The 54,944-nt window shown below is 66.7% G+C and carries 59 protein-coding genes (1 of these 59 running past the window's edge); 16 read left to right on the top strand and 43 right to left on the bottom strand.

Annotation, left to right across the window (positions count from 1 at the left end):
• The 4 genes in view from glgP (VNM24_17485) to VNM24_17470 are tightly spaced (at most 37 nt apart) and all read right to left on the bottom strand, a layout consistent with a single transcriptional unit that may run on beyond the window.
• Positions 1-1,396, bottom strand: partial view of an alpha-glucan family phosphorylase gene (gene glgP / locus VNM24_17485; protein ID HWQ40375.1) — the 5' portion only. Its footprint begins 308 nt before the window's first position; only the first 1,396 of its 1,704 coding nucleotides appear in the window; its start codon is at positions 1,394-1,396; its stop codon lies off the left edge, out of view.
• Complete coding sequence (locus VNM24_17480) at positions 1,386-2,546, bottom strand: metallophosphoesterase (GenBank protein ID HWQ40374.1); 1,161 nt, start codon at positions 2,544-2,546, stop codon at positions 1,386-1,388. Before VNM24_17480 ends, glgP (VNM24_17485) begins: the two co-directional genes overlap by 11 nt.
• Positions 2,543-3,664: a phosphatidylglycerol lysyltransferase domain-containing protein gene (locus VNM24_17475; GenBank protein ID HWQ40373.1), complete on the bottom strand. Its 1,122-nt coding sequence runs from the start codon at positions 3,662-3,664 to the stop codon at positions 2,543-2,545. Before VNM24_17475 ends, VNM24_17480 begins: the two co-directional genes overlap by 4 nt.
• Before the next feature lie 37 nt (positions 3,665-3,701).
• The gene (locus VNM24_17470; GenBank protein HWQ40372.1) at positions 3,702-4,547 is read right to left on the bottom strand and encodes a bifunctional DNA primase/polymerase; all 846 of its coding nucleotides are present in this window, start codon (positions 4,545-4,547) and stop codon (positions 3,702-3,704) included.
• A gap of 182 nt (positions 4,548-4,729) precedes the next feature.
• Between VNM24_17470 and VNM24_17465 the strand changes: the two genes are divergently transcribed.
• Genes VNM24_17465 through VNM24_17455 form a run of 3 tightly spaced genes read left to right on the top strand, consistent with a single transcriptional unit; the run spans position 4,730 to position 5,587 of the window.
• Complete coding sequence (locus VNM24_17465; GenBank protein ID HWQ40371.1) at positions 4,730-5,113, top strand: c-type cytochrome; 384 nt, start codon at positions 4,730-4,732, stop codon at positions 5,111-5,113.
• Between the two features lie 32 nt (positions 5,114-5,145).
• The gene (locus VNM24_17460; GenBank protein ID HWQ40370.1) at positions 5,146-5,382 is read left to right on the top strand and encodes a hypothetical protein; all 237 of its coding nucleotides are present in this window, start codon (positions 5,146-5,148) and stop codon (positions 5,380-5,382) included.
• A 55-nt stretch (positions 5,383-5,437) separates the two neighbouring features.
• Positions 5,438-5,587 carry a hypothetical protein gene (locus VNM24_17455; protein ID HWQ40369.1) on the top strand — a complete coding sequence of 50 codons (150 nt, stop codon included), beginning with the start codon at positions 5,438-5,440 and terminating at the stop codon, positions 5,585-5,587.
• 110 nt (positions 5,588-5,697) lie between these two features.
• On the opposite strand, the gene VNM24_17450 is transcribed toward VNM24_17455, so the two are convergent.
• The 4 genes from VNM24_17450 to VNM24_17435 form a co-directional block, all read right to left on the bottom strand.
• On the bottom strand, positions 5,698-6,237 hold the full coding sequence (locus VNM24_17450; protein HWQ40368.1) for a GNAT family N-acetyltransferase: 540 nt from the start codon (positions 6,235-6,237) through the stop codon (positions 5,698-5,700).
• Between the two features lie 19 nt (positions 6,238-6,256).
• Entirely contained in the window at positions 6,257-6,538 is a 282-nt protein-coding gene (locus VNM24_17445; GenBank protein HWQ40367.1) for a phosphopantetheine-binding protein, read from the bottom strand.
• A 24-nt stretch (positions 6,539-6,562) separates the two neighbouring features.
• Entirely contained in the window at positions 6,563-6,808 is a 246-nt protein-coding gene (locus VNM24_17440; GenBank protein ID HWQ40366.1) for a hypothetical protein, read from the bottom strand.
• 158 nt (positions 6,809-6,966) lie between these two features.
• Positions 6,967-7,725, bottom strand: a complete 759-nt coding sequence (locus VNM24_17435) for a DUF72 domain-containing protein (GenBank protein HWQ40365.1) — start codon at positions 7,723-7,725, stop codon at positions 6,967-6,969.
• A gap of 133 nt (positions 7,726-7,858) precedes the next feature.
• Between VNM24_17435 and VNM24_17430 the strand changes: the two genes are divergently transcribed.
• The 3 genes from VNM24_17430 (at position 7,859) to raiA (ending at position 9,512) form a co-directional block, all read left to right on the top strand.
• On the top strand, positions 7,859-8,371 hold the full coding sequence (locus VNM24_17430; GenBank protein ID HWQ40364.1) for an Hsp20/alpha crystallin family protein: 513 nt from the start codon (positions 7,859-7,861) through the stop codon (positions 8,369-8,371).
• A gap of 66 nt (positions 8,372-8,437) precedes the next feature.
• Positions 8,438-8,938: a hypothetical protein gene (locus VNM24_17425; protein ID HWQ40363.1), complete on the top strand. Its 501-nt coding sequence runs from the start codon at positions 8,438-8,440 to the stop codon at positions 8,936-8,938.
• Between the two features lie 31 nt (positions 8,939-8,969).
• The gene (gene raiA / locus VNM24_17420; GenBank protein ID HWQ40362.1) at positions 8,970-9,512 is read left to right on the top strand and encodes a ribosome-associated translation inhibitor RaiA; all 543 of its coding nucleotides are present in this window, start codon (positions 8,970-8,972) and stop codon (positions 9,510-9,512) included.
• Positions 9,513-9,551: 39 nt separating this feature from the next.
• Here raiA and VNM24_17415 read toward each other — a convergent pair whose 3' ends face one another.
• From VNM24_17415 to VNM24_17395, 5 genes are all read right to left on the bottom strand, one after another.
• Positions 9,552-9,779 carry a hypothetical protein gene (locus VNM24_17415; GenBank protein ID HWQ40361.1) on the bottom strand — a complete coding sequence of 76 codons (228 nt, stop codon included), beginning with the start codon at positions 9,777-9,779 and terminating at the stop codon, positions 9,552-9,554.
• A 52-nt stretch (positions 9,780-9,831) separates the two neighbouring features.
• Positions 9,832-10,515 carry a dienelactone hydrolase family protein gene (locus VNM24_17410; GenBank protein ID HWQ40360.1) on the bottom strand — a complete coding sequence of 228 codons (684 nt, stop codon included), beginning with the start codon at positions 10,513-10,515 and terminating at the stop codon, positions 9,832-9,834.
• A complete protein-coding gene (locus tag VNM24_17405; GenBank protein ID HWQ40359.1) occupies positions 10,512-11,165 on the bottom strand; it encodes a phosphoribosyltransferase family protein in 654 nt (217 codons plus the stop codon). Before VNM24_17405 ends, VNM24_17410 begins: the two co-directional genes overlap by 4 nt.
• Positions 11,166-11,292: 127 nt before the next feature.
• The gene (locus VNM24_17400) at positions 11,293-12,666 is read right to left on the bottom strand and encodes a nicotinate phosphoribosyltransferase (protein ID HWQ40358.1); all 1,374 of its coding nucleotides are present in this window, start codon (positions 12,664-12,666) and stop codon (positions 11,293-11,295) included.
• A gap of 4 nt (positions 12,667-12,670) precedes the next feature.
• Positions 12,671-13,267, bottom strand: a complete 597-nt coding sequence (locus tag VNM24_17395; protein HWQ40357.1) for a nicotinamidase — start codon at positions 13,265-13,267, stop codon at positions 12,671-12,673.
• A 269-nt stretch (positions 13,268-13,536) separates the two neighbouring features.
• Between VNM24_17395 and VNM24_17390 the strand changes: the two genes are divergently transcribed.
• Together VNM24_17390 and mgtA are read left to right on the top strand one after the other, a co-directional pair.
• Entirely contained in the window at positions 13,537-13,992 is a 456-nt protein-coding gene (locus VNM24_17390; GenBank protein ID HWQ40356.1) for a CBS domain-containing protein, read from the top strand.
• On the top strand, positions 13,989-16,577 hold the full coding sequence (mgtA, locus tag VNM24_17385) for a magnesium-translocating P-type ATPase (protein ID HWQ40355.1): 2,589 nt from the start codon (positions 13,989-13,991) through the stop codon (positions 16,575-16,577). The genes VNM24_17390 and mgtA overlap by 4 nt, the downstream gene beginning before the upstream one ends.
• A gap of 12 nt (positions 16,578-16,589) precedes the next feature.
• On the opposite strand, the gene VNM24_17380 is transcribed toward mgtA, so the two are convergent.
• The 5 genes from VNM24_17380 to glgC all read right to left on the bottom strand — a co-directional run bounded on the left by VNM24_17380 (position 16,590) and on the right by glgC (position 22,813).
• Positions 16,590-17,063: a hypothetical protein gene (locus tag VNM24_17380; protein HWQ40354.1), complete on the bottom strand. Its 474-nt coding sequence runs from the start codon at positions 17,061-17,063 to the stop codon at positions 16,590-16,592.
• 141 nt (positions 17,064-17,204) lie between these two features.
• Positions 17,205-17,504 (bottom strand): hypothetical protein, encoded by a 300-nt coding sequence (locus tag VNM24_17375; protein HWQ40353.1) that lies wholly within the window; start codon positions 17,502-17,504, stop codon positions 17,205-17,207.
• 108 nt (positions 17,505-17,612) lie between these two features.
• On the bottom strand, positions 17,613-19,601 hold the full coding sequence (locus tag VNM24_17370) for an alpha-amylase/4-alpha-glucanotransferase domain-containing protein (GenBank protein HWQ40352.1): 1,989 nt from the start codon (positions 19,599-19,601) through the stop codon (positions 17,613-17,615).
• Positions 19,602-19,719: 118 nt separating this feature from the next.
• On the bottom strand, positions 19,720-21,444 hold the full coding sequence (locus tag VNM24_17365) for a glycoside hydrolase family 57 protein (protein HWQ40351.1): 1,725 nt from the start codon (positions 21,442-21,444) through the stop codon (positions 19,720-19,722).
• A gap of 73 nt (positions 21,445-21,517) precedes the next feature.
• A complete protein-coding gene (gene glgC, locus VNM24_17360; GenBank protein ID HWQ40350.1) occupies positions 21,518-22,813 on the bottom strand; it encodes a glucose-1-phosphate adenylyltransferase in 1,296 nt (431 codons plus the stop codon).
• A 166-nt stretch (positions 22,814-22,979) separates the two neighbouring features.
• On the opposite strand from glgC, the gene glgB reads away from it, so the two are divergent.
• The 6 genes from glgB to larB all read left to right on the top strand — a co-directional run bounded on the left by glgB (position 22,980) and on the right by larB (position 30,953).
• Entirely contained in the window at positions 22,980-25,157 is a 2,178-nt protein-coding gene (gene glgB, locus VNM24_17355; GenBank protein ID HWQ40349.1) for a 1,4-alpha-glucan branching protein GlgB, read from the top strand.
• Positions 25,158-25,300: 143 nt separating this feature from the next.
• Complete coding sequence (glgA, locus tag VNM24_17350; GenBank protein ID HWQ40348.1) at positions 25,301-26,767, top strand: glycogen synthase GlgA; 1,467 nt, start codon at positions 25,301-25,303, stop codon at positions 26,765-26,767.
• 139 nt (positions 26,768-26,906) lie between these two features.
• Positions 26,907-28,232: a lactate racemase domain-containing protein gene (locus tag VNM24_17345; GenBank protein ID HWQ40347.1), complete on the top strand. Its 1,326-nt coding sequence runs from the start codon at positions 26,907-26,909 to the stop codon at positions 28,230-28,232.
• Positions 28,233-28,276: 44 nt separating this feature from the next.
• Positions 28,277-29,470, top strand: a complete 1,194-nt coding sequence (locus tag VNM24_17340; protein ID HWQ40346.1) for a LarC family nickel insertion protein — start codon at positions 28,277-28,279, stop codon at positions 29,468-29,470.
• Complete coding sequence (locus VNM24_17335; GenBank protein HWQ40345.1) at positions 29,470-30,282, top strand: hypothetical protein; 813 nt, start codon at positions 29,470-29,472, stop codon at positions 30,280-30,282. The genes VNM24_17340 and VNM24_17335 overlap by 1 nt, the downstream gene beginning before the upstream one ends.
• Positions 30,282-30,953, top strand: a complete 672-nt coding sequence (gene larB, locus VNM24_17330) for a nickel pincer cofactor biosynthesis protein LarB (protein HWQ40344.1) — start codon at positions 30,282-30,284, stop codon at positions 30,951-30,953. Before VNM24_17335 ends, larB begins: the two co-directional genes overlap by 1 nt.
• 37 nt (positions 30,954-30,990) lie before the next feature.
• Here larB and VNM24_17325 read toward each other — a convergent pair whose 3' ends face one another.
• The 4 genes from VNM24_17325 to VNM24_17310 all read right to left on the bottom strand — a co-directional run bounded on the left by VNM24_17325 (position 30,991) and on the right by VNM24_17310 (position 33,452).
• Entirely contained in the window at positions 30,991-31,650 is a 660-nt protein-coding gene (locus VNM24_17325; GenBank protein ID HWQ40343.1) for a DUF1614 domain-containing protein, read from the bottom strand.
• 111 nt (positions 31,651-31,761) lie between these two features.
• Positions 31,762-32,241, bottom strand: coding sequence for a heme-binding protein (locus VNM24_17320; GenBank protein HWQ40342.1), 480 nt, complete (start codon positions 32,239-32,241; stop codon positions 31,762-31,764).
• A 146-nt stretch (positions 32,242-32,387) separates the two neighbouring features.
• Positions 32,388-32,906 (bottom strand): hypothetical protein, encoded by a 519-nt coding sequence (locus VNM24_17315; protein ID HWQ40341.1) that lies wholly within the window; start codon positions 32,904-32,906, stop codon positions 32,388-32,390.
• A 69-nt stretch (positions 32,907-32,975) separates the two neighbouring features.
• Positions 32,976-33,452 (bottom strand): cytochrome P460 family protein, encoded by a 477-nt coding sequence (locus VNM24_17310; GenBank protein ID HWQ40340.1) that lies wholly within the window; start codon positions 33,450-33,452, stop codon positions 32,976-32,978.
• A 103-nt stretch (positions 33,453-33,555) separates the two neighbouring features.
• Between VNM24_17310 and VNM24_17305 the strand changes: the two genes are divergently transcribed.
• Positions 33,556-33,894, top strand: a complete 339-nt coding sequence (locus VNM24_17305) for a helix-turn-helix domain-containing protein (GenBank protein HWQ40339.1) — start codon at positions 33,556-33,558, stop codon at positions 33,892-33,894.
• Between the two features lie 125 nt (positions 33,895-34,019).
• Entirely contained in the window at positions 34,020-34,649 is a 630-nt protein-coding gene (locus VNM24_17300) for a class I SAM-dependent methyltransferase (protein ID HWQ40338.1), read from the top strand.
• A gap of 185 nt (positions 34,650-34,834) precedes the next feature.
• On the opposite strand, the gene glgP (VNM24_17295) is transcribed toward VNM24_17300, so the two are convergent.
• The 21 genes from glgP (VNM24_17295) to VNM24_17195 all read right to left on the bottom strand — a co-directional run bounded on the left by glgP (VNM24_17295) (position 34,835) and on the right by VNM24_17195 (position 54,526).
• Positions 34,835-37,390 carry an alpha-glucan family phosphorylase gene (glgP, locus tag VNM24_17295; GenBank protein ID HWQ40337.1) on the bottom strand — a complete coding sequence of 852 codons (2,556 nt, stop codon included), beginning with the start codon at positions 37,388-37,390 and terminating at the stop codon, positions 34,835-34,837.
• Between the two features lie 158 nt (positions 37,391-37,548).
• Positions 37,549-38,880, bottom strand: a complete 1,332-nt coding sequence (gene hslU / locus VNM24_17290) for an ATP-dependent protease ATPase subunit HslU (GenBank protein HWQ40336.1) — start codon at positions 38,878-38,880, stop codon at positions 37,549-37,551.
• Between the two features lie 103 nt (positions 38,881-38,983).
• Positions 38,984-39,523, bottom strand: a complete 540-nt coding sequence (hslV, locus tag VNM24_17285; protein ID HWQ40335.1) for an ATP-dependent protease subunit HslV — start codon at positions 39,521-39,523, stop codon at positions 38,984-38,986.
• Between the two features lie 19 nt (positions 39,524-39,542).
• Positions 39,543-39,875, bottom strand: a complete 333-nt coding sequence (locus VNM24_17280) for a hypothetical protein (GenBank protein HWQ40334.1) — start codon at positions 39,873-39,875, stop codon at positions 39,543-39,545.
• Positions 39,832-40,506, bottom strand: a complete 675-nt coding sequence (locus VNM24_17275) for a hypothetical protein (GenBank protein ID HWQ40333.1) — start codon at positions 40,504-40,506, stop codon at positions 39,832-39,834. The genes VNM24_17280 and VNM24_17275 overlap by 44 nt, the downstream gene beginning before the upstream one ends.
• Positions 40,507-40,699: 193 nt before the next feature.
• A complete protein-coding gene (locus tag VNM24_17270; GenBank protein HWQ40332.1) occupies positions 40,700-41,467 on the bottom strand; it encodes a metal ABC transporter permease in 768 nt (255 codons plus the stop codon).
• Positions 41,468-41,643: 176 nt separating this feature from the next.
• Positions 41,644-42,552, bottom strand: coding sequence for a zinc ABC transporter substrate-binding protein (locus tag VNM24_17265; protein HWQ40331.1), 909 nt, complete (start codon positions 42,550-42,552; stop codon positions 41,644-41,646).
• Between the two features lie 61 nt (positions 42,553-42,613).
• On the bottom strand, positions 42,614-43,924 hold the full coding sequence (locus VNM24_17260) for a hypothetical protein (GenBank protein ID HWQ40330.1): 1,311 nt from the start codon (positions 43,922-43,924) through the stop codon (positions 42,614-42,616).
• 73 nt (positions 43,925-43,997) lie between these two features.
• Positions 43,998-44,309 carry a hypothetical protein gene (locus VNM24_17255; GenBank protein HWQ40329.1) on the bottom strand — a complete coding sequence of 104 codons (312 nt, stop codon included), beginning with the start codon at positions 44,307-44,309 and terminating at the stop codon, positions 43,998-44,000.
• 105 nt (positions 44,310-44,414) lie between these two features.
• Positions 44,415-45,047 (bottom strand): histidine phosphatase family protein, encoded by a 633-nt coding sequence (locus tag VNM24_17250; protein HWQ40328.1) that lies wholly within the window; start codon positions 45,045-45,047, stop codon positions 44,415-44,417.
• 5 nt (positions 45,048-45,052) lie between these two features.
• Positions 45,053-46,231: a class I SAM-dependent methyltransferase gene (locus VNM24_17245; protein HWQ40327.1), complete on the bottom strand. Its 1,179-nt coding sequence runs from the start codon at positions 46,229-46,231 to the stop codon at positions 45,053-45,055.
• A 77-nt stretch (positions 46,232-46,308) separates the two neighbouring features.
• Entirely contained in the window at positions 46,309-47,487 is a 1,179-nt protein-coding gene (locus VNM24_17240; protein ID HWQ40326.1) for a CaiB/BaiF CoA-transferase family protein, read from the bottom strand.
• Positions 47,488-47,666: 179 nt separating this feature from the next.
• The gene (gene nthA / locus VNM24_17235; GenBank protein HWQ40325.1) at positions 47,667-48,311 is read right to left on the bottom strand and encodes a nitrile hydratase subunit alpha; all 645 of its coding nucleotides are present in this window, start codon (positions 48,309-48,311) and stop codon (positions 47,667-47,669) included.
• 2 nt (positions 48,312-48,313) lie between these two features.
• Positions 48,314-48,619, bottom strand: coding sequence for an SH3-like domain-containing protein (locus VNM24_17230; protein HWQ40324.1), 306 nt, complete (start codon positions 48,617-48,619; stop codon positions 48,314-48,316).
• Positions 48,606-48,908, bottom strand: coding sequence for a hypothetical protein (locus VNM24_17225; GenBank protein ID HWQ40323.1), 303 nt, complete (start codon positions 48,906-48,908; stop codon positions 48,606-48,608). Before VNM24_17225 ends, VNM24_17230 begins: the two co-directional genes overlap by 14 nt.
• A gap of 21 nt (positions 48,909-48,929) precedes the next feature.
• Entirely contained in the window at positions 48,930-50,090 is a 1,161-nt protein-coding gene (locus tag VNM24_17220; protein ID HWQ40322.1) for an acyl-CoA dehydrogenase family protein, read from the bottom strand.
• Positions 50,091-50,154: 64 nt separating this feature from the next.
• Positions 50,155-50,463: a Grx4 family monothiol glutaredoxin gene (gene grxD, locus VNM24_17215; GenBank protein ID HWQ40321.1), complete on the bottom strand. Its 309-nt coding sequence runs from the start codon at positions 50,461-50,463 to the stop codon at positions 50,155-50,157.
• A 101-nt stretch (positions 50,464-50,564) separates the two neighbouring features.
• Entirely contained in the window at positions 50,565-51,419 is an 855-nt protein-coding gene (gene prmC / locus VNM24_17210) for a peptide chain release factor N(5)-glutamine methyltransferase (GenBank protein HWQ40320.1), read from the bottom strand.
• Positions 51,420-51,427: 8 nt separating this feature from the next.
• Entirely contained in the window at positions 51,428-52,510 is a 1,083-nt protein-coding gene (prfA, locus tag VNM24_17205; GenBank protein ID HWQ40319.1) for a peptide chain release factor 1, read from the bottom strand.
• On the bottom strand, positions 52,507-53,763 hold the full coding sequence (hemA, locus tag VNM24_17200) for a glutamyl-tRNA reductase (protein HWQ40318.1): 1,257 nt from the start codon (positions 53,761-53,763) through the stop codon (positions 52,507-52,509). Before hemA ends, prfA begins: the two co-directional genes overlap by 4 nt.
• A gap of 400 nt (positions 53,764-54,163) precedes the next feature.
• Complete coding sequence (locus VNM24_17195; protein HWQ40317.1) at positions 54,164-54,526, bottom strand: SPW repeat protein; 363 nt, start codon at positions 54,524-54,526, stop codon at positions 54,164-54,166.
• Between the last annotated feature and the right edge of the window lie 418 nt (positions 54,527-54,944).

The following is a 54,944-nucleotide window of genomic DNA, read 5'->3' as shown; positions in this document are numbered from 1 at the left end:
CCAGCGGCGGAAGCGGGGTATTGAGCCAGACATCGACGCCGGCGACGAGGGTTGCGGCCGACTGCAGGTCGTAGTTCGGCAGGAACGCCACGGGAAGCGCGCCGCGCAGCGCGCGCGCGTGGTCGTGCAAACGCTTGATCAGTTCCTGGCCCGGCCTGTCCTGCGGATGCGCCTTGCCGGCGAGCACGATCTGAAAGGGATGGCGGCGGGCGATGGCACGCAGGCGTGCGAGATCGCTGAACAGAAGCTCGGGCCGCTTGTAAGCCGTCATGCGCCGTGCGTAGCCGATGATCGGCCGCTCGCGGTCGAGCGCCACGCCGGTAGCCTCTTTCACGCCGGCAATCAGCCGGTCCTTCGCTTCCAGGTGCGCGCTCCAGATCTTGTCGTCGGGGATGGTATCGGCACGGATCAACAGCTCGGGCGCGTGCGCCCAGCCCGGCACGCAAGTGTCGAACAGCCGGGCGAAACTGGGGCAGGTCCAGGTGAAGGGATGCACGCCGTTGGTGATCGCATGCACCTGGAAGCCGGGAAACAGCTTCGAGGACACTTCCGCATGGCGCCGGGCGACGCCGTTGACGAAATCGCTGAGATTGAGCGCGAGCAGGGTCATGTTCAAAACCTGTTCTCCGGCCAGCGCCTTCAGCGTCGGAAGATCCACGATGTCGCCCAGAATCCGATGAACCAGCTCGTAGGGAAACTTGTCGTGCCCGGCCTCGACCGGGGTGTGCGTGGTGAAGTTGCACATCCGGCGCACGCGGTGCAGATCGTACGGTGATTCTCCGGGACGCAGATCGCCGGGCGGGTAGCGATGCGCGCGCAGCAACGCGAGCCCGAGCAGCGCGGCGTGTCCTTCGTTCATGTGATACTGGCTGATGGTGAATCCGAGTGCCCGCAGCATGTGCAGGCCGCCGATGCCCAGCACGGCCTCCTGCTTCAGGCGGTAGGCCTGATCCCCGCCGTACAGACGGCTGGTGATCGCGCGGTCCTCGGGCTGGTTCATCGGCAGATCGGTGTCGAGGAGGATCACCGGTGTGCTTCCGGTGGAGCCGGATGCCACGAACAGCCAGCCGGAGACCCAGACCGGACGGCCCTCGATCGGGATCGCCACCGCGGCGTTCAGCGGCCGGCAATGCTCGCCCGGATTCCAGGTGTCCGCGTGTTCGATCTGCCATCCTTGCGGGTCGATCTCCTGGCGGAAATAGCCCTCGCGGCTCACCAGCGTGACCGCGACCAGGGGCAGCTCGAGGTCGGCGGCGGTTCGCACGACGTCGCCCGCCAGCACCCCGAGACCGCCGGCGTAGGTTGGAATGCCGGCGCGCAGCGCGATCTCCATGGAGAAATAGGCCGTGCGCGGCTCGGCCGTGAAATCGTCGATCCGGGCGAACTCATCCGCCATGCTGCCTCCGGTCGCCGCGCACGAGGCGCAGCAGCGTCAGTTCCGGCTCGGTGCCGAAGCGCACCGGCGGACCCCAAGTGCCGGTTCCGGCGCTGACATAGACCCACAGACGGCCACGGCGCGAAAGCCCGGCCACGTGCGGCGCGTGCACCAGGTGCACGGCGAGCGTCCAGGGAAAGAACTGTCCGGCGTGCGTGTGGCCCGAGAGCTGCAGATCGAATCCGGCCTGTTCCGCCACGGGCGCGATCTTGGGATTGTGCGCGAGCAGCAGGCGAAAGGCGCGGCCCGCTTCCGGCGCAACCGCCAGATCGGGACGCGGTCTCTGCCGCGGGTCGTCCAGGCGCGCGGCCGGATCCACCACGCCGCCCACCACGATGCGCGCGCGGCCCTGCGCGATCACCACGTATTCGTTCAGAAGCACGCGCAGGCCGAGGCTTTCGAAATGACGCAGCCAGGGCGCGGCTCCCGAATAGTATTCGTGATTGCCGGGCACCAGAAAGACCCGCCCGCCGGGCTTCAGATCGGCCAAGGGGGCCACGTGCGGCGCGAGTCGCGCGACCGCCCCGTCCACCATGTCTCCGGTCAGCGCGACCAGGTCGGGCCGCAGCGCGTTGGCCGCGTGCACCACGCGCCGCACGTAGGAGGCCCGGATCGTCAGTCCGATGTGCAGATCGCTGATCTGCACGATGCGCAGCCCCTCCAGATCGGCGTCGAGCCCGTCGATGGCGATGTCGACCTGGCGCACGTGCGGGCCGCGCAGCGCCGCGAACGCGCCGGCGGCGAGCGCCGCGAGGGAGCCGATCCACACCCACCCCGTGCCCGCCTCGCGCAGGGTGGCATGCAGCCCGCCGAAGACGGGAAGCGCCGCGGTCGTGAGCAGCAGTGCGTCGCGCCCGGCGCAGAGCACGATCGCGAAATTCAGCCAGCCCATGGACAGGTAGCTCATGAAGTGCACGGCGTCGTCGACCCGGCCTTTGTGCTCGCGCTCTCCGGTCCAGTAGACGACCGGCACGATCCAGATCAGCAGAAACGGCACGGCGAGCCCGAGCCGTGCGACGGCGCCGGAGGCCAGCCGCCAGGCCAGGTAGGCATAGCCGAGCGCCAGGATCGTGCTCACGGTCGCGATGAAGGGATTGAACAGCCGGTTCATCGGTGGCGCTTTGTCACCATCGAGCCCTTGAGTACGATTCCGGTCAGGCTACCGGCGATGAGCGCGGTGAGGTCCACGAGAACGGCCGGCAGCGCGATACCCCCCGGCGAGGCCAGGTACAGCGGGGTCCACACCGGATCGAATTTCTCCTTGTACCGGCGCAGGCCGCGGAAGTTGTAGAAATGCTCCCCGTGCCGATAGACAAAACTGCCGAAACGATGCCACAAGGGCGGGTGGGCATGCGCGTCGAGTCCTGAGAGGGGCGCCATGCCGAAATTGAACCATCGGTAGCCTTCCGCTTGCCCCCAGAGCAGCAACTCCGAGAAGAGAAAGTCCATGGTTCCGTTCGGCGCGTCCGGCAGGTGGCGCATGAGATCGACCGACAGTTCCTCCTTGCCGGCACCCAGCCAGAGATTGGCGAAGGCGATGAGTTCACCGTCCCTGCGCACCGCGCTCAGCGGGAAGTTCGCGAGGTACTGCGCATCGAAGGAGGCGTTCGAGAAACCTTTCTCGCGCGTGCTTTTCAGCGTCAACCAGGCATCCGACACCCGCGCGAGGGCCGGCAGCAGCGTCGATACCGCCTCGCGCGGCAGTATCTCGAAGCGGCAGCCCGCACGCGCCAGCCTGGACCGCGCGTTGCGCAGGTCCTTGCGGGCGGCACCTTCGAGCGTGAATCGCGCCAGATCCACGCGTGCCTCCTCGCCGAGCGGAACGACCGTAAGGCCCAGGTCGCTGTAGAGACCGAGATGCTCCGGCCGCACCTCGAAGAACACGCACCAGCCCCGCTGTCGGTCGCACAGATCGCGGAACGTCCAGCGCAGTTCCAGCGCCTCGTCCTCGGGGCCGACGGGGTCACCCATGGCGATCCAGCTTCGCCCTCTGCGCCCGTACATCAGAAAGGCGTTTCCGCGCGAACTGAACAGCAGTGCCTTGTCACCGCGCAGCGCGAGATTCGCATAGGTCCATGGCGAGCGCTCGATGATCGGCCGGGCGCGCGCGATCTCGTCCGCGCTCGGGCGCGCCTCGCGCGGGCTTGCGGCAAGCCCGGGCGAAGCGCTCTCCACAGCCGCCCGGGCCTTGGCAGGGCTGTCCGACTGCAACGCGCGCTTCATGCGCATGCCGGCGACCTGGTCTTCATTCGAGCGGCACGGACCTTCAGCCGCCGTCTTCCTGTCGATGCAGCCGCGCGATGCTGTCCACCACCCGCGCAACCTCCTCGTCGGGAAGCGGCGGACGGCAGCGCACGCGATTCCACGCCAGCAGCAGCTCCAGCGCCACCTGCGGATCGACGCCGTGTCGCAGCAGATGCCCGGCGAGCGAAGCCAGCGTGTTGTTTCGGTTGCCCTCGTCCACGCCTTCGCGCACCAGTCGCCGCCAGTGGGAGAGCGGATGGCCGGCGCGCGCGCCGGGGTGCACGAAGCGCAGCAGCCAGGAAGGCATCGGCGCGAGATCGGCTTCCGACGGCGCGCACCCCGGCAGCCACTCGTAGCGCCGCCCGTTCGGATGCAACGAAGGCGGCGCGACGACGCAACCGCCGTCGCCGCGGAAGTCGATGCCCGGAGCGATTCCGACGCGGTTGTGCACGATCCCGCCAGGATGCCGGAAGTACAAGTGCCGCCCGCCGCCGCCGGTCCGCGCTTCCACGGTGTGCGGCAGATGGCCGTGCTCCAGCTCGAGCAGCGCGAGGCTTCGCGACCCGCCGTGCCGGGCATCGACATCGAGCACGACCAGCCCGGAGATCGCTCCGGTGACCACGCCGATGTTCGGTTTGCGGGTTGCGCCGAACCAGGCGTCGACTTCCTGTTCCGTGGCCAGGCGGGACTGGTAATCGAGCCAGGGCACGATCGGGCGCTTGCCGCGCGCTTCCACCGGTATCACGGACCAGCCGCGGGCCAGCAAGGCGAGCGCGGCAGCGCGCACGTCGTTCGACGGGTCCTGTGGCTTGGCGTTCATCTCGATGGGCGTGCCGGGCGTGGCTGTGGCCTGCAAATCCGGTGTCATGCGCGTGCTCCCGGAACCTCGCGGGTGGGATGGACCCGGATTCTCATCCGATTGCCGGCGTGCCCGTTGATGCAGGTCAAGCACGCGGGCGCCACCGCTGTCGGCGAGAACCTTTGACCTCTGTCAAATCGGGCTGCGGCCATCGGCGTAGGTTGCAGTGGCCACCCAACGAGGACAGGGAGATGCGTCGGGCCACGGTTGCGATGATCATGGCGCTCGGTGCGGTCGGACTGTGGGCAGGGGGACCGCAGGCGGCGGCCGAGGGCGATGCCGCGCGAGGACGAAAAGCCTACGAGCTGTGGTGCATCGGCTGCCACGGCGACAAGCAAAGGATCGAATCGGTGGGACCTTCCCTGGTGGGACTGCTGGGCCGCCGCGCCGGAACCGTGGACGGTTCGCCCTATTCGAGAAATCTGTACCAGGCCAATATCGTGTGGGACGAACGCTCCCTCGACCGCTATCTGGCAGCGCCCACCGGCGCGGTCCATGGAACGATCATGCCGGTCGGCCTGCAGGATGCGCGCGAGCGCGCGGACGTCATCGCGTATTTGAAGACTTTGAAGTGAACATGGCAAGCGGAAAACCGGGCGGAGCGTCCGTGCGCATCAGCGCGGAGCTGCGCGACGCGATCCAGGCGCTGCTCGCCGCTCGGCGGCCGGAAGCGGCGCTCACATTGCAGGATGTGAGGCTGGCCTTGCAACGCGACGACTCGCTGTGGGAGCAGGAAGGCGAGCTGCTGCATCCGCAGGATCGCACCGCGTTGTTGATCGAGATCGATGAACTGATCGAGCGGCACGGGGAGCACGCGGCGGCCCCCGGGTTTCTCGCTCGGTAGGCCGGCTCCGCGCTCCGGTCTATAGCCAGCGCGTTCGGTCGGGTAGGATGTGATCGTGAAACCGAGAAGATTGTCCGCGATTGTGCTGGTGTTGCTGGGCGCTGCGATGCTGTTCGCCGCGCCCGAGACGCTCGGCGGTCTGCTGGTGATCGGTGCGGGGGTCGCGGTCGAGCTGGTCGGCATCGCGCTGGAGAAGCGCCGGTAGCGGGCGGCGCCGGCCGGGGGTTGGGCCCGCCGGGCCTGCTGTGCGCAGGACCTGACCGATCGCGTGATGCGCAGTCCGGCGCAAGGCGTCTTCGTGGCAGGCGTGAGCGATCATGAGACGGGTTCCAATGTCTTCGTGATGCGAACAGTGCTGGGGTCTTCGGCGAGCGTGGCTGCTTCGAAGCCGAGGGCACGGGCGAAGCGCAACATGCTCGAGTTGGCGCTGAGCACCAACCCCTCCATGCGGGCGATCCCACGCTCGCGCGCCGCGCGCATCAACGCATCCATGAGCAGTCCGGCGATCCCGGTCTTCTGCCACGAATCCTGGATCATGATGGCGAACTCGCAGCTCCTGCCGTCCGGATTCGTCACGTAGCGCGCCTCACCCACCACGTCTTCGCCGTCTGCGCGCGCCACGGTGCACACGAGGGCCAGATGCCGCTCGTAGTCGACGTCCGTCATGAAATGGACCAGGTTTTCCGTGGGCGCGCCGACCCACTTCAGGAAGCGCCGATATCGCGTCTCGCCCGAGGATCCGGACAGAAAGTCGCGCACGCGCGCCGCGTCGTCCGGACGGATCGGGCGTATGGTCACCATCCGGCCGTCGGCGAGCCGGTGCTGGCGAGCGAGTTGCGCCGGATATTCGGCCACCTTCGAGGAAGGCGCGACCTCAGCGCGGGGCGCCGGGGTGCCCGGCGCGTTCGCGTCCAGCGAGGGCGGCGACGACGTAGTCCACGCAGCCGTCCAGCGTGTCGATCTTCCCGTAGTCCTGCTCGGGGACATCGACGCCCAGCTCTTCGTGCAGCGCCGTGACGAAGTTCAGAATGTCCATCGAGTCGACGGCCAACGCCCGGCGCAGGCTGGCCTTGGGCCCGACCTTGCCAAGATCGATGTCGGGCGCCAGCCGCTGCAGGATTCTCACGAGATGGTCGCGGACCTCGTCGCGATTCATGGGTGCGCGGGCCAGCGAAGACGGCTACGAGTGGTGGCCGAATTTCGCCGGGCGCACTTCGCCTTTGCGCAACCACAGCCCGCGCTCTTCGCAATGCAGCAGTTCGGATCCGCTTCGCACGTACTGTCCGATCGGGTAGCGCACGTTGTTGAAGTAGCAGGCGCCGGCTTGCAGATCTGCGTCCGGCGAAGGCTCCTCGGACTCGTCGAGTATCGGTGAAGTCTTCAGTTCGGGATCGGGCGCGCCGACGTCGGGTATATGGCCAGTCATGGGGCTCCTTTGCCTGATCGGACCGCAACGACAGTCACTTGCCTCCGGCGGCAACGCCTGCGTTCGGCCGCCGCAGCGCCGGATCTCGGACACATTAGCGCGAATCGCGGAGCGGCGTTTGATGCAGATCAGGAGAAGGGGCAACCGTGCCCTCCCGGTCAGCGCATCGCTTCGAGCAGCGCGATCAGGCGCACGGCATTCGCCGGCGCATGACCGAAGGCGTCGTTGTCGAAGTACACGTGCACGTCGCGCCCTTCGTGCATCCAGTGCCGCACCTTGCGGGCCCAGTCGCGAAGCTGCGCGTCCGAATAGGCCGAGGCGTAGGTCGTTCGATGGCCGTGCAGCCGCACATACACCAGGTCCGTGGTCACCGCTTCCCACATCGGCCAATCCGCGGCGTCGGACTGGCAGACCGCGATGCCGCGTTCGCGCAGGCACGCAGCCACCTCGCCGGTAAACCATGAGGGATGGCGGAACTCGATTGCGTGCCGCACGCGCCGCCAGCGCCCGAGCGCGCGGGCGAACGTCTCCAGCCGCTCCAGGTTGCACCGGAAGTTGCGCGGAAGCTGCCAGAGCACCGCAACGAGCTTGTCGCCGAGGCCGGCGGCCCGGCTGCGCTCCAGCCGGATCGCCGGCGCCGGCTCGAGCAGCTTCCGGTTGTGCGTGAGATAGCGGTTCGCCTTGATTGCGAAGCAAAACCCGGGCGGCGTGGCGGCCCGCCAACTGCGGAATGTCTCGCGGCTCTGCAGCCGATAGAAGGTCGCATTCACCTCGAGCGCTGAAAAGCGCTGCGCGCAATAGGGCAGCCACCGCGTCTTGGGCCGACCTTCGTAAAAGGAATCCTTCCAGCTCGCGTAGCTCCAGCCGCTGGTGCCGATGTAGGCCTGTCCGCGCATCCGCTCACTATGCGGCTGCATCGGGGCCGGGCCTTGATGCAGGTCAGCGCGTGGCGCCGTCGCTGCCATCCGATTCTTTGATCGCGATCAAAACCGCTCACGGCGGGCCACTGTAAGGTTGCGTTCCGAACAACAGTCAGACGAGGAGTTCAACATGGCGAACGAGACCAAGGAAGCCGAATCCCGCGAAAAAAGCAGGGAATTGCAGAAGTCGCCCGTGGCTGCAGTCAGCCCCTTCGAAGAAATGGATCGGCTGATGCAGCGCATGGCCGAAGGCATATTCCCGCGCGGCTGGCTGCGCCCGTGGCGCTGGGAGTGGCCGGACCTGCCGGCGCTGCCGGAAGTGCGCTGGCCGCGGGTGGACGTAGTCGATCGCGAGGAGGACGTGCTGGTGCGCGCAGAGGTTCCGGGCGTGGACAAGAAAGATCTGGAAATCTCCGTCACTGACAATGCGCTCACCATCAAGGGTGCGACCAAGCGCGAGCAGAAGGAAGAGAAGGGCGAGTACTACCGCCACGAGATCTCCGAGGCGTCGTTCGCGCGCACCGTGGCGCTGCCCGCCGACGTGGACGGGACACGGGCCAAGGCCTCATCCAAGGATGGCATGGTCGAGATCGTGATCCCCAAACTCGCCAAGTCCAAACGCCACACGATCAAGGTCGACTGAAAACATCGCCCGGCGCGGGGTTGCCCGCGCCGGGCGAATCGCGAGTCGAGAAACGCGAGGAAGAAGATGGCTTTGAGGTTCCCCATCGATGTTGCCGCCCATGTGAGTCCGGAGCTCTCGGCGGCGATCGAGGCCGTGCTCGAAGATCCGGACCGGGAGCAGCCGCCCACGCTCGAAGACGTGCGCGCCTCGCTCCAGCAGGAAAGCAAGCGCTGGTCGCGCGAAGGGTGGGCGCTGCACCCTGAGGAGCGGTCGTCGGTCATCGCGGAGCTCGACGCGCTCATCGACCAGTTCGGCGAGGAGGCTCTGGCGATCGATTTCGCCGGCGCCAGCGCGAGCGAAGCACTGTCTCGGGTGATCGAGGCGGCGACGAACGACCCGGGACAACCGGACGAACCCACGCTCGGCACGGTGCGGGCAGCGATTCTGAACGGCCTCGCGGCGCGTCTGATCGGCAACGGGGTGCTCGACGCGGACGAGGACGCCACGCTGCTCGACGAAATCGACGCGCTGATCCGCCGGCACGGCGAGGATGCCGTGGCGGAAACCTTCATACGCCTGGAATAGGGCGCAAACCCGTCCAGCGAATCCCCGGGAAATGCAGACTCCAGTTCAGATCACTTTCCGCGACATTCCGCGCTCGGAGGCGCTCGAGGCGCACATCCGCCAGAAGGCCGGGAAGCTCGAGGAGTTTCATTCGCGCATCACCAGTTGCCGCGTGACGGTGGAAGAACTGAGCAAGCACCACCACCAGGGGCGGCAGTTTCGCGTGCGCATCGACGTGCGCGTGCCGGGCAAGGAGATCGTCGCCAATCGCGACCATCACGAGGACGTGTACGTCGCGCTGCGCGACGCGTTCGACGCGGTGAAACGCCAGCTCGAGGACGCCGCAAGGGAGATGCGCGGCGACGTCAAGGCGCACGCCCTCGCCCGGCACGGGAAGGTTACCCGTCTGTTTCCCGACGAAGGCTACGGATTCATCGAAACCGCCGACGGCCGCGAACTGTACTTCAGCCGCGACAACGTCGTGCATCCGGCATTCGAGCAGCTCGCGCCAGGGATGGGCGTTCAGTTCATCGAGGACATGGCGGCGGAAGGTCCGCAGGCCAAGCGGGTCAGCGTCGGAAAGCACCACGCCTGAACGCGCGGCGGGAACTCCGGCGTCGCGCAATGAGAACGGTCAGCGTTCTTCGAACGGCCGCCCTTGCGAAGGCCCCGGCACGTTCTGTTCTTCCTCCACTTCTTCTTCGATTTCTTCGACGCTGTCCACGCGCGGTTCGTCGCGCAGCGGATGCTGCTTGATGATGCGCTTGAGCGCATCGTCCCTGGCCTTGCTGCGACCGTCGCCCTGCTGAACCTCGGGCTGCGGTGCGGTTCTTCTCCTGGGACGGGGTCTGCGAGGCTTCACGGCGGCTCCTGTTATCCGGGTAGTCAGGTTCGTTGGTTCGGTCACATCGCGATCAGCGATGCGCGTGATCGAACGGAATGGAAACCGGTGTCAGATGGCGCACGAACCAGGCGGTCGCGAGGCGGGCGACTTCCTCCAGGGCGCCGGGTTCCTCGAACAGATGTGTCGCACCCGGCACGATCGCCAGTTCCCTCTTGCAGTAGACGAGCCGGTCGCGCGCCGCTTCGTTCAGCTCGATCACGCCGAAATCGAGACCGCCCACGATCAGCAGCGTGGGCGCGGTGACGCGTGCCAGCGTGGCTTCCCCCGCCAGATCGGGGCGCCCGCCCCGGGACACGACCGCCCGCACGCCATCGGACAGCGCCGCAGCCACCCGCAGCGCCGAAGCGGCGCCGGTGCTGGCGCCGAACAAACCGACCGGCAGTTCGCAGGTGGTGGGGTGGGTGCGCACGAACTGCACCGCGTATCCCAGACGTTGGCTCAGCAGGTCGATATCGAATCGGTTCGCGTAGTCCTGGTCCTCTTCCGGCGTCAACAGATCCAGGAGCAGGGTGGCCAGTCCTGCCCGGCGCAGTTGCGCGGCGACGAAGCGGTTGCGCGGCGAATGGCGGCCGGAGCCGCTGCCGTGGGAAAACACCACCACACCCGTCGTCTGCGCCGGCCGCTCGAGCACGCCTTCCAGCGCGACCTCGCCCGCGGGAATCGAAACCAGCGTCTCGTCGCGCGGGGCGCTCATGATTCGCTCGCGGCGTGTTTGCGGGCGGCCTGCGCCAGGAGGGCGATGACTGCCTCGTCCTCGACCTGCGGAAACTCGCGGTAGAACTGGCCCACCGCGTAGAACTCCGCTGGGGCTTCGAGGCACACCACTTCGTCGGCGTAAGGGCGCACGCGCTCCAGGCTCTCGGGCGCGGCCACCGGAACGGCGCACACCAGGTGCGCCGGGTGCCGGGCACGCACCGCGTGCAGCGCCGCGATCATGCTGGCGCCCGTGGCCAGCCCGTCGTCGACCACGATGACGATCCGGTCCGCGGGGTCGATCGGGGGCCGCGTCGGGGTGTATTGCAGCCGACGCTTGCGCAGGGTTTCGAGCTGGACCTGCTTCTCCCGCGCAAGATAAGCCTCATCGGCGCCGGAACGGGCGGCATGCTCGGCGATATAGGTCCAGCCCGACTCGTCGACCGCGCCAACGGCGAACTCCGCACTGAAGGGGGAGCGCAGCTTGCGCACCAGCACCACATCCAGCTCGCCGCCCAACTCCTCGGCCAGCACCTTGCCCATCTCGACCGCGCCGCGCGGGATCGCGAGCACCAGGGGATTGCGACCACGATAGCGGGCCAGGGCCTTTGCCAGCCTGCGGGCGGCGTCGATTCGGGAATCGAACTGGATGGGCATGACACGCAAATGATCCACTCCGGCGGGCGACGGGCTTTGCGCCAGGTCAAATCGCGCGGCAATAAAGGCGGCAGGCGGGACCGTACGAGACGCCGCTCGCGTCTTCGCGCTCCGGCAGCCGTCAGGCGTGCGGCGAGGCGAGACCGAGCCGGTCCACTTCGGCGGCCAGCGCCTTGAGCCCGGGCGAGATCGTGACGGGCAGGGGTTCGGCCGGCTCCAGCCGCCGCAAAGCGGGGGGCAGCCTCGTCATCGCCGCGAGCGCCCGGTCCCGGATCGTGTTCAGCGGCTCCGGGTCGGCGAGGCGCCGCCCGCCCTTCATCACCGGCTGCAGCAAGGGCTCGCCCGGAAAAGTCTCCGTTTCCAGGGCAATCGTGTCGGCGGCGATACGGCCATCGGCGTCGTGGTGCCGGTAGACCTGCTTGCGGCCAGGCCAGGTTGCCTTGCCTTCGGAGCGTTTGCGGCGCGCGAGGCCCGCGTACTCCTGCAGCTTGTAGGCGCAGTCCAGCGCCGGGGCGTCCTCCGAGGTGACCAGGCTGGTGCCCACGCCGAAGCCGTCGATCGGCGCGCCGGCGGCCAACAGATCGTGCAGGATGCGCTCGTCCAGCCCGCCGCTGGCGAAGATCCGGATGTGCGGAAAGCCTCCTTCGTCCAGAATGCGCCGCACTTTGCGGGCGTGGTCGGCGAGGTCGCCGCTGTCCAGGCGCACCGCGCGCACCATGATGCCTTCCTGCTTGAGTTTGCGGGCGAGCGCCACGACCTTGGCCGCCCCCGCTTCGGTGTCGTAGGTGTCGATGAGCAGCACCGTGTTCTCGGGGTGCGCCCGCGCGAAATGCTCGAATGCCAGCGTCTCGTCGGTGTGGGCCTGGACGAAGGAATGCGCCATCGTGCCGTAGAGCGGGATGCCGAAGCGTTGCCCCGCCAGCACGGTCGCGGTGCCGCCGAAGCCCGCGAGATACGCGGCGCGGGCGGCGAGCAGTCCGGCTTCCGCCCCGTGCGCCCGGCGCAAGCCGAAGTCCACCAGCAGCTTGTCCGGCGCCGCCAGAACGCAGCGCGCGGCCTTGGCGGCGACCATGGTCTGCAACTGCAGCAAGTTGATGATCCGCGTCTCGACGAGCTGGGCTTCGGGCAGCGGCGCGGTCACGCGCAGGATCGGTTCGTGCGGAAAGAAGATCGTGCCTTCCGGCATGGCGTGTACATCGCCCGTGAAGCGAAGCCCCCGCAGATCGTTCACGAACCCGGCTGAAAAGCGCCGCTCGGCGCGCAGCCAGTCCAGTTCTTCGTCCGTGAAGCGCAGGTTCTCCAGGAAGTGCAGCACCTGTTCGAGCCCGGCCGCGATGAGAAAGTTGCGACCGCGCGGCAGCTTGCGCACGAAGAACTCGAACACCGCCGTGTCGGTCATGCCCTGCTCGCGGTACGCGAGCAGCATGGTGAGCTGATACAGATCGGTGAGCAGGGCGCTCGAGCCCGGATCGCGCTGCGCGGCGGCTTCCGCCATCGGCTCAGGCACCGACCGACTCCGCGTCGGCCGGCACGGCCCCGAGGCGCTGCATCTCTTCCTGGGCGCGCCGCCCGTCTCCCGGCTGAACGTCCACGGCCTGGATCGCATCCTGCAGCAGCACCACTTCGTAGCCGAGCGCGCGCGCGTCTTTCACGGTGTTGAGCACGCAATAATCGGTGGCGAGCCCGCCGACGAATACCCGGCGAACGTCGGCGCGGCGCAACTGGGCGTCCAAGTCCGTTCCGGCGAAGCCGGAATAGGCGTCACGCTCCGCGCTCGTCGCCTTCGACACGATGCGCGCCGAGGCCGGCAGCCTCAGGCCGGGCGCGAACTGCGCGCCGGGGGTGTCCGCGATGCAGTGCGGAGGCCAGGGCCCGCCCTGTTCGCGGAACGAGCAGTGGTTCGCCGGATGCCAGTCGCGGGTGGCGAACACCGGCAGTCCTTGCCTTTCGAACAAGGCGGCGTAACGGTTCAGCGGCGCGATCACCGCGTCGCCGCGCGGCACGGCAAGCGCGCCGCCGGGCAGGAAGTCGTTCTGCACATCGACGATGATCAGCGCGTCTCCGGCCCGGGGTCTCAGTGTCGATGGAGTATTCATGGCGATTTCCCAGGATACAGTGCGGCGTGTCAGCGAGTCCGCGTTCGCATCTCTTTCGGTTATTTCGGGCTCGGGTCACGGAATTGTCAACCACCGCCGGGCGGCTGCGCGCGCACCCGGCGCTTTGCCCGGTCCCCATTCTCGTCGAGCGCTTTTCGCCGGGGTTTGACGTGCGTCAATGGCGGCCGGCGGCGAGCGGGTATCGTGGCAGGGCGCTCGAACGAGGGTTCGCAGTATCGAGGCGGGAACCCCGACCCTGGAGGAAAACCATGAACATCGAACGGATCTACTCGCGCAACATCATTCGCGCTCCGCGCTCCTGCACCTTGCAGGAAGCGGCCCTGCTCATGCGCCGCCATCACGTGGGCGCGCTGCTGGTCACCCGGGACGAACCGGACCAGGGCGAAGTGATCGGCATTGTCACCGACCGGGACCTCGTGCTGGAGGCGATGGCGGACGGAATCGACCCCTCCGACGCAACGCTCGACGATGTGATGACCCCCGATCTGGCCACGGTTTCGGAGACCGCCGACCTCCACGAAGCGATGGAGATCATGCGCGAGAACGGCGTGCGCCGCCTCGCGGTGAGCAACGGTGACGGCCTGCTGGTGGGCATCGTCTCGCTCGACGACGTGATCGACGGGCTCGGAGCGGAAGTCGCGAGCCTGACCGGGATTCTGAAGAGCGAGCGCGAGCGCGAGATCGCCGAACGCGGCAGCGCGTGATCGCCGCGGCGCGAGCCGCCCGCTCCCGAGAAGGGATCGCCATCCTGCCGACCTTGCACGCCGAGGGCCGGCGGCCCTGGTGGTGCCGCTCGCGTGAGCGGATCTTCGCGGACATCGGTGCTTCGGAATCCGGTTTGACGGAGGCGCAAGCGCTTGCCCGCCTGCGCGCCGCAGGGCCGAACCGGGTCGCCGTGGTCGGCCGCAGGCCATGGCTCGTCGAGCTGCTCGCCCGGTTCCGCAATCCGCTGGTCCTGCTTTTGCTCGCCGCGGCGACGATCGCAGCGTTCGCAGGCGATGCGCGGAGTGCCGTCATCATCGCAGTGGTGATCGCGGCGAGCGTGGTCCTGGACTTCGTTCAGGAATACCGGGCCGAGCGGGCCATCGAGCGCCTGCGCGAGTCGGTCGCCGTGCATTGCACCGTCCAGCGCAACGGGATCGCGCGCGAAGTGCCGGTGGAGCGGGTCGTTCCCGGAGACGTGGCGCTGCTGTCGGCCGGCGATCTGGTGCCGGCGGACTGCATCGTGCTCGAAAGCCGCGACCTGTTCGTCAACCAGGCCACCCTCACCGGCGAATCCTATCCCGTCGAGAAGCAGCCGCACGAGCCGCCGCCGGATGCCGATCTCACGCAGGCGCGGGGTGTGGTGTTCATGGGCACTTCGGTGCTCAGTGGCAGCGCGCGAGTCGTGGTCGTCGCCACCGGCCGGCACACCGAGCTGGCCAAGATCGCGGGCGCGCTCGCGCAGCGGCGCCCGCCCGATCCGCTGGAGCGGGGGACGCGCCAGTTCGGCCTGCTTGTCTTGAGGCTGACGCTGCTGCTGTCCCTGGCGGTGGTGCTCATCAACGGCAGCCTCGGTCACCCGTGGCTCGACTCGTTCATGTTCGCGCTGGCGCTGGCGGTCGGCCTCGCCCCGGAGCTGCTTCCGATGATCGTCTCCGTGACCCTCGCGCGGGGCGCGCTTCGGCTTGCACGCAAGCGGGTGGTCGTGAAACGTCCTTCCGCGGTCTATGGTCTGGGGGCCGTGGACACGATCTGCACCGACAAGACCGGAACCCTCACCGAAGGCAGGCTCGAGCTGGTCCGCCACATCGACGCCGGGGGCAACGAATCGGCGCGGGTGCTCGAACTGGCTTACCTCAACAGCTTTTTCGAATCCGGCATCCGCAGCCCTCTGGACTTGGCCGTGATCGCCCACGGGCGGCGCGGGATCGAGGGATGGAAGAAGATCGACGAAGTGCCGTTCGATTTCGAGCGGCGCAGGGTTTCCGTGCTGGTCGAAAGCCCCGATGGCCGACGGCTGCTCATCGTCAAGGGTGCGCCGGAGGAGATCGTCGCGCTTTGCATCAGCTTCGAGGAGGCGGGCGGCACGCTGAAGTCTCTCGACGCAGCGCAGCGAGCCGCGGTGTGGCGGCACTTCGAGGCGATGAGCGAAGAGGGGTTGCGCACGCTCGCCGTGGCATGGCTGGAGCTGCCGAAGGACTGCGCGTCGGCGGCCGAGGCCGGCGAGGCACCGCTGGTATTCGCGGGATTGCTGGCGTTCGTCGATCCGCCGCGCAAGGATGCCGCGAAGGCGCTGGCTGCGCTGCGACGCGACGGTGTGGCCATCAAGGTTTTGTCCGGCGACCACGAACGCGTGGTCCGCCACCTCTGCGACCAGGTCGGGCTCGAGGTGCAGGGCGCGTTAATCGGCCACGAAATCCAGGCGATGGACGACGTCGCCCTGGCGGCCGCGGCGCACAGAGCGAACCTGTTCTGCCGCGTCACACCGGCCCAGAAGGAGCGGATCGTGCGTGCGCTCAAGCAGCGCGGGTGCACCGTGGGCTTCATCGGCGACGGGGTGAACGACGCGCCGGCCCTGCATCTTGCCGACGTGGGCATATCCGTGGACGGCGCCGTGGACGTGGCGAGGGAAGCCGCCGACGTGATGCTCACGCGCCATGATCTCCTCGTGCTTCACCAGGGCGTGCAGGAAGGCCGGCGCACCTACGGCAACATCATGAAGTACCTGATGATGGCCACCAGCTCCAACTTCGGCAACATGGCCAGCATGGCCGCCGCGCCGCTGCTGCTGCCGTTTCTGCCGCTGCTCCCGGTCCAGGTGCTGCTCAACAATTTTCTCTACGACCTGTCCGAGATGGCGATTCCCCTCGATCGCGTCGACCGCGCCGAGCTGGAGCGCCCCCGGCGCTGGGACATGAAGTTCATCCGCAATTTCATGCTGGCGCTGGGACCGCTGAGCTCGGTGTTCGATTTCCTCACGTTCTACGTGCTGCTGGTCGGTCTGGGTTTCGACGTCGCCATGTTCCGGACGGGTTGGTTCGTGGAGTCGGTGGCGACCCAGGTGCTGGTCATCTTCGTGATCCGCACGCGCGGCAGCCCGCTCGCGAGCCCGCCGCACGGGCTGCTGGTGATCACCTCGCTCGCCGTAGTGATCGCCGCTGCGGCGCTGCCCTACACCGCGCTGGGCGCGCAGTTCGGCCTCGTGCCGCTGCCGGCGCACTACTTCGCCGTCCTCGGCGTGATCGTGAGCGCCTATCTGGTCCTGGCGCAATTCGGCAAGCGCTGGTTCTACCGCTGTTTCGGGTGACGGCGCGGTTTCTCAGCGCCCGGGGTCGCGGTTCGCGGCATCGAGTTCGCGATCGACACGGTCGTGAATCGCCCGCCATTGTTTCTCTTCGATGAGGTACATTTCTCGAAAGAGCCGCACCGCCTCGGCGCGCTGATTGCCGTCGTTCTGCTCCTCGCAGACCCGGACGAACGCGGCGACCAGCTCCAGGGTCTGGTCCCAGGATTCGTTGTTCCCGACGAAGACCACCTTCTTCAGATAGGCGTCTTCTTCGGCCTTGGTCCACCCCCTGGCCTGCCCGAGCCGGCTGACCTTGTCCTGCAGCGCGGCCTTCTGCTGGAGCTCGAACTCGGTGCCTTCCCGCATCACGCGATTGACCTCGGCACGCAACGGATCGTCGGCCGCGAGTCTGCAGCCGGCCGCAATCGCCGCCTCGGCGCTCGCGGCGATGCCGGGAAAAAAGAGAAGCGTGAGCAAGACCACGACGGCGCCGCGCAAAGCATTCACGAAATCATCCTCCTTGTTCATCGATTCAGACGACCCTTCTCGAACGCACGGCGGCGCCCCAGCCGGGCGCTGGAGAAAGTCCCCCCTGTCCTCTGCTTGCGCGATCCTCGCAACCCCCGGGTTCTTCGCGATGCGCGCGGGTCACTTGTCTTTCTTTTTGTGGAATTCCGACCAGGCCTTTTCGAAGCTCGATGACATCGTCTTCCAGGCCTCTTCGAAGCCCTTGCTCATTTCCTTCCAGGCGGACTGGCTGGCCTGCTGCACCTCGTTCATGCGCTTGATCAGCTCGTCGCGCTGCTTCTCCAGCGTCTTGAGCTGCGACTGGTACTGAGCCTTGAGGTGGCTCTGGGCCTTTTGCATCTCGGCCTCCCAGTCCCGGATTCTGGCATTCCAGTCGTCGAGCTGCTGCTTCATCTTTTCGACCAGGTCGTCGCGGTTCATGGTTTCCCTCCGTTTTGGGCCAGCGCCGTTCTCCTGATATAGAACAGGATCGCGAGTTTTGCCAGAAGTTCTCGCCGGTGCTTCATTCGGATCGCGGGGCTGGGGTCTTCAGAAGACCGAGAGCGTGATGCGCAGAGCGCCTACAGGCCGGGGCGTCGCGAGCTGCAGCGTCACCGCCTGCATGATCTTTTCGAAGCCTTCCTCGGACTGGGACACGGTACGGTGGGGTAGCGCGCGCACGGTGACCGGTTCGGAAATCTCCAGCACGAGCTTGCCGCCCAGCACGTCGTCTTCCAGGGTGAGGCCGGTGATGTCCCGCCATTCGAAACTCTGTCCGAACCCTCCCGCAATCTCGCCCTTGAGCCGGTAGCGCCCGAGAACGCCATCGCAACTGGGCATCGCGAGGTTCAGCGCGCTCTCCAGCATACCCGGCGTGGCATCGAACACATAGTCCACGCGCAGCCGGCGATCGCGCAGCGCAAAGATCTTGGCGACGCCGGCCTGCCGACTGGTCAGCGCCACATGGTCCGGCGCCGCTTCGGCCAGAGCGTAGCCCGGGGCGACTTCACGGCCGTCGCGCAGCAGGCGATCCAGGAAGATCGCGCGCGGCCGGGCATCGGGAATCAGATCCTCGGGCGCGATCGGATGCCGGAAGCCCACGCGGTCGTGCGCGGAAGCGATGCCTTCGCCGTCGTGCGCGCGCTGCACGCCTTGCAGGATCTTGCGGTAGTAGTGCTCCTCGCGGCGCGCGAGCGTGTCGCCGAAGTTGTGGCGCAGCCAGTAGGCATCCAGCTCGTGGATCGCACCCTGCCCATCGTCGCGAATGACGGCTTGCAGCTCGCCGTTGGAAAGGAAGATTTCGTCGTGGCCATCGTGGTCGGTGTCCACGCTGACCACGGCCTTGCGCTCGGCGCCCGCATCGAGCAGGGCTTCGAGCGCGACGATGGCGTTCCAGACCGCGCGGCGCAGGTGCGGCAGGTAGATGCCGCCGAACAGGCCGTGCCAGTAGGCGTCGTTGGCTTGCGCCAGATGCAGCAGGTTCTGCATCTGCGGCGTGATGGCCGCCTTTGGCAGAGAAGCCACGCGTGCCGACAGCGAAAGCATGCGCTTGTGCGCCCAGTTCGACTCCGGGTAGCGGGCGATGAAGTTGCGCCAGATGCCGCCGCGGATCAGGGCCTTGCGCGCGGCATAGCGGTTGGCGGCCTTTTCCTGCGCGACCAGATCCGCCCACTCATGGGCCTGCGCGGGGGGCAGAGACCATTCGTTCATCTCGATGTAGGACGTTGCCGGCAGATACACCACACCGCGCGTGCGCCGGCCGGCGTGGAAATCCCGATAGTGCGCCGACCGGATGAGCGTTGAGCGCAGCACGCCTTCGATGAACTGCTCCAGCCACTTCTTCCCGTACACCCATTCGTGGGTTTCGGGCCAGATGCCGAGCTTCTCGATGTCGTCGAAGTAGACTGCCGCGCCACTGCCGTCTTCGGTTGCGAGCGACTCCAGATACGCGACCGCCTCGGGTGCGGGGGAAAAGGGGATCCGATAGCGCAGCGCCTCGGAAATCGGAAACAGATCGAGCGGCACGCCGCCTTCCTCGGTGGAGAAATAGCCGGTCAGTTCCTCCGCCGCTTTCCCGGCGCAAAGGAAGTGATAATCGTCCACGGTCACGTAACGGATGCCCGAATCAGCGAGCGAAGGAACGACCGCAGACTCCCATACCCTTTCGGTGAGCCAGGCACCGCTCGGGCGCTGTCCGAAAGCCCGTTCGAGCCGGTCGGACAACGCCGCGATCTGGGTGCGGCGGTCGCGCTCCGGGATCGAGGCCAGCACCGGCTCGGTGTCGCCCCCGCCGAACAGCTCCGCCTGTCCGCGCGCCACCATCTCCTGCAGCTTGCGCATGTCCTCGGGGTAGGTACGCAGCAGGTAGTCGAGCAGCCAGCCGCTGGAGTGGATCGCGAACCTGAACTCCGGATAGCGGTACACGGTTTCCAGGTAAGGCCGGTAACAGCGCGCGTGCGCGTGATCGAGCACGTGCTCGAAATTGCCCGCCGGCTGGTGCGCATGGACTCCGAACAGCAGCGATACCGACCTGGTCACGAAGTAGCCGCTCTATTGCCCCAGGAACAGGCGGAGAACCATTCGCGAATCACTCTACCCGCTGCCCCTCGATGGTTTGGGTCGTTCGTCTTGAATGCGGTGGGTCTTCGGGAACAGATCAGCTCGCGCGGCGCATCGCCCCGCCCATCTCGGCCTGGCCGCCGCCCCGGCTGATCGGATGGCTCAACTGCTCCGGCACCGGCAGGTGCAGCGTCCGATACAGTTGGGACAGCTTCTCGCGGTACAGTTGGTCGAAGCTGATCACGGTTTCGGCGGGATTGTAGTCGCCGAACCACCAGAACCAGTCCGACCCTTCGCAGACGGCGAGCTGGATGGCGGCCGACTCGGCTTCTTCCGCGGACAGGCGGCCACCGGCGCACACCATGTCGTAGCCCTGCTTCGCGGTGCAAAGCAGGTTCCAGGCGAGATTCTTCTCGGGCGAACCGATCCAGGTGGCGAGGTTTCCATAGACCCAGCTTCCGCTGACCACTTCGGCCAGCGCGCCGGTGCGCTGCCGCCGCTGCGTCTCGGGCAACGCCGCCAGCGCATCGAGATAGGCCGATGGCGTCCATGTTCTGATGTGCGGGTGTTTTTCCAGCGCCTCGTACAGCTCGTCGAGGAAATAGTAGCCGTTGTAGGGATAGAACTCCCAGGCGTTCTCTCCATCCAGGATCACCGCGACCAGCGGTGTTTCGCCCTCCCGCGCGTGGCTGCGGATCGCATCGAGCTGCCCGACGAAGTGCGCGACCGCGTCGCGGCCGTGCCAGCGCGAGTACTCGAAACCGATCAGGTCGGACAGCCGGTCGTCGCGGAAAAAACAGTAGATCTCCTGCCCCGCGCGGCCGACACGGTACGGCCGGTAGAGAAATTCCTGGCGCGGTGGTACCGCGCCCTGCAGGCGCCGGAGGCTGTTCGCCAGCACCCCTTCGCCGCTCGCCGTCCATTGCAGGCCCGCTGCCGCGAGCATCTGCAGGAAGTCGGTCGAGATCGCGCCTTCGGACGGCCACAAGCCACGCGGTGGCGCCCCGAAGCGCTGCTCGTGGCTGCGCAGCGCGCGTTCGATATGCCAGCGCAGGCGGCTGCGGCCGGCCGGATAGCGGTCCGCATCGGGCAGCGGCAGGTCCGGCTGCGCTTCGCGTGCGGCGCGCAGATCCAGCAGCAGGGGTCCGATCGGGTGCGCATAAGGACTGGCGGTGAGCTCGACCTGTCCGCTTTGGGCGAGCTTGCGGTAGCGGGGCACAACGCCGGAGACGAGCTGGCCGATCAGTTCGAACAGCGCGCGCCGGTCCTGCGCGGAGAACCGCTCGCCTTTGGCCATGAGCTGCGGCACCAGGTCGCTCGTGCGGCGCACTGTCTCCCCCATCCACGACAGGTGATACCAGGTCAGCAGGTCGCCCAGATAGTCGGAGGACAGATAGTGCGCCGGGTCGGCACCGCGCTCGCGGGCAAAGGTGAACAGATCGTGAAGCCGCTTGTAGGACGCGAACGGCTCGATCATCTTGTGGTGGTTGGCCAGAAAACAGCGCTGCAGGATCAGTTGCCGCTCGCCGGGCGAAAGCGTCTTCAGATCCTCGCGCGCGAGCAACCGCAACAGCGGATCGCGCACATCCTTCCGCCCGAACTGGGCGGCGTAGTCCTCGATCTGGTCGAGCAGGAGCGGCACCAGGTTGACCGCGGCGTGCATGCCGGAGTGGCGTTCGAGATGGGCCGCCATGTCGGTGTAGTCCTTGATGGCGTGCAGGTACACCCACGGCAGCGCGAACTCTCCGGTGCGCGGGTCGCGGAAGTCCGGCTGGTGCATATGCCACAGCAGGATCAGGTCGAGATTCTTTTCGGTGGTCATTCGCAGGATCCAGGTCGCGGCGCGGGCGCGAGCACGCGCTGTTTGCGCCACCCGGGGGCGTGTCGGGGCGCGGTCAACGCTGGTGCACGGCGGTCTGGCCGAGCATCTCCGGGGTGATCAGCGTGATGCCCTTGTCGGTGACGCAGAAGCGCGCGCGGTCGCGTTCCGGATCCACGCCGATCTGCATGCCGGCCGGCAGCACGCAGCGCTTGTCGATCACGCAACGCTTCAACACGCAGTGACGGTTGACCGTGACCTCCGGCAGGATCACCGAGTCCTCGATGGTGCAGAAGCTGTGCACCCGCACACTGGAGAACAGCAGCGAGCGCTTGACCTGCGAGCCGCTGATCAGGCAACCCCCGGAGACCACCGAGTCCACCGCCATGCCGCGCCTGCCTTCGTCGTCGAACACGAACTTGGCGGGCGGAAGCTGCTCCTGATAGGTCCAGATGGGCCAGTCGCGGTCGTACATGTTCAGGTCCGGAGTCACTCGCGTGAGGTCGATGTTCGCCTCCCAGTACGCGTCCACCGTTCCGACGTCGCGCCAGTAGGGCGCCTTGCCCGGCTCCTTGACGCAGCTGTCGGAGAAGCGATGCGCGTAGACCCGGCAGCGCGGGACGGCGTAGGGAATCAGGTCCTTGCCGAAATCGTGACTGGACGCCGGGTTGTCGGCGTCGCGCTGCAACTGTTCGTAGAGGAAGGCCGCGTTAAACACGTAGATGCCCATCGAGGCGAGCGCGCGCGACGGGTCGTCGGGCAGGGGCGCGGGATTGTCCGGCTTTTCCTGGAAGCTGATCACGCGCAGTTCCTCGTTCACGCCCATGATGCCGAACTCCCGCCCCTCGGCGAGCGGCACTTCCAGGCAGCCGATGGTCATGTCGGCCTGCATGGCGACGTGGTAGGCCAGCATCTTCCCGTAGTCCATCTTGTACACGTGGTCGCCGGCGAGGATCAGGATGTATTCCGGATCATACGAGCGGATGATGTCGAGGTTCTGGTACACCGCGTCGGCCGTGCCCCGGTACCAGTTCTCCTGCGGCGTGCGCTGGGACGCGGGCAGGATGTCGAGCAGCGAATCGAAGCGCCCGTCGAGAAAACTCCAGCCGCGGTGCAGATGGCGGATCAGGCTGTGCGACTTGTACTGCGTGGCCACGCCGATGCGGCGAATGCCGGAGTTGATGCAGTTGGATAGCGGGAAATCGACGATCCTGAACTTGCCGCCGAACGGCACAGCCGGTTTGGCGCGCCAGTCCGTGAGGTTCTTCAACCGGCTGCCGCGCCCGCCCGCCAACACCAGCGCGTAGGTGCTGCGGGTGATGAGGCTGACGAAGCGCTGAGTGGGATCGACGGCGTCGACGTTGATTTTCACGTGGTCCCTGCGTAACCGAGATTCGTTTGCTGGCTCGCCCGTTGCCCGCCGAAGCAATCTTCGGAAGCGGGCACTCATTGACGAGCGCCGGCAGACGTTCGCCCGTCCTTATAATAGGCGTCCCGCGCGCCTCCCGTCACGCGCTCAGCGCAACCGACCTCTTTCCTTGACGACCGCATACGCAGCCGATCCTGATGTTCAGGCGCTTGCCGGTGCCCGCATCCACAATGCCCACCGCGCCCTGGGCCTGCATCGGCACGGCGACACGTACCGCCTGCGCGTCATCCGGCCCGCAGCGCAAGCGGTCTGGGTGCGCGGCTCGAACGGCTTCGAGCCCCTGCGCCGGGTGCACGAGGCCGGCATCTTCGAGTGGCGTGGTTCCGCGGCGCTGCCCAGACCAGTACGGCTCAAGGCGATCGAACGCGGGCGCGAACAGGAGTTCTTCGATCCGTATTCCTTTGCGCCCGCCATCGGCGCGGACGATCTGTATTTGTTCAACGAGGGCACCTTGCACCAGGCCTACCGGGTGCTCGGCAGTCACCGGCAGGTGCGCGAGGGCGTGGCCGGCGTGCGCTTCGCCGTGTGGGCACCGAACGCCGAGCGGGTGAGCGTGGTGGGCGACTTCAACGACTGGGACGGCCGAGCACATCCCATGACCGTGCACGGCTCCAGCGGCGTGTGGGAGGTGTTCATTCCCGGCGTGGAGCCGGGCGCGCTCTACAAGTACGAGATCCGCAGCCGCCCGAGCGGGGAACTGCTGCTGAAAACCGACCCCTACGCTCAGGCCTACGAGCTGCGTCCGGGAACTGCGGCCCGCGCGGCCGCCGGGGGAAACCATTCCTGGCGCGACGGCGCCTGGATGGAGGCGCGCAGGCATTGGGACTGGCTGCACGCGCCGATCAACATCTACGAAGTGCATTGCGGCTCCTGGCGCCGGCATCCCGACGGCCGGTTCTATACCTATACCGAGCTGGCCGCAGCCCTCATTCCCTACGTCAAGGAGCAGGGGTTCACGCACATCGAACTGCTGCCCGTCTCGGAGCATCCGCTGGATCAGTCCTGGGGCTACCAGACGACCGGCTACTTCGCGGCCACCAGCCGCTATGGCAGCCCGGATGAGCTGCGCGCGTTCGTCGACGCCTGCCACCAGGCGGGCCTCGGCGTGCTGCTCGACTGGGTGCCGGCGCACTTCCCGACCGACGCGTTTGCTCTGGCGCGCTTTGACGGCACCGCGCTCTACGAGCATGAAGACCCGCGCAAAGGCCTGCACCAGGACTGGGGCACGCATATCTTCAACTACGGGCGCAAGGAGGTCCGCTCCTTCCTGCTGTCCAGCGCGCACTACTGGCTCTCGGAGTTCCATGCCGACGGATTGCGGGTCGACGCCGTGGCTTCGATGCTCTACCTCGATTACTCGCGCAGGCCGGGCGAATGGGTGCCGAACCCGTTCGGCGGGCGCGAGAATCTGGAGGCGATCGACTTCCTGCGCGAAATGAACGTGATGGTCCACCGCGAGTTCCCGGGAGCGCTCACGGTCGCGGAGGAATCCACCGCGTGGCCCATGGTATCGCGGCCGACCTACGTGGGCGGCCTGGGCTTCTCGATCAAGTGGAACATGGGCTGGATGAACGACACGCTGCGTTACTTCTCGCGCGATCCGATCCATCGCCGCTTCCACCACAACGAGTTGACTTTCGGGCAGCTCTACGCCTACAGCGAGAATTTCCTGCTGCCGCTGTCGCACGACGAAGTGGTGCACGGCAAGCGTTCGCTGCTCGACAAGATGCCCGGAGACGTCTGGCAGAAATTCGCCAACCTGCGCCTGCTGTTCACCTGTCAGTTCACCACGCCGGGCAAGAAGCTCAACTTCATGGGCAACGAGTTCGCCCAGGGCCGCGAATGGAGCGTGGAGCGCGAACTGGACTGGGGGCTGCTCGGCATCGACTGGCATCGCGGCGTGCAGCTTTGCGTGCGCGACCTGTCACGGCTGTATCACGACATCGCCGCGTTGCACGACAACGAGTTCGAGCCCTCCGGCTTTGCCTGGGTGGATTGCCACGACGCGGACCAGTCGATTCTGGTCTACGAGCGGCACGCGCGCGACGGCGATTTCGTGGTCGTGGCGCTGAATTTCACGCCGGTGCCGCGCCACGGATATCGCATCGGCGTGCCGCAGGCGGGCCTGTACCGGGAAGTCTTCAACAGCGATTCGGCCTATTACTGCGGAGGTAACGTCGGCAACGGCGAGGTGCACAGCGAAGCGGTGCCCTGGATGGGCCGGCAGTGCTCGATCGGCATCGTGATCCCGCCGCTTGCGGGGATCATCTTGCGCAAGGCCGGCTGAACCGTGCGGCAGCGTGGAACCGGGCCCGCCGAAGCAGGCCGGAGCGAGTCGACGGCCGGGCACGCCTTGCGGTGGGCGCTTCGCGTCGCCCCGCGGCCTTCGGTCCCTCCCGCTGATTCTGCGGTCCGCGAACGCGGTCAACGATGACGGCCGCCAATCAACCCGCGCTCAAAGTGCTCTTCGCGACCTCCGAAGTGGCCCCGCTCGTCAAGACCGGAGGGCTGGCCGATGTGGCGGGAGCGCTGCCGGCGGCGCTCGTCGCGCTCGGCGTCGACGTGCGCGTGCTGGTTCCGGGTTACTCCCAGGTGCTCGACGCGCTGAGCACCAAGGGCCGCGTGGCCAACCTTCCGGCGCTGCCGGGGTTGCCGCCGGCACAGTTGCTGGGCGCCAAGCTGCCGTCCGGCGTGCCGCTGCTGGTGATCGACTGCGCGATCTATCGGCGCGCGGGCGGTCCCTATCAGGATGCCGCGGGCAACGACTGGCCCGACAACGACCTGCGGTTCGGTCTGTTGTCTTATGTCGCGGCGTTGCTGGCCACGGCGCTGTCGCCCTATCCGTGGCGGCCGGACATCCTGCACTGCAACGACTGGCAGACCGGCCTGGCGCCGGTCTATCTGCGCTACGTCGAAGGCCCCAAAGCCCGATCGCTCATCACGATTCACAACCTGGCCTACCAGGGCATTTTCCCGCCCGAGACCACGGCGAAGCTCGGGCTGCCGCCGCAGGCGTTCGCCATCGACGGCGTGGAGTTCTACGGCAACCTGTCGTTCCTGAAGGGCGGCTTGCAGGCGGCCGATCGCATCACCACGGTGAGCCCGAGCTACGCCGAGGAAATTCAGCGCGAGCCGCTGGGAATGGGCATGGAAGGAGTGCTCGCGCACCGGCGCGATGTGCTGGTCGGCATCCTGAACGGGATCGACACCGATGCCTGGGACCCGGACAACGATCCGTATATCGAGCGCTATTACAACGCGAGCCGCCTGGCGTTCAAGGAAGACAACCGCAGGGCCCTGAGGGCGCGGATGGGGCTGGAACAGGATCCGGAAACTCCCCTGTTCGGGACCGTGGGGCGCATGACCTATCAGAAGGGGCTCGACATCCTCGCTGAGGTGGCGCCGCAACTGATCAGGATTCCCGCCCAGCTCGTGGTGCTGGGCAGCGGCGAGGCCACGTTGCAAAGCCGCTTCCAGGCCCTCGCCCAGTCTCATCCCGGAAAGATCGCGGTGCAGATCGGTTTCGACGAAGGCCTTTCGCATCAGATCGAAGCGGGCGCCGACATCTTCGTCATGCCTTCGCGTTACGAACCCTCGGGCCTGAACCAGATGTACAGCCAGCGCTATGGAACGCCGCCGGTGGTGCACGCGACCGGAGGGCTGAAGGATTCGGTGATCGACGCCACGCCCGAGAACCTGAGCCGAAAGCTGGCTACCGGGTTCGTGTTCTCGCCGCTTTCGGCGGACACGCTGCTGGCGGCCTGCCGGCGCGCCGCCGAGCTGTATCGCAACAAGCGGCTGTGGCGGCAGATCCAGAAGGCGGGCATGGCGCGCGACTTTTCCTGGGCGGCGAGCGCGCGCGAATACCTCGCGCTGTACCGGGATCTCGCGGGCTAATTTTCCCGTCCGGGATTACAATCGTGCCTTCCATTTTCCCGAAGCGGGCGACCGGGAGCCTTCGATCAGTTGCTGCGGCCTGGGCCGCCTGATCCAAGGTCCCCCCCAGAATGCAGCAATACCGGATGGAGGTTGCGCAATGATCGGAGATCGGATCGAAGTCAACATCGCCGGCGGGCTCGATATCCCGCTGCCGCGCATGGTTCACGTGCGCCAGAAGTTCAAGACCCCGAAACTGGACAGCGTGACCCGGGCGGTAGTCGAGCAGTTCCAGCGGCCCGAGGTGCGCAACAAGGTCAAGCCCGGCATGACTGTGGCGGTCGGTTGCGGCTCGCGCGGGATCAACAACATCGCCGAATGCGCCAAGGCCGTGATCGGCGAACTGAAGGCATTGGGCGCGCGGCCGTTCATCTTCCCCGCGATGGGCTCGCACGGCGGCGCAACCGCGGAAGGCCAGCGCGAAGTCCTGGAGAGCTACGGCATCACCGAGAGCTTCGTGGGCTGCCCGATCCGCTCCAGCATGGACGTGGTGGAGCTGGGCAAGCTCGAAGACGGCATGCCGGTCTATATCGACAAGCACGCGGCGGAAGCCGACGCGATCGCGGTCATTGCGCGGGTCAAGCCGCATACCAACTTCCGCGCTCCGATCGAATCGGGCATCGTGAAGATGCTCACGATCGGCATGGGCAAGATCGCCGGTGCGACGACGCTGCACACCTACGGCATGGACATGTTCGGGGAGCTGCTGCCCAGGACCGCGCGGTTCATCATGAGCAGGAAAAACGTCCTGTTCGGCGTGGCGATGGTCGAGAACGCCGCCGACGAGACCGCGTTGATTGAGATCGTGCCGGGCGAACAGGTGCTCGAGCGCGAGCCGGCGCTGCTCGCCAAGGCCAAGGAACTGATGCCGCGCCTGCAGTTCGACGAGATCGACGTGCTGGTCGTGGAGCGCATCGGCAAGAACATTTCCGGCTCCGGAATGGATCCGAACATCACCGGCCGCAACTGCCGCTTCATCCAGTGGGAGATGAAGCCCTACGTCAAGAAGATCGTGGTCCTGGGTCTGACGCCGGAGACGCACGGCAACGCGACCGGGCTGGGCGCGGCCGACGTCATCACCATGCGGCTGTACCGGGAAATGGACATCGCCAAGACCTACACCAACATCATCACCTCCACCTATCTCGACGGCGGCGCGATCCCGATGATCATGAACACCGACGAGGAGGCCATCAAGCTGGCGGCTAAGACGGTGGTGCGGATGAAGCCGCAGGACACGAAGATCGTGCGCATCGCGAACACGCTCGAGATCGTGGACATCCAGGTCTCCGAGCCGCTGCTGAAGTACGTCAAGGCCAATCCCTCGCTGTTCGAGATCGTCGGCGAGCCCGAGCCGTTCAAGTTCGACGCCCGCGGCAACCTCTACCCGATGCTGGCCAGGGCGCAGCAGCCGGCACACGCGTAATTTTCGAATGGGCGGCCGCGCGGCGGCCGCTGCGGGATGCCCGTATGCACTTTCATCTGGACGCGCTGGGCGGCGTAGCCGGCGACATGTTCATCGCGGCGGTGCTGGACGCGTTTCCGCAGCTGCGCGAGGGCATGTTCGCGGCGATCCGCGCCGCCGGCGTGCCTGCCGACATCGAACTGTCGGTGGTCGGGCACGCCGATGATGCGCTGACCGGCGCGCGTTTCGTGGTCGAGGAAGGCGCTCACCGCGGTGCGGCGCGCCACCGCCATACGGCGTTCCGCGAGATCCGCGCCATGCTCGAGCGGGCGCCGCTCGATCCGGCCGTAGGCCGGCGCGCGGTGGAGATTTTCACGATGCTCGCCGAAGTGGAAGGCAGGGTCCATGGTGTGCCGGCCGACGAAGTGAGCTTCCACGAGCTGGGCGAATGGGACTCGATCGCCGACATCGTCGGCGCGGCCTATCTGATCGAGCAGCTTCAGCCTGCGACCTGGTCGGTGGGCCCGCTCCCGCAGGGCAGCGGCGGCATCGAAACCGCGCACGGCTGGCTGCCGGTACCCACTCCGGCCACCGTCCTTCTGCTGGAGGGCTTCGAGCTGGTGCAGGATGAAATCGCCGGAGAGCGGGTCACCCCGACCGGCGCCGCCATCCTGCGCCATCTTCGGGCCAATGTTGCGCGCGATCGGGCTTCGCGCAGGCTCGTGGCCAGCGGAACCGGGTTCGGCGCCAAGCGCTTTCCCGGACTGTCCAATTGCCTGCGATTGCTCGCCTTCGAGGAGACGCGCAGGCTCACCGACAGCGACCGCGTGGCCCAGCTCGCGTTCGAAGTGGACGATCAGACCCCCGAAGATCTCGCAATCGCGCTCGACAGGCTCCGGGCGCATCCCTGCGTGCTCGACGTGCTGCAGCTTCCGGCGTTCGGCAAAAAAGGCCGTGTCGCCGCGCACATCCAGATCCTCGCCGACCCGGACGAGGTGGAGCAGGTCATCGAAGCGTGCTTCACCGAGACCACCACGCTGGGCGTGCGCTACCAGATCCTGGAGCGCCGGAAGCTCAAGCGCAGCCAGCGGACGGTGGAGGCGGCGGGGCGCAAGATCCGCGTCAAGGTCGCGCAGCGGCCGCAGGCGCCCACGGCCAAGGCCGAGGCCGACGATCTGCTCAACCTGAGCGGCGGGAAGTCGGAACGCGAGCGCCTGCGCCGCGCGGCCGAGTCGGCAGCGCTGGACGAGGACGAGTAATGGATCAGTGCAGCGGGCGATCCCTCGGCGAGGTGCTCGACGCCATGGAGCGCGTCGCCGTGGCCGTCAGCGGCGGCGTGGACAGTCTGACGCTGGCGGTCTTCGCCCACCGGCGGCTCGGGGGGCGGGTCGAAGCGTTCCACGCGGTTTCGCCGGCGGTGCCGGAGGACGCGACGGCGCGCGTGCGGCTGCTGGCGCAGCGCGAGGGCTGGCGTCTGCATGTCATCGACGCCCACGAATTCGAAGATCCGAACTATCGGGCGAATCCGCTCGAGCGCTGCTTCTACTGCAAGACCAATCTCTATTCGACCATTGCGCCACACACCACCGCGCAGATCGTCTCCGGCACCAACCTCGACGATCTCGGGGAGTACCGTCCCGGCCTGGAAGCGGCCAGGCGCTATTCGGTGCGCCACCCGTTCGTGGAGGCCGGGCTCGACAAGCGCGCGGTGCGCGCGCTGGCCCGCGACCTGGGACTGGGTGAGATCGCCGAGTTGCCCGCCTCGCCTTGCCTGTCCAGCCGGATCGAGACCGGAATCACGATCGACCCGAAGGTGCTCGCGCTCGTGAACCGGGCGGAAAGGCTGATCGCCGATGTGCTCGCGCCGCAGATCGTGCGTTGCCGCGTGCGTGCCAACGGCGTGGTGATCGAACTGGACCAGGCGCGGCTCGCTGCCCTGGACGCGGGGCAGCGCGAGGAACTGGGCGCGCGGATAGGCGCGCTCTTTCGTGGCGCCGGCTTCGACCACGAAGTCTCGTTCGCGCCTTATCGTGTCGGCAGTGCCTTCCTTCACCGCGCGACGCCCGTCTGATGACGCTGCACAAGGACGTGATGCTCGACTTCGCCCGGGAGGCCCGTACCGGGCTGAACGAGGCGATTTTCTGCGCCGGCAAGACCGTCGGCCACATCGAGGAGATCCTGCGCCAGGTGCAGGCGCGTGGCGCGCACGTGCTGCTGACCCGTCTGTCCGCCGAGCAGCACGCGCTGCTGCCCGAAGCGCTGCGGGCTCGCACCGACTACTGCCCGATCTCGCGCACCGGATTCTTCGGTGGGACGCACGAAGCCGCTGCCACCACGTCGGTGGCCGTAGTGGCGGCGGGGACGTCCGATGTTCACGTGGCGCGCGAGGCGGCGCGCACCCTGCGTTACTACGGCGAGCCCGCCGTGGAGATCACCGACGTCGGCGTGGCCGGGTTGTGGCGCCTGCTGGAGCGCGTCGAGGAAATCCGCAGGATGAGGGTCGTGATCGCGGTCGCCGGGATGGATGCGGCGCTGCCGACCGTGATCGGTGGTCTGGTGTCCGCGCCGGTGATCGGCGTTCCCACCTCGGTGGGCTATGGCGCGGCGGAAGGCGGGAACACGGCGCTCAAGGCGATGCTCGCGAGCTGCGCGCCGGGGCTGCTGGTCACCAACATCGACAACGGCTACGGCGCCGCCTGCGCCGCGTTGCGCATTCTTCGCGGTTTGGCGAAGCAGCCCTGAGCGGCGAAGGGCCAGGGAAAACAGCGCGAACCGTCCTTCAAGCAAGCAGCACGGCGAGAATGCCGGTGACGAAGATGCCGTCGAAGGAACCCGCGCCGCCGATCGACGCGACCGGTGCGCCGAGTCTGCGGATGTCCTTCAAGCGCAGCAGGTCCGCTCCGATCAGCACGCCCAGCGTTCCACCGATATAAGCCAGCGGCGCGCGCGTCTCGGGCGCGCCGATCACGGCTGCGATGGCCGCAGCGGCGATCGGCGCGATCAGGATCGGCATGCCGATTCCGAGACCGCGGATGGGCCGGCTGATCACGTGGGCCACCGCGGACACGACGGTCACGCAGACGAGCACGGGACCGGCGCCCACCGGACGGTTCATGAGCAGATATAGACAAAAGGCGATCGGAACGATCGCGCCTCCGACGTTCACCGCGACGATGGTCTTTCCCGGAATGCCGAACGGCCGCACACGAAGCCACGCGGGCGGCTGAAGCCGCGGGTCCGGAGTGATTTCCATGTCGACGGTGAACAGCGGCAGGTTCACGAGGCTGCCGGCCAGCGTGGTCATGAGCAGCAGGTAGGCCGAATGCTCGGAAAGCCCCAGCTTCTCGAAGGCGACGGTGAGCACCTGGAACTGCACCAGCAGCACCAGCGTGGCCAGCGCGACGACCAGGACGAGGAAATGGAGGGGGGATCTGAACATGCGGGCTGCGGCTGCGCGAAAGATGGTGCGGCCCGCTGGCCGGTCTTGCAAGCGGAAAAACGAAGCCCGGCGGACGCCGGGCTTCGCCGCGCGCTGCTCGAGCGCTTTGCGCTACTTCAGGTCGCCGGCTACTGCATCGAGCGCAGCCTGTGCGCAGATGCCATCCTGTTCCGCAGTGGCGCCCGACACACCGATCGAGCCGATGTGAACGCCGCCGGCGGTCTTGATCGGCAGTCCTCCTTCGAAGGTGACGATGCCCGGAACGTGGGCGATTCCCGGCACGCGGCTCGCGGCGATCTCGCCGATCTGCTTCGTGGAGAACGGGAATCCCGCCGAGGTCTCGGCCTTGAGCAGCGCGATGTCGATGCTCTTCAGGAAAGCATCGTCCATGCGCACGAAATGCTTCAGGTTGCCGCCCGCATCCAGGATGGCGATGTTCATCTTCCAGCCTTCCTGCCTCGCCTTGGCTTCGCACGCGGCCGCCATCTTCTTGGCGACGTCGAGCGTCAGGACCGGACGCATTTCGAGCGCTGAAGCCGAAGCCGACACGAACAGGGCGGCAGCCGACAGCGACAGAAGGGTCGTTCTCATGGGTCTTCTTCCTTTCCTGGATGATTGAGAGAGATTGCGGATCGACGGGCGAATGCCGCCCGGCCGCCGCGAGCGGTCGGAGGCAGCCGTCGATAGAGGAATTGGTCAGGCGGCCGCGGGCAAAGTTTCCCGGCGCCGGCGCGGCTTTAGAACACCGGGTGCCAGCCGCCCTCGCGGTAGTACACGGTATCCGGGGGACCACCGACCGGGCCGTCGTCGATGCCGTCGTGGTCGAACGCGGGCAGGCGATCGACGGCCTGGTCGCGCATGGCACGCCGCTTCAGGACGAAGGGCGAGACGGTGTGGATCATCCGATAGGCGTCGGCGGGGAACTTGCGCAGTTCTTCTGCCTTGTCGGCGGCGCCACCCCAGTAAACGACGATGCTCATGTCGTCGTCCTTGAGGCAAAGCACGGCGACGTCCTGCTGGCCGGCCCGGGCGAACCGGCCGCGGATGGCGTTGTGCACGCCATCCCTTTTGGTGAACATCGGTATCCGGCAGCCGCGTCTCTCAAGGTCCGCGCGGATCGGCCCGCTGACTCCGCGAATCTGGCGCGGCTGCAGAATCCTGAGGTCGGGCCAGTCCATTTTCGCGTCTTCCAAGTTGTGCTGGGCCTGGGCGACGGCGCTTGCAGCGATCGCCATGATCGACAGCAGACAGAGCATGCGGGCGGCTTGGGCGGTTTCGAAAACGCCGCCAGTGTAACCCGCACTGCCGGCGGCGCCGCAGCCGGCTCAGTCGCGCGTCGCGCTGAACACGTAGTCGCGATCCTTCTGTGCGGCGTGGCAGCCGAAACAGGCCTGTGCCGCATTGGCACCGACCGCCCGCTCGGTGCGGCTGTCGCCCTTGAAGCCTTCGAAGCCCCAACCACCGGTGTCGCGGTATTTGCGGCTGTCCTTGTACATGACGCCGAGCACCTTGCGTGGTCCCTCGGTCACCGCGTTGTCTTGCGATCTGGCTTCGAGCAGGTCGAAGACGATGACCGATCCATCCGGGAACTTGCCGCTGCGGTAGCCGGCCAGCGCCTTCTTGTTGGCGTACAGATGGTGGACGCCGCCGAACGCGTCGTAGAGCGGGTGACCCGGATTGATCACCATGCTCTTGACATGGCGCCAGTCGCGGTAGCCCTCCGGGTAGGGTACGGGCGGCGCATCGGCCGCCTGCGCGAGGCCGGGTATCAGGAAACAGAGCGCCAGCCGGAATGATCTCATTTCGAGTCTCCTTGTAGAATCGCCGCTGCGACAAGCTATCACGGCGAGTCGCGGGAGCAAGTACGCACAATCCGGAGCGGTACTTACCTTCCGGTGCATCTTCATGCAGACGTTGACGAAAAGAATCTCGCGCGGCGGACCCCGGGTCTCGGCGATGGTCGAGGACATCGTGGGGTGCAAATGGTCGCTGCATGTCCTCGGACTGGTCAGGCGCGGCGTGCGTCGTCCGGGGGCGATGCAGAAGAGCGTGGAAGGGCTGACCACCAAGGTGCTCAACGAGCGTCTGCGCAAACTCATGCGCTTCGGCATCCTGGAGAAGCGCGCCTACCCCGAGATCCCGCCGCGCGTGGAGTATCACCTGACGTCGTTCGGGCGACGCTTCACCCGGCTGCTCGACGACATCGAGCGGCTGCAGGCCGGTCTGGACGAGGAGCAGCGCTGAGACCGAGCGCCGCCACCGAGCGGTTCTCTTGCCGGGCCGCAAACTATGCGCGCTACCGGCCGGCCTATCCGGCAGCGGCGCTGGAACACTTGCGCGGACGCTGCGGCCTCCGCCCGGGTTCGGTCGTGGCCGACGCGGGTTCGGGCACCGGCCTGCTGACCCGGCAGTTGCTCGATCTCGGCTGTCAGGTGTTTGCCATCGAGCCCAACGCGTCAATGCGCCAGGCGGCCGAAGCGCGCCTCGCGAACGACCCGCGGTTCGTGAGTGTGGCCGCCGCAGCCGAGGCCACCGGTCTGCCCGGGGGCAGCGTGGATCTGGTTGCGGCGGCACAGGCCTTTCACTGGTTCGATCGCGCGCGAGCGCGGATGGAGTTCCGGCGCATTCTCAAGCCGCCAGGATGGGTGGCGCTGCTGTGGAACTACCGCATACCGGATGCCACGCCGTTCCTGCGCGGCTACGAAGCATTGCTGCGAAACTATTGCCCGGACTATAGCGAGATCCTGGATCGGGATCGACACCGCCGGGATGTCGAGGAGTTCTTCGGCGGCGGCGTCACGGTCGCAACGTTCGACAACCCGCAGGAACTCGACTGGTCCGGCTTGGAAGGGCGGCATCTGTCGCAGTCCTATGTGCCGCTGAAAGGGCCTTGCTTTGGGCCGATGATGCGCGAGCTGCGGCAATTGTTCGATACGCACCACGCGGCGGGCCGCGTCGTGTTCGAGCACGAGACCCGCGTCTATCTGGGAACGCTGTAAGACAGAAGAGCGGAACACGCAGGCACCAAGAGAAGAATCGAATCGCACTACCGCAACGAGCCCCGGGCCGAATGCCGGGATGCACCGGGAAGGCCGAAGGCTTCCCATTACACCCAGCGTTGCGTGTCTGATCGTCGTGCGCTTTCTTCGTGCCTGCGTGTTTCGATCCGGGTTGGGGCGCGGCTTCAGAGCCAGCGCATCATTCCCATCTCGAAGGGGTGGGTGAGCAACTCGTGGTGCGGGTAGACACGGATCCGGTACTCCAGCCTGCCGCACAGCTCCGGCTGCAGCTCGAGCGCGTAGCGGTATTCACCCTGCTCGGTGTGCATGCCGGTCGCCTCGAAGCGGTAGGCTCGCTCCTTGTGCTGTTCGTCGGCGGGGCGCGAGATCAGCAGCTCGACGGCGACGTCCTCGGGCCTCAGTCCATCCAGGTTTACCGCGACCTCGAAGCGTAGCGAATCGCCGAAGGACATCCTCTTGGGCGCTGAATCGAGACGCCGGAGCGATACTTTCGGCCAGGCGCGGCGCACCCGCGCCTTCCACTCGGCGATCCTGCGGGCGCCTTCGAAGGCGGACTCGGCATAGCGCCGACCTTGGCGCGCGGCCGGGAGATAGAAGCGGGAGACGTACTCGTTCACCATGCGAATGGAGTTGAAGCGCGGCAACAGCGAAGCCATCGAGCGCTTCGCCATGCGCACCCACTCGACCGAGTAACCGGTGTCCGAGCGCTTGTAGTAGAGCGGGATCACCTGGTCCTGCAGCAGCTCGTAAAGCGTGCGGCTCTCCTCGAAGTTGCGCCGCGCTTCGTCGAGGCGCTCCGAGACCGGCTTGATCGCCCAGCCGTTGGTGCCGTCGTAGCCTTCCTCCCACCACCCGTCGAGCACGGAAAGATTGATCACGCCGTTGATGCCGGCCTTCATTCCCGAGGTTCCGCTCGCTTCCATGGGGTAGAGCGGATTGTTCAGCCACACATCCACGCCCCGGACCAAGCGCCGCGCCAGGCGCAGGTCGTAGTCTTCGATGACCAGCAGCTTGCCTTCGAACTCGGGCATCTTGCAGACCTGCGTGAGGCGACGGATCAGGTCCTGTCCCGGCGTGTCCGCGGGATGGGCCTTGCCCGCAAACAGGAACAGAACCGGCCTCGCCGGGTCCTCGACGATCTGCCGCAACCAGTCGAGGTTCTCGAACAGCAGCAGCGCGCGCTTGTAGGTGGCGAAGCGGCGCGCAAAACCGATGGTGAGGATGTTCGGATTGGCGGGATCGGCCAGCCGCAGCAGCCGGTCCAGGTGCGCCTCCGAGCCCCGGTTGCGGAAATGCTGGCGGGTGACCCGGTGGCGCACCAGGTGCAGCATCTGTGTCTTCAGCGACTGGCGAATGCTCCAGAACAGGTGGTCCGGCATCTGCTCGATCTGATGCCAATAGGCTTGATCGAGCATGCGCGAGGGCCAGTCAAAGCCGAGAACCTTTTCGAACTGGTCGGCCCAGTCCGGCGCCAGGAAAGTCGGTACGTGGACTCCGTTGGTCACGTGGCCGATCGGGTTTTCCTCCGGGTCGAGCTCCGGCCACAGCGGCGCGCAGATCCGCGACGAAACGCTCCCATGCACCCGCGAGACCCCGTTCTGGAAGCGCGAGCCGCGGATTGCCAGCGCCGTCATGTTGAATTCATGGCTCTGACCCACGCGTCCGAACGCCATCAGGTCGCCCACGGGCAGGCCCAGGTCTTTCTCCACGTGACCGAGGTAGGTGCGGATGGTTTGTTCGTCGAAATGGTCGTGCCCGGCCGGCACCGGGGTATGGGTTGTAAACACCGTATTGGCGGCCACCGCTTCCAGCGCTGCATCGAAAGCCAATCCCTGCTGGACGAGGGCCCGCGCGCGCTCGAGAATCAAGAAGGCGGGATGCCCTTCGTTGATGTGCCAGACGGTGGGTTTGAGTCCGATCGCCCCGAGCGCCCGGACGCCGCCGATGCCGAGGACGATCTCCTGCTCGATACGCGTTTTGCGATCGCCACCATAGAGCCTGTGCGTGATATTGCGGTCCTCGGCGCTGTTGTCTTCGTGATCGGTGTCGAGCAGATAGATCGTGACGTGACCTACGTGCACCTTCCATACCCGAACCTGCACGTTGCGCCCCGGCAGCTCGACCTGGATCTGCAGTTGTGTGGACTGGTCTTCCAGAACCACCGGACTGACTGGAAGGTCGTCGAAGTCGGAGTCGGCATACAGCGCGTTCTGATTGCCTTCGCTGTCGATGGTCTGGTGGAAGTAACCCTGACGGTAGAGCAGTCCCACGCCGATGAACGGCAGCCGCATGTCGCTCGCCGACTTGCAGTGGTCTCCGGCAAGAATGCCCAGACCCCCGGAATAGATCGGCAGACTCTCGTGAAAGCCGAACTCCGCACAGAAGTAGGCGACCAGATCGGTCTGCCGCAGCCATTCGGAGCCGTTACGCCGCAACGGCTCGCCGTGATAGGTATCGTAGGCGGAGAGCGCGCGATTGTAGTTGCCCAGGAAGACTGGGTCGTCGGCGGCGTCGATCAGCTTCTGTTCGTCGACCCGCTTCAGAAACGCCTTGGGGTTGTGACCGACCGCCGACCAAAGCGACGTGTCCAGCCGCGCAAACAGGGTACGCGTGGCGTGATCCCAGCTGTACCACAGGTTGCCGGCCAACTCCTCCAGCCGCCGGAGGCGGCGCGGGATGCGCGGATTGACTTCGATCTGAAAAACGGTCCCTCTTGCCATAGTGTCTTGAATTATCTAGAACTCCGGCGTTGCGGGAAAGGCCGACGCGGTCCGCTTCGGTCCTGTCCCGCCACGAGGCTCGCATGCGCGGGGCTGCCCGCTCGCGTTCGGCGAGCGCTCCACGCCTGAACGAACGAGGGTGCCGGCGCGGCTGCCGTCTACAAGACGTAACGGGCGAGGTCTTCGCGGGCCGCCAGCTCCTTCAACCGGGCGTCGACGTAAGCAGCGTCGATGACGACGGTGCCTGCGCTCGGGCGCCCGGCGTCGAAAGAGACTTCCTCGAGCAGCTTCTCCATCACCGTGTAGAGCCGGCGCGCGCCGATGTTCTCGGTCTTCTCGTTGACTTCCCAGGCGATCTCGGCCAGGCGGCGGATGCCGTCGGGGCGAAAATCGAGCTTTACGCCCTCGGTTTCCAGCAGCGCTTCGTATTGGCGGGTCAGACAGGCGTCGGTCGAAGTCAGAATCCGCTCGAAGTCGTTCACCGTAAGGCTCGACAGTTCCACCCGGATGGGGAAGCGACCCTGCAGCTCCGGGATGAGGTCCGAGGGTTTGGAGAGGTGGAAGGCACCGCTGCCGATGAACAGGATGTGGTCGGTGCGCACCATGCCGTACTTGGTCGACACCGTGGTGCCCTCGACCAGCGGCAGCAGGTCGCGCTGGACGCCCTGGCGGGAAACTTCCGCGCCATGCACTTCCTGGCGGCTGGTGATCTTGTCGATCTCGTCGATGAAGACGATGCCGTTCTGTTCGGCGAGCGCCAATGCGCGCAGCTTGATCTCCTCGTCGTTGATCAGTTTGGCGGCTTCTTCTTCTGCAAGCAGCTGGAACGCTTCGCGGATTTTCAGCTTGCGTCGCCGTTTGCGGGCGCCGCCCAGGTTCTGGAACATGCTCTGGATCTGGGCAGTGAGTTCTTCCATCCCCGGCGGCGCCAGAATCTCCATCTGCGCCTGCACGGTGGCCACGTCGATCTCGATCTCCTTGTCGTCCAGCTCGCCTTCGCGCAGTTTCTTGCGGAACTTCTGCCGGGTGGACGAGTCGACCGCGCTTTCCGCAGCGCCGAAGCCAGTGTCCCGCGCCGGCGGCAGAAGGATGTCCAGAATCCTTTCTTCCGCAAGTTCTTCGGCGCGGTGCCGCACCTTGCGGGTTTCCTTCTCCCGCGTCTGTTTCACCGCGATCTCGACCAGGTCACGGATGATCGTGTCCACGTCCTTGCCGACGTAGCCCACTTCGGTGAACTTGGTCGCTTCGACCTTGATGAACGGGGCGTCCGCCAGCCGCGCGAGCCGGCGCGCGATCTCGGTCTTGCCCACGCCGGTCGGACCGATCATCAGGATGTTCTTCGGCGTGATCTCCTGGCGTAGAGGCTCGGCGACCTGAAGCCGGCGCCAGCGGTTGCGCAGCGCGATCGCCACGGCGCGCTTGGCCTTGTCCTGGCCGACGATGTGCTTATCCAGTTCGTGGACGATTTCCTGTGGAGTCATTGAAGACATGGGATTCGCGAGGCGCAAGGCGAGCGGCGCGAGGACAGGGGACAGCACGGGTAACCGGAACCTCCTACCCGCGACCCCTCACTGCCGCTTCCTCAGCACGCCTTTACTCGAGCACTTCAATCACATGATTCTGGTTGGTGTAGATGCAGATATCGCCCGCGATCGTGAGCGCCCTCTTGACGATCTCGCGCGGCGCGAGATCGCTGTTCTCCAGCAGCGCGCGGGCCGCGGCCTGGGCGTAGGGGCCGCCGCTGCCGATGGCCACCAGCCCCTGCTCGGGCTCGACCACGTCGCCGTTGCCGGAGATGATGAGCGAGGACTCGCGGTCGGCGACCGCCAGCATCGCTTCCAGACGCCGCAGGATCCGGTCGGTTCGCCAGTCCTTGGCCAGTTCCACCGCCGAGCGCAGCAGGTTGCCCTGATGCTTGTCGAGCTTCGCTTCGAAGCGTTCGAACAGGGTGAAGGCGTCGGCCGTGCCGCCGGCGAAGCCGGCCAGCACGCTGTCATTGTGCAGCCGCCGGACCTTGCGGGCCGAAGCTTTCAATACCACGTTGCCCAGCGTGACCTGTCCGTCGCCGCCCAGCGCGACCTGGCGACCGCGTCGGACCGACAGAATGGTTGTGCCGTGAAAAGTGTCGTTCATGTCCGGGTGCGCAACGGTTCTACGGATCGATCAGCGAAGCATGCGCGTCGATTCCCAGTGCCCGCAGCAAAGCGCCGATGAGGCGATTGGGCTTGAGCAAGCGCACGATCTTGCCGAGGCCACTCAGCGCCCGCACGGTATCGCGCAGCGCCGCGGCGGCGCCGGGGTCGATGCGGCTCGTCCGGGCGAGATCGATGTTGACGTACTTTCTGCCCTGAGCGAAGCGCCGCAGCCCCGCCAGTTGCGGATCGTTCGCGCCGCAGATCTCGCCTTGCAGATGCACCACTTCCGGTCCATCGTAGCGCGGTTCATCGCGGCGCTCCTCCGGTATCCGCTGCCGTACGACCGGCACGAGGAGCGGTTCCCATTGGGGCGGCTCGACTTCGACCGCCAGCGCATACTCCAGGGCGGTATTTTCGAACGCCTTCTGCCGTCCTTGCACCCGGTACAGGTCGAGCAGGAGGCGCCAGCAGGGTGCGGCCTTCGGCGTCGCATCCAGTGCGGCGCAGCAGGCGCTCGAGCCGCGCGGTTCCGCTGACGAGCACACCGGTGCCGCCGGAGACGGCGGCTTGCAGTTGCCGCGACAAAAGTGCACAGCCTTGCGGGGTCAAGCGATCGACTCTGCTCGCGTCCACGTGCACGACGCTCTGCGTTTGCGCCGCACGCCCGATCGCCTCGATCTGCGCCGCCGATGGCTCGCCCAGTTCGCCGCGGAGCGCGCAATAGCCCGCTTCGCCCCGGCGCAGTAGCGCCGGCAGATCGCGCGGCAGCTCGTCGTCCGGGAGATAGTCCGGCGCCGGCTTGCCGAAGATCGCGCCGTAGCGCTCTCCGAGCGCGTCGAAATCCGCCCAGCGTTCCTGCACGCGGTAGAGATCGAACAGGATCAGCCACGGCAGCGCAGAGGTCGCGTCCGCGAGCGGCTCGCCGACGGCGCGCAGCAGGATCTCTTCGGCTTGCGCGGCGCGCCCATCGGCGTAGGCCATCGCCGCCTCCTGCGCTTCGCGGGCGAGACGGCGCCTCACCTCTGAACCTTCGACCTTGCCGGGAGTCATCGAGCGCGCGAAAGGGAGGGAGACCCGCCGCAGCGAGCGGGCCGGTGCGCAAGAATAGCTACAGCGGCGTGCCCAAGCAAGCCGCGGCGATCCGCGCCCGCAGTGCCTGGACGCAATCCGCGGATCAGCGCAACGGCGCGGCCGGCGCGGATCTCTCCAGGCTGCTCGCGATGATCGCGATCAGCGCCATGGCCCACACGATCACCGGACCGGTCGGCAGATCGGTCAGCACCGAAGCGACAATGCCCAGACCGTAGCCGAGCGCGCCGATCGCATAGGCCTTCAGCAGCCGATGCGTCTGCGCGTTGCGCATCGCCAGTGCGGGGATGATGAGGCTGGAGAACACGAGGTAGATCCCGACGAGCTGGACCGAGGCGGTGACCGCCAGCCCGAACAGGCCGTAGAAGCCGATGCGGCCGATGCGCTCTTCGCCCAGACCGAACCAGACCAGGCAAATGGCGGCCGTGAGGATCGCAACCACGGTCAGCTGCTCGGTGCCCACCCAGAGGATCTGACCGACCAGCATGTCGCGCAGATACTCGCCGCCGTGAGGATTTCCGGCGAGCAGCAGGATTTCCAGGGTGGCGGCCAGCACGAACACCGAGCCGATGATCGCTTCCTGCGCTTGCGGCCAGCGCTTGTCGGTCCAGGTGAGCAAGGCTGCACCCAGCAGCGCCGCGCTCAAAGCGGAGAGCTGCACGGCGAAGCCGCGCGGCTCGAAGCCGAGCAGGTCGGCTGCGATCACGCCCACGCCGGCGATCTGCGCGATCGCGATGTCGATGAACACGATGCCGCGCGCGAGCACCTGCATGCCCAGCGGCACGTGGGTCGCTGTCACCAGCAGACCGGCGAGCAGCGCCGGAATCAGGATGCTCAGCTCCAGTTCAGCCATTCGAGGGCCGGATTCGACACCATGAGGGCACAGGACACCGCGAAAGCCTGTAAGCGAACCGGACGTGCCGGGGGAGCACGCGATCCGCGAGAACCTTGGCGTGCAGTGCCGAATGTTGGTTCACGTTGTCACCGGTCTTTCATCCTGCTTTGGTGATTCGGTCCGGTTTTCGCCTTCTAGCGGCCGGTGGCCTTGCGCAGCCGCGCAAGGGTGTCGTCGAACAGGCCGAACAGATCCTTCGCCGCCGGCGTCCCGCCCACGGTGAAGGGCAGTTCCACCACCGGGATCCCGGTGCGCTGGGACAGCCATTGCGGCGCCTTCGGATCGTTGTATGCCATGCGAATGATCGCATCGGCCGGTTGCGATTGCAGGCTGGACAGCAGGCTTGCCAGATGGGCCGCGCTGGGTGGCATGCCCGGCTTGGGTTCAAGGTTCGCCACTTCCTTCATCCCGAGCCAGTCGCACAGATAGGTTGCGCCCTTGTGGTAGCCGACCAAGCGCAGGGCCTTCAGCCCGGCGGCCTCATGCTCCCAGCGCCGGATCGCTTCGCGCCACCGCTTCTGGAAATCCTCACCGCGCGCTGCGTAGTAGACGGCATTGGCCGGGTCGATCTGCGCAAGGCGCCTGGACAACTCGGCGGCGACCTTGGCGATGTGGTGCGGATTGAGCTGGATGTGCGGGTTGCCCTGCGGGTGGATGTCGCCTTCCGCGCGGTCGAGCACGGTCGGGACCTCGAGCTTGTCGACGAAGTCCGCAGCCAGGAAATGTCCCGGCTGACCGCGCTGCACCTTCCTGTTGCCGGAAGTCTGCAGCAGCACCGGAAGCCAGCCCACTTCCAGGTCCGCGCCGGTGCACACGATGAGATCCGCGCTGCGCATGCGCGCCACCAGGCTGGGGCGCGCCTCGACGCGGTGCGGATCCTGCCTGGCGGTAGTCGCTTGATAGACCGACACCTTGTCCCCGCCCAGCTCCTGCGCGAGCGACGCCCATTCCGGCACGCAGGCGAAGACATCGATCTTCGCGGCGGCCGCCGCCGGCAACCCGAGATAGAGCGCGAGCGCCAGCAATGCCAGAAAGCGGTTCATTCGTCTTCTCTCCATGGCAGGCGGCCCTCCGGATCACTCCGGACGGCCGCCATGTACGCGTCTAGAACTTGTGCGCACCGTGCGCGCCGAGGCTCATGACGTACTGCACGAAGATCTGCCTGTCCTTTTCGTCGAAGCGCGCTTTGTCCTGCGAGAACTGCACGCGCAGGCGCGAGAACTCCGAAGGCGAGAAGTCCACCATCGCCGATGTGCGCTTCGGCTTGTGCCCCGCCAGAACCGGGAAGTCCGCTGCGGTCAGGATGCCGTTTGCGACCAGTCCGACGTCGACCGTTCCCGAGTCGAGCTGGTCGTAGCGCGCCCCCGCACGCCAGCGCGGCATGAACTGATAGACGCCCTGTACGTACCAGCCCTTCTGCTTGCTTGAGTAGCTGTCCGAGGGCGTGCCAAGCCCGGTGGCGTCTTCCAGGTCGAAGGCGAGCGTTCCGTCCTCCTTGCGCTGGAAGTACTCCGCCTGGAACTTGAAGTTGCGCACCGCGGGGTCGCCGTCGGGCGCCCATTTCCAGACGAAGTCCAGACCCCATAGCTTGCTCTCGCCTTCGAAGGCATTCTCGACTTCGGTGCCCGCGGAATCGACGTCGTCATAGGTCCGCTCCGCCGCGCCGAGCTTGCGATACGAGGCTCCGACCCGGTAGCTGTGGCTCGCTCCCACATCGCCGCCCACATGCACGAACACCCCGCCGCCATTGAAGCCGTTCTTCTCGCGGTCGGCACCCGGGAAGTTCGCTCCTCTGCCGCCTTCGAAGCCCGCTTCGAGAAAGATCGGCGTGGGCGCGACATAACGCACCTGCACGCCGTCGTCGGTGAACTGTCCACCGAAGAAGGCCTGATGCACGAGTGGAAGATCGACGAAGTCCCAGACGTGGGCGTGCTGCTCGTTCTGGTAGCCGAAGGCGCCGAAGTAGCGGCCGGCCTTGATCGTGAATCCCGGCAGCCAGCCGCTGTTCTGGACAAAGGCTTCCTCGACCTCGACCTCGTTCTCGCCGGTCACCGCGGCGGTGAAGTAGCCGGTGAAGTATGGGTCGATGTTGGCCGAGATCGTGAGTTCCGACTCGTCGATGCCGAAACCCCGCTCTCCCGGCCCGGCGCCGTGCCCGTGTCCGTCTTCCTCGTGGCCGCCGGCGGGAATGAATCCGCCGATCTGGTAAGTATCGGGCTCGCGCTCCAGGTTGCGGTACTTGCCGTCGAGAATAAGGGAGATGGCCGGATTGAACGCCGCCTCCGGCACGATCGGCTTGCGCCCGTAAGCGGGAATGCTCTGCTGCGAAACCGCGGTCTGCGCCTCCTGCGCCCGAGCGGCACCAGGCATGGCAATGGCGGCGACTGCGGCCGCCACGATGGTCCTCCTGAACATCGGGAATGTCTCCTTTGATCCGAAACGAAACACGCCCGGGCGCCGATGCGCGCGAGCGGACTGCGTCAAACGGTCAGAGGACGCTCGGAGGAGCGCGGCTGGAGTAGCCGAACCATGCCTGCGGCGTGCAGGCGTATCCGGCAACGACCGCCGGCGAATAGACTGCGCCGTTGCCGAGAGCCGCCGGAACCCTGGCGGCGGCCAGATGGGTGAGCTTCTCTGCGCCGATGCACTTGCCGCAGAGCTTGAGATGGACCAGCGTTCTTTCGTGCGCCGGCGTCTGGTCCGGGTCCAGATGCGAGACGAGATGTGCCAGCGCGCCGTGCTGAGCGAGCAGCAGCAGGAGCGGCAGCAGCAGTGAGAGCGCGCGGCGCAGTCTCGTCATTGTTGTCGGCGTTTGGGTGGTGAATCTAGCCCGCGGTCGGACGGAGCGTCAAGGGACTCGCCTGCCGAAGAAGCGAAGAACGCGATCGGGCGCACCCTCGAATTGCTAGAAATCGTCGAGCGCCGCGTCGCGCGTCAGATGGGAGATGTCGCCCCAGACGGTGACGCGCCACCGCACCCCATCGTACTCCACCCGGTTCACGCTCGCGTTGTAGATCGGGAAATCGCGCGGCCGGTCGAGCGGCACGGCGTTGACGAACCGGTAGGCAGCGTCGAGCACGCCGCCATGAGTCACCACGAGGATGCGCGCTCCGCGGTGTCGTGACGCCAGGTCTTGCAGCAGCCGCGACACGCGCGCGGAAACCTGGCGAATGCTTTCGCCGCCGGGCATGGCGTGATCCGGGTCTCGTTGGTGAAAGCGTGCGTAGTCCTGGGGATAGCGCTGCTGGCATTCCGGCCCGGTGAGTCCCTGGAACACGCCGAGATTGCGTTCGCGCAGCGCCGGGTCGGGGACGGGCCGCCGGCCGCTGCGATCGGCAATCGGCTGCGCGGTCTGCAGCGCGCGCCCCAGATCGCTCGAGTAGAAATGATCGAAACGTTCCTGCCCGAGCCGTTCGCCCAGGAGCAGCGCCTGCGCGAGCCCCTCGTCGTTGAGCGGGCTGTCCAGATGCCCCTGTATGCGCTGTTCGGCGTTCCAGGCCGTCTCGCCGTGGCGGACCAGCAGAAATTCGGTGCGCATTCGCGTCACAGCCCTTTGCGGCAGAGCAAGCCCTTGAGGTACTCGCCCTCGGGAAAATGCAGGCTCACGGGATGATCGGCGGCCGCCTCGAAGCGGCGAAGGATGACCGCATCGACACCGGCGTCCACCGCGGCGCCGGCCACGATCTTCTGAAACAGGTCGCGCGAAATGCCGCCCGAACAGGAGAAGGTCGCGAGCAGACCGCCCGGGCGCAGCAGCTTGAACGCGAGCAGATTGATGTCCTTGTAGCCGCGCGCGGCGCGCTCCGCCGTCGCCGGGGTCGGCGCGAATTTCGGCGGGTCGAGCACGATGAGGTCGAAGAGTCTCTGCGCGTCGCGCAGTTCGCGCAGCTGGCGGAAGACATCCGCTTCCAGCCACTGCGCCTTGTCCGCCGCAAACCCGTTGAGAGCGACGTTCTCGGCTGCCAGGGCGATGGCTTCGGCGGACGACTCGATCGACAGCACCGAGACCGCTGCGTGCGCGAGCGCATGAACGGCGAAGCCGCCCGTGTAGCCGAAGCAGTTCAGTACTTCCCGCCCGGCGGCGAGGCGGCCGACGAAGTCGCGGTTCTCGCGCTGGTCCAAATAGAAGCCGGTCTTGTGGCCGCGGGCGATGTCGACGATGAAACGCAGTCCGCATTCCTCGATCTGCAACCGCGTCGCGCCACCGCCGTGCAGCCAACCGGTGCTCGGGGCCAGACCTTCCAGTTCCATGACGTCGCTGTCCGAACGCTCGTAGATGCGGTCCACGGAGGCTTGCGCCAGCAGTGCGTCGGCGATGGCGCGCTTCCAGACGGCCGCGCCCGCGCTCGTTGCCTGCAGGACCGCCACGCGCCCGTAGCGATCGACCACCAGCCCCGGCAGGCCGTCGGATTCGGCGTTGATCAATCGCATGGCCCCTGCACCTGTCGTGGCCGGGCGCGCCTTGATCGCGGCGCGGATGCGGCGCTCGAAGAAGCCCGCGTCGATGCGCTCGGCGGGATCGAAGCTCCAGACGCGGGCCGCGATCTGCGACGCCGGGCTCCAGGCTGCGGAGGCGAGGAATTCGTCGTCGTGCGCCAGGATCGCGACGGTTTCTCCCGGCTGCGGATCGCCTTCGACGCGCTGCACTGCGCCGGAGAATATCCAGGGGTGTCGGCGCAGCAGCGACTTCTCCCGCCCCGGCTTGAGGATCAGTTTCGGCAATCGCGAAATGTTCGGATCAACCACACGGACACGCAAATACAGGAAAGTTCGACGCCGGGTTGACCCACCAGGAGCAATCAGATCGCGTTCTCGGTCGCCAGCCGCGAGATGAAAGCCTGGTCGAATCCCAGCTCGCGCAGGATCGCTTGCGTATGCTGCCCGACCGCGGGAACGGGGTCCATGCGGTACTCCACGTGGCGCATCGTGACCGGCGGAACGAGTGCCCGTATCGTGCCGTTGGGCGTGTCGACCGAGCGCCACCGGCGGCGCGCCTGCAGTTGCGGGTGCGCCCAGAACTCCTTCATGTCGTTCAAGCGCGCGGAGGCGATCTGGGCCAGTTCCAGTCGGTCGAGGACCTGCCGGGCACTCAGGCGCGAGAAAGCCGACACGATGATTGCGGTGAGCGCTTCGCGGTTGGCCACACGCCGGCTGTTGGAGTCGAACCGCGCATCGGTGGCCAGCTCCGGCCGTTCGAGCACGCTGGCGCAGAAACTCGCCCATTCGCGCTCGTTCTGGATGCCGAGAAACACCGTCTTGCCGTCCCCCGCGGGAAACGGACCGTAGGGGTGAATCGTCGCGTGGGCCGCACCGGTGCGCGGCGGAGGGGTGCCGCCGTAGTTCGCGAAGTAGGCGGGATAGCCCATCCATTCGCCCAACGCTTCGAACATCGAGACGTCGAATGCCGTGCCATGCCCGGTCTTCTCGCGCTGGTACAGTCCGGTCAAGATGCCGGTGTAGCCGTACATGCCCGCCGCGATGTCCGCGATCGAGATGCCGGCCTTGGAAGGCGTTTCCGGCGTGCCGGTGACGGAGACCACGCCCGATTCGCATTGAATCAGCAGGTCGTAGGCCTTCTTCAGGCTGTAGGGGCCATCCGGCCCGTAACCCGAGATATTGCAGACCACCAGCCGTGGATTTCTGCCGAGCAGTTCATCCGAGGAGAGTCCCAGCCTCGCCGCGGCGCCGGGCACCAGGTTCTGCACGAAAACATCCGCCCGTGCGATCAGGCGCCACAGCACTTCGCCGGCTGACGGATGTTTGACGTCGAGCGTCAGGCTTTCCTTCGAGCGGTTCAGCCACACGAAGTGCGATGATTGTCCGAGTACTGTCTGATCGTAGCCGCGCGCGAAATCGCCGACCCCGGGGCGTTCGATCTTGATCACCCGGGCGCCGAGGTCCGCGAGCTGGCGTGTGGTAAACGGTGCGGCCACGGCCTGTTCCAGCGAGACGACGGTGATTCCCTCCAGAGGCAGCATCAGAAACTACTCCTCATTGGCCACGAAGGCCGCGAAGGAACCCGGGGAAATGACCTGCATCGAAGAGAAGAGCGACCTTGGGCCAAGGGCGGTGCGGCGAACAAGCAATCCTGCGCGACGGCTGCGCAGCGGCTGGCTGGACCACAGCCCACTTCCCCAGTGCTTTGCGGTCACCGCGCTCAGGAGGACTTCGGGCAAGCCACTCCGATCATGGCATCGCGGGTGACCAGCGCGGCGAGTTTCTCCTCCGACCAGCCCTCGGTGTGCTGCGGCCGGCGCGGCAGCACCAGGTAGCGCATGTCGGCCGTGGAATCGTGCACGCGCACCACGACATCGTCCGGGATGATCGTGCCGAATTCCCTCAGCACGGTGCGCGGTTCGCTCACCACGCGGGAACGGTAGGCGCGGCTCTTGTACCAGTCGGGCGGCAGCCCGAGCAGCCAGCGCGGATAGCACGAGCACAGGGTGCAGACGATCACGTTATGGACCTCGTCGGTGTTTTCCACCACCACCAGCTTGTAGGGGCCGCGCTCCAGGCCGAGCGCCTCACACGCGGCGTTGCCGTCGGTCAGCAGCAGGCGTTTGAACTCCGGGTCCACCCAGGCGCGCGCGATCACTTTCGCGCCCAGCGCCGGAGTGCGCGCGTCCATGTCCTCGACCTGCCGGCGGATGTCCTCCGCGCTGAGAATTCCCTTGTCGATCAGCAGCTCGCGCACCGCGATCTCCATGGCGCGCCACTCGGTGATCGTGTCGTCCAGGTCCGGACGCGGCGCATTGTGCTGTGCCTGCGCCTGGCCGTGCGGATGATGGTGGTCGTGCGGCATGGTTATTCCGTGGGCTCCAGCCAGTGTTGATAGATCTCGACGTCGACGCTGTCGGCGGCGTGGCCCTCATACCCCGGCCATACTTCGCGCTGCAGAAAACGCACGCGGTACAGGGGCTGCTTCGGCAGGCCCGAGCGCCCGTAGGCCAGCTCCTCCGGATTGCCAAAGACGCCGCAGAATCGCTCGATCACGCCGCGCTTGCCGCGGATGTAGAAGGGCGTGCGCACATGGCCGATGGGATAGGCGGCCCGAACCGCCACCCGGTCGCCCGGCCTGAAGCGCGGCGCGAACTCTTCAACCTGCGCCACGCCGCTTTGCCTCCTCCATCCGGCGTCCCAGTTCGTCGACGGTGATGACTCCGCGCTGGATCAAGGTCTGCGTGATCGAATAGATCCAGCGCTCGTAATAGCTCAGCTTGTCGTAGGCGTCCGCACCCAGGCTCTCGATATTGCGGCGCAGCTCGTCGACCGTCATCAGCCCCTTGCGGGTCAGCAGCACCAGCAGCGCGTCGACGCGCTTTTCCCACAGTGCGTAGTCGTGCTCGGTCGGTTCCACGGGTCCCGCCGGCAGTCCGCCCATGTCGTGATGCGAGCGCATGACCGCGATTATAGGCCGCGGTCAATACGAGCGCGGCAGACCGAGCACGTGCTCGGCGATATAGGCCAGGATCAGATTGGTCGAGACGGGCGCCACCTGGTAGAGCCGCGTCTCGCGGAACTTGCGCTCCACGTCGTACTCGGCCGCGAAACCGAAACCGCCGTGCGTCTGCAGGCACACATTGGCGGCTTCCCATGAGGCATCCGCGGCGAGCATCTTCGCCATGTTCGCCTCAGCCGCACAGGGTCTGTCGTCGTCGAACAACTCGGCCGCGCGAAAACGCATGAGGTTCGCGGCCTCGACGTTGACGTAAGCACGGGCGATGGGGAACTGCACGCCCTGATTCTGCCCGATCGGCCGGCCGAAGACCACGCGATCGGCCGCGTAGCGGGTGGCCTTGTCCACGAACCAGTAGCCGTCGCCCACGCACTCCGCGGCGATCAAGATACGCTCGACGTTCATGCTGTCGAGGATATAGCGAAAGCCGCGGCCTTCCTCGCCGATCAGGTTCTGCGCCGGCACTTCGAGATTGTCGAAGAAGACTTCGTTGGTCTCGTGATTGGGCATGTTGCGGATCGGACGCACGACCATGCTCTTGCCCACCGTCCGCAGATCGACCAGGAACACCGAAAGCCCGTCGGATTTCTTCTGGATCTGCTCCAGGGGCGTGGTGCGCGCCAGCAGGAGCATCAAGTCCGAATGCTGCACGCGCGAGGTCCAGACTTTCTGGCCATTCACGATGTAGCGGTCAGCGCGCCGGATCGCCGTGGTCTTCAGCCTCGTGGTATCCGAGCCCGTGGTCGGTTCGGTCACGGCGAAGGACTGCAGGCGCAAACGCCCGGCTGCGATTTCGGGCAGATATTGGCGCTTCTGCTCGGGGGAGCCGTGGCGCAGCAGCGTTCCCATGACGTACATCTGCGCATGGCACGCGCCGGCATTGCCGCCCGAGCGATTGATCTCCTCGAGCACCACCGACGCTTCGGTCACGCCGAGCCCGGCACCGCCATACTCCTCGGGGATCAGCGCAGCGAGCCAGCCCGCTTCGGTGAGCGCCTGCACGAACGCTTCGGGATAGGCGCGCGTTTCGTCGAGCTCGCGCCAGTACTCCGCGGGGAAGCGTGCGCACAGCGCGCGCACCGCCGACCGGATATGGTCGTGCGACTCCTCGCGCCGCCCGTTCATGGCTGCGGCACAGAAACGAAAAGGGCTGGCGGATGCCAGCCCTTGCGCGGTGCGACTTCGAGGCTCACTTGCCGAGCAGCTTCTGCAGTTCGCCCGACTGGTACATCTCGCGCATGATGTCCGCACCGCCGATGAATTCGCCGCGGACGTAGAGCTGCGGAATGGTCGGCCAATTGGAGTATTCCTTGATGCCTTGACGGATTTGCGGATCCTCCAGCACGTTGACCGTGGCCACCTGCTCCGCGCCGCAGGCTTCGAGAATCTGTACGGCGGCCGCGGAAAAACCGCACATCGGCGCCTCCGGCGTGCCCTTCATGTACAGCACGACCGGATTCTCCGTGACTTGTTTCCTGATGACTTCCTTGACGTCCATGGTTATGCCTCGGTTTGTGCGCTCCTTGAGATCGCTGCCGGTCGCGAACCGCAGAGCGCGAAAATGTCCGCTGACTCCAGGGCATGGTAGCCAGCCACTCGTCACCCAGTCAACCGCCCGCCGGCGATGCGCGGCTGCCCGGCGAGATCCTTCTCCGCGACCAGCTCGCGAAAACCGGCGATGCGCAACAGCTCCCGGCAGGCCTGCGCCTGGTCATAGCCGTGCTCGAACAGGAGCCAGCCGCCGGCAACCAGGTGGCCGGGAGCCTCCGCGACGATGCGCCGGATCGCTTCGAGCCCATCTTCTCCGCCGACGAGCGCCTGCTTCGGCTCGAAGCGCAGATCACCCTGATGCAGATGCGGATCGTCGGCGGCGACGTAAGGTGGGTTGGCGACGATGAGGTCGAAACGCTTCCCGCCCAGGGCGCCGAACCAGTCGCTCTGCTCCAGTTGCACGCGCGACCGCTCGGGGACCAGCCGAGCCCGGTTGCGCCCGGCCACGGCAAGTGCCTCGTCCGAAACGTCGACCGCGACCACCTGCGCCCGCGGGCGCAACGCCGCGATGGTGAGCGCTATGGCTCCGCTGCCAGTTCCCAGATCGAGCACCCTTGCCGGTGTGGGGGGCGCAAGCCGCTCCAGGGCGAGTTCCACCAGCCGTTCGGTTTCCGGGCGCGGAATCAGCACGGCCGGGTTCACTTCGAACTCCGATCCGTAGAACTCCCGATGCCCCACCAGGTAGGCGATCGGCTCGCCGTGCCGGCGCCGCGCCGCCAGTTCGGCGAAGCGCCGCGCCTGGCTGGGCGGCAGCGGCCACTCTGGATGTGCGGCCAGGCGGGCTGCAGACGCACCCGTGACCGCCTGCAACAGATAGCCGGCCTCGCGCCGTTCGATCCCCGCCGCGGCCAAGGCCTGGGCGACGGTCAGTGCGGCGCAGGTCGCGGTGTCCGGCGTCGGCACGCCCGTGCTCAAGCGGTCGCCGCCAGCTCGGCGAGCTGCCCGGCCTGGTGTTCGGCCACAAGCCCCCCGATCAGATCCTCCAGATCGCCGTCCATGATCTGCTGGATCTTGTACAAGGTCAGGTTGATGCGGTGATCGGTCACCCGGCCCTGGGGAAAATTGTAGGTTCGGATGCGCTCGGAGCGGTCGCCGGTGCCCACCTGCGAGCGTCGGGTCGCCGCTTCCTTCGCCTGCTGCTCGCGCAATTGCCGGTCGCGGATGCGCGCGGCGAGGATCGCCAGCGCCTGCGCCTTGTTCTTGTGCTGCGAACGATCCTCCTGGCACTCCACCACGATGCCGGTAGGCAGATGGGTCACGCGCACGGCCGAATCGGTCTTGTTGACGTGTTGGCCGCCCGCCCCGGAAGAGCGGAACGTGTCGATGCGCAGCTCCGCGGGGTTGAGCACGACCTCCGCGATCTCGTCGGCCTCGGGCAGAACCGCCACCGTGCAGGTGCTGGTGTGGATGCGCCCCTGCGCCTCCGTCGCGGGCACGCGCTGCACGCGGTGCACGCCGGACTCGAACTTCAGCTTCGAATAAGCGCCCTGGCCGATGATCTTCGCGATGATTTCCTTGTAGCCGCCCAGTTCCGAAGGATTCTGAGACACGATCTCCACTCGCCAGCCCTGGCGTTCGGCATAGCGCGCGTACATGCGAAAGAGGTCCCCCGCAAAGAGCGCCGACTCGTCGCCGCCCGTGCCGGCACGGATCTCGAGAAAGATATTGCGCTCGTCATTCGGATCGCGCGGCAGAAGCTGACGCTGCAGCTCGGCTTCGAGCCGCTCCAGCCTGGCCTTGCCTTCGCGGATCTCCGCCTCCGCCAGCTCCCGCATCTCCGCGTCGCCGGCCAGGGTTTGGGCCGAGGCGATGTCCTGTTCGCTCTTGCGGTAGGCGTTGTACAGCTCGACTATCGGCGCGATCTCCGCGTGCTCGCGCGTGAGCCGGCGATAGCTGTCCATGTCGCGGGTGGCATCCTCGGACGACAACAGCCTGTTCAGTTCTTCCAGTCTGGCGGCGAGCTGCGCCAGCTTGGAAGCGATCGAGGGTTTCATTCCGGAAGATTGACCTGGTAGAGCCGCGCCACAGCCGCCACCAGCGTTTCACGCTCCTTCGCTTCGGCGCGATTGAGCGCGCTGGTCGGCCCGTGCAGCAGCTTGTTGGTCAGCGCGTGCGAGAGCTGCTCCAGCACCTTCTGCGGGTCATCGCCCTTGCCCAGGAGCTTGAGCGCCCGCTCCACCTCGTGCCGGCGCATGCGCTCGGCGTGGTCGCGCAAGGCGCGGATGGCGGGGACCACCTCGCGCGCTTCCAGCCAGTGCATGAAGTCGTGCACGCCGGCATTGATGATGGCCTCCGCCTGTGCCACGGCGGCCTGGCGCACGTCGAGTCCTTCCTGGACGATCTTGCCCAGATCGTCCACGCTGTAGAGAAAGATATCGTCCAGCTCGCCGGCCTCCGCTTCGATGTCGCGCGGCACGGCGAGGTCGATCATCAGCATGGGCCGGTGCCGCCGCGCGCGGACGGCGCGCTCGATCATGCCCTTGCCCAGGATCGGCAGGGGCGAGGCCGTACAGGACACGACGATGTCGTGCAGCGCGAGCTGCTCGGGGAGCTCGTTCAGCGTGATGCCAGCGCCGCCGAAGCGACCGGTCAGCTCCAGCGCGCGCTCCTGCGTGCGATTGGCGAAAGTCATCGCGCGCGGTGCCTTGGCCGCGAAGTGCGTGGCGCACAGGTCGATCATCTCGCCCGCGCCGATGAACAGCACCCGCTGCTCGTGGATGCTCGGGTAGATGCGCTCGGCGAGCTTTACCGCCGCGGCGGCCATCGACACCGAGCTGGCGCCGATGTCGGTGTGCGTCCGGACTTCCTTGGCCACCGAGAAGGTCGACTGGAAGAGCTTGTGTAGCACCGTGCCCAGCGTGCCTGCCTGCTCGGCGCTGCGCACCGCCTCCTTCATCTGGCCCAGGATCTGCGGCTCGCCGATCACCATCGAGTCGAGCCCGCTGGCCACGCGGAAGGCATGCTGAACCGCGCGTTCGCGGGGCAGCCGATAGATGAAGGGTTCGAGCGCGCCGGTTTTCAGGTGATGAAAGCGTGCCAGCCAGTCGACCGCCCGGTACGGCTCGCTGGTGTTGCAGTAGACCTCGGTGCGATTACAGGTGGAAATGATCGCGGCTTCCTTGACCGGTTCATGCTCGACCAGATCGCGCAGCGCATGGTTCAGGATGTCCGGGCCGAACGTCACCTGTTCGCGCACGTCCAGCGGCGCGGTGTGGTGGTTGACGCCGAAGGCGAAGAGCTGCTGCATCGAGTGCGGTGGCGGGCGGTCGATCGACGGTAAGCGCCTAAATTATAAGGCAGGATGCGCCAGCTCCCGAGCGCCGGCCGAGTCGTCCCAGAGCACGCCGCAGCCGCTGCGTGCTCACTGCATTTGAAAACACATGCCTCGCCCCGCAGGGCTCATCCGGGGGCAGCGCAGGCCGCATGGAAAGCGACCCTGACGCGCAGGGCGATGGGAAAGCGAGCCGCGACGGGCTCGCGAGCCGGGTTCGGAAGCTCAGGCCGTTCGCGCCCGCCCTGCGCCGAACTGCAGGGCGCTCGTTACGCGGACCGTGCCAGTCCGCAGAGCCCCGAATCGAGAAAACGAAGAAAACAGCGGGGATACTCCCTGCCGATCGGAATACCCCCGCGCGCCGGTGCAGGTTGTTCTAGGTGGCCGGGCTCCACCAACCCCCGATGTCCTTGTCGGTCCCCAGCGTCCACAGCGCGAGCACTGCGACGACTACGCCGACGATGACGGCGTTGGCGGTCGCCGAGGCGAGCGCGCTAAAGCCAAGGACCCAGGGAGAGATCGCGAGCCAGACCCCGAACGCGGCATTGAGCCATTCCTCCCAGGCCATGACCCGGAAGAACGCGATCAGGGCGATCACCGCGACGGCGATCCCCAAAATCACCGCGTTCCAGGTCGGGCTCGCTTCCGCCCGATGTCCAAGAACCCAGGGGGAGGCGATCAGCCACAACCCGAGAATGAAATTCACCGGATCCTGCCAATGCTTGATGGACTTGAACATAGGCTTCACCTCCTCCTAAACGGTCTGCGTCCGACCGCGAGGCGAGGCGAACCAGAGGACAGCCGCCAACCGAACTGGCGCCCCGGAGCTTGCGGGGCGCACGCACTCCGGATGAGCGGCTGGGCCCGACCTGGCCTCGGGTCATCCGGGTACCTTTGCAAGGTTTTTGATCGCTCAGCGGCGTGCGGGTTCCGGGGGGCGTCGGGTTATCGGAAGCAGACGACCGAAAAGCGCGCCCTGCCGAAGGGCTGACCGCCGGATCCATTGGAGCGCGGCGCGCGGGGCACCATCGCGGAAATGAAGTGCGGTGCGAATACCGCGGAGATCTCGCTCAAAAATCTGATTGAGCCAGGTGACCGGACTGCTCTTGCGGAAGAACTCGCGATCCCTTCGGAGGGCAATCAGGCGGGCTTGCTAG

The organism is Burkholderiales bacterium (genome assembly GCA_035560005.1).
Classification (GTDB): Bacteria; Pseudomonadota; Gammaproteobacteria; order Burkholderiales; family Eutrophovitaceae; genus DASRFY01.
This window is presented reverse-complemented; position numbering and strand designations above follow the sequence as displayed.

What these genes read in the sequence shown, in the direction of transcription:
- VNM24_17480 (HWQ40374.1), bottom strand. Translation starts at nt 2,546, where the DNA reads ATGAACCGGCTGTTCAATCCCTTCATCGCGACCGTGAGCACGATCCTG.
- VNM24_17475 (HWQ40373.1), bottom strand. Translation starts at nt 3,664, where the DNA reads ATGCGCATGAAGCGCGCGTTGCAGTCGGACAGCCCTGCCAAGGCCCGG.
- VNM24_17470 (HWQ40372.1), bottom strand. Translation starts at nt 4,547, where the DNA reads ATGACACCGGATTTGCAGGCCACAGCCACGCCCGGCACGCCCATCGAG.
- VNM24_17465 (HWQ40371.1), top strand. Translation starts at nt 4,730, where the DNA reads ATGCGTCGGGCCACGGTTGCGATGATCATGGCGCTCGGTGCGGTCGGA.
- VNM24_17445 (HWQ40367.1), bottom strand. Translation starts at nt 6,538, where the DNA reads ATGAATCGCGACGAGGTCCGCGACCATCTCGTGAGAATCCTGCAGCGG.
- VNM24_17440 (HWQ40366.1), bottom strand. Translation starts at nt 6,808, where the DNA reads ATGACTGGCCATATACCCGACGTCGGCGCGCCCGATCCCGAACTGAAG.
- VNM24_17435 (HWQ40365.1), bottom strand. Translation starts at nt 7,725, where the DNA reads ATGCAGCCGCATAGTGAGCGGATGCGCGGACAGGCCTACATCGGCACC.
- VNM24_17430 (HWQ40364.1), top strand. Translation starts at nt 7,859, where the DNA reads ATGGCGAACGAGACCAAGGAAGCCGAATCCCGCGAAAAAAGCAGGGAA.
- VNM24_17425 (HWQ40363.1), top strand. Translation starts at nt 8,438, where the DNA reads ATGGCTTTGAGGTTCCCCATCGATGTTGCCGCCCATGTGAGTCCGGAG.
- raiA (HWQ40362.1), top strand. Translation starts at nt 8,970, where the DNA reads ATGCAGACTCCAGTTCAGATCACTTTCCGCGACATTCCGCGCTCGGAG.
- VNM24_17410 (HWQ40360.1), bottom strand. Translation starts at nt 10,515, where the DNA reads ATGAGCGCCCCGCGCGACGAGACGCTGGTTTCGATTCCCGCGGGCGAG.
- VNM24_17400 (HWQ40358.1), bottom strand. Translation starts at nt 12,666, where the DNA reads ATGGCGGAAGCCGCCGCGCAGCGCGATCCGGGCTCGAGCGCCCTGCTC.
- VNM24_17395 (HWQ40357.1), bottom strand. Translation starts at nt 13,267, where the DNA reads ATGAATACTCCATCGACACTGAGACCCCGGGCCGGAGACGCGCTGATC.
- VNM24_17390 (HWQ40356.1), top strand. Translation starts at nt 13,537, where the DNA reads ATGAACATCGAACGGATCTACTCGCGCAACATCATTCGCGCTCCGCGC.
- VNM24_17375 (HWQ40353.1), bottom strand. Translation starts at nt 17,504, where the DNA reads ATGAACCGCGACGACCTGGTCGAAAAGATGAAGCAGCAGCTCGACGAC.
- VNM24_17365 (HWQ40351.1), bottom strand. Translation starts at nt 21,444, where the DNA reads ATGACCACCGAAAAGAATCTCGACCTGATCCTGCTGTGGCATATGCAC.
- glgA (HWQ40348.1), top strand. Translation starts at nt 25,301, where the DNA reads ATGACGGCCGCCAATCAACCCGCGCTCAAAGTGCTCTTCGCGACCTCC.
- VNM24_17345 (HWQ40347.1), top strand. Translation starts at nt 26,907, where the DNA reads ATGATCGGAGATCGGATCGAAGTCAACATCGCCGGCGGGCTCGATATC.
- VNM24_17340 (HWQ40346.1), top strand. Translation starts at nt 28,277, where the DNA reads ATGCACTTTCATCTGGACGCGCTGGGCGGCGTAGCCGGCGACATGTTC.
- VNM24_17335 (HWQ40345.1), top strand. Translation starts at nt 29,470, where the DNA reads ATGGATCAGTGCAGCGGGCGATCCCTCGGCGAGGTGCTCGACGCCATG.
- larB (HWQ40344.1), top strand. Translation starts at nt 30,282, where the DNA reads ATGACGCTGCACAAGGACGTGATGCTCGACTTCGCCCGGGAGGCCCGT.
- VNM24_17325 (HWQ40343.1), bottom strand. Translation starts at nt 31,650, where the DNA reads ATGTTCAGATCCCCCCTCCATTTCCTCGTCCTGGTCGTCGCGCTGGCC.
- VNM24_17320 (HWQ40342.1), bottom strand. Translation starts at nt 32,241, where the DNA reads ATGAGAACGACCCTTCTGTCGCTGTCGGCTGCCGCCCTGTTCGTGTCG.
- VNM24_17315 (HWQ40341.1), bottom strand. Translation starts at nt 32,906, where the DNA reads ATGCTCTGTCTGCTGTCGATCATGGCGATCGCTGCAAGCGCCGTCGCC.
- VNM24_17310 (HWQ40340.1), bottom strand. Translation starts at nt 33,452, where the DNA reads ATGAGATCATTCCGGCTGGCGCTCTGTTTCCTGATACCCGGCCTCGCG.
- VNM24_17305 (HWQ40339.1), top strand. Translation starts at nt 33,556, where the DNA reads ATGCAGACGTTGACGAAAAGAATCTCGCGCGGCGGACCCCGGGTCTCG.
- glgP (HWQ40337.1), bottom strand. Translation starts at nt 37,390, where the DNA reads ATGGCAAGAGGGACCGTTTTTCAGATCGAAGTCAATCCGCGCATCCCG.
- hslU (HWQ40336.1), bottom strand. Translation starts at nt 38,880, where the DNA reads ATGTCTTCAATGACTCCACAGGAAATCGTCCACGAACTGGATAAGCAC.
- hslV (HWQ40335.1), bottom strand. Translation starts at nt 39,523, where the DNA reads ATGAACGACACTTTTCACGGCACAACCATTCTGTCGGTCCGACGCGGT.
- VNM24_17275 (HWQ40333.1), bottom strand. Translation starts at nt 40,506, where the DNA reads ATGGCCTACGCCGATGGGCGCGCCGCGCAAGCCGAAGAGATCCTGCTG.
- VNM24_17270 (HWQ40332.1), bottom strand. Translation starts at nt 41,467, where the DNA reads ATGGCTGAACTGGAGCTGAGCATCCTGATTCCGGCGCTGCTCGCCGGT.
- VNM24_17265 (HWQ40331.1), bottom strand. Translation starts at nt 42,552, where the DNA reads ATGAACCGCTTTCTGGCATTGCTGGCGCTCGCGCTCTATCTCGGGTTG.
- VNM24_17260 (HWQ40330.1), bottom strand. Translation starts at nt 43,924, where the DNA reads ATGTTCAGGAGGACCATCGTGGCGGCCGCAGTCGCCGCCATTGCCATG.
- VNM24_17255 (HWQ40329.1), bottom strand. Translation starts at nt 44,309, where the DNA reads ATGACGAGACTGCGCCGCGCGCTCTCACTGCTGCTGCCGCTCCTGCTG.
- VNM24_17250 (HWQ40328.1), bottom strand. Translation starts at nt 45,047, where the DNA reads ATGCGCACCGAATTTCTGCTGGTCCGCCACGGCGAGACGGCCTGGAAC.
- VNM24_17240 (HWQ40326.1), bottom strand. Translation starts at nt 47,487, where the DNA reads ATGCTGCCTCTGGAGGGAATCACCGTCGTCTCGCTGGAACAGGCCGTG.
- nthA (HWQ40325.1), bottom strand. Translation starts at nt 48,311, where the DNA reads ATGCCGCACGACCACCATCATCCGCACGGCCAGGCGCAGGCACAGCAC.
- VNM24_17225 (HWQ40323.1), bottom strand. Translation starts at nt 48,908, where the DNA reads ATGCGCTCGCATCACGACATGGGCGGACTGCCGGCGGGACCCGTGGAA.
- VNM24_17220 (HWQ40322.1), bottom strand. Translation starts at nt 50,090, where the DNA reads ATGAACGGGCGGCGCGAGGAGTCGCACGACCATATCCGGTCGGCGGTG.
- grxD (HWQ40321.1), bottom strand. Translation starts at nt 50,463, where the DNA reads ATGGACGTCAAGGAAGTCATCAGGAAACAAGTCACGGAGAATCCGGTC.
- prfA (HWQ40319.1), bottom strand. Translation starts at nt 52,510, where the DNA reads ATGAAACCCTCGATCGCTTCCAAGCTGGCGCAGCTCGCCGCCAGACTG.
- hemA (HWQ40318.1), bottom strand. Translation starts at nt 53,763, where the DNA reads ATGCAGCAGCTCTTCGCCTTCGGCGTCAACCACCACACCGCGCCGCTG.
- VNM24_17195 (HWQ40317.1), bottom strand. Translation starts at nt 54,526, where the DNA reads ATGTTCAAGTCCATCAAGCATTGGCAGGATCCGGTGAATTTCATTCTC.